The organism is Streptomyces sp. NBC_00572, from assembly GCF_026341815.1.
In the GTDB taxonomy this organism is placed as follows: Bacteria; Actinomycetota; Actinomycetes; order Streptomycetales; family Streptomycetaceae; genus Streptomyces.
Genome location: NZ_JAPENX010000001.1, coordinates 2564104 through 2619648 on the forward strand (window position 1 = coordinate 2564104; position 55545 = coordinate 2619648).

The following is a 55545-nucleotide window of genomic DNA, read 5'->3' on the forward strand; positions in this document are numbered from 1 at the left end:
CGTCACCTACGACCCCGAGGGCGGATACGCCCGGGTCATCACCAACAAGCACAGCCGGAAGGTCGCCAACGTGCTGGCGGCGGGCGCGGACGGCGCGCGGGTCGCGGTCTGCCAGGTCGACAAGGGGCGCTGGGCCACCCTGGAGGGCGTCGCACGCATCCGTACGGAGGCGGAGGTCGTCGCGGACGCGGTGGCGCGCTACGCGGAGCGCTACGGGCGCACGCCGGCCGAGAACCCGGACCGGGTCGTCATCGAGATCACCCTCACCCGGGCGATGGGCCGCGCCTGAGGAACGTACCCCTCCCGTACGGGAAGGCCCGGATGATCCCCGCTACGGGAAAATCCGGGCAGCACAACGGCGCCATCGCGTTTCAGGTCCGCGATGGCGCCGCTGTGTGGGGGAAGTGCTTGAGCGATCTACAACGACGGGGGAATCGCTCAGGCACTGCGGGGGGTGGCGGTGATGGTCTCGGGCTCGATCAGCTGGTGGTCCCGCTGGTCGAGATTGACGAAGATCATGCCGTACCGGATGGCACAGCGGATGGGCTGTGGGGCGCCGCGGGGACGGCGGAGGCAGCGGTAGGCGCGGACGTCCTCGTCCTGCTCCCGTGCCACCACGATCGGCTCTCCGAAGAGGGTGATCTTCAACGCGTCGCCACGGTGGGGGATTGCCGTGGCGAGGTCGACGAAGTGCCACCCGGACCGGTAGGCCGAAGCCATCTCCCGGCGGAACCTGGGGTCGTCCGGCGGCACGGTCACGCGCCCGCGCCCTTGGGAGCGATCTCCCAGGAAGGCTCGGAAGGAGCGGCGACCACGACGTCCCTGGGAGCGATCTCCCACGAAGGCTCATCGGGTGCCGCCACCACGTCGTGCGCCGGAGCGATCTCCCACGAGGGCTCGCCCGGCCCCGCCACGGAATGCGCCGGGGTGCTCTCCCACGAGGGCTCGCCGACGGCGAGTGCGCCGAGAGCAGCCGCCGCAACGGCTATGGCGCTAAGTGCACGAACCATCCTGGTCATGGCCGATCTCCACCTCTTTTGATCACTACCTCCCCCCCGCGAATAAGACGATGGCTCACGCACGACCCTTTCCACCAGCCAAGCCGGGCATCATGTTCCTGTAATTCATGACCCTGAGGGGGGTGCAAATGAGGCGAGAATGCGACGAGTCCGGTCATAAGCACAGTCACGGTGAACTATGCGACGCGGGCAAGGAGCTCTATGCAAGCGCTCTCCGCATCGGCCGAATAGCCCGCGCCGACGCCGAAGCCGCCCCCTGCCTGAGGGAACTGTCCCTCCTGCACCCGGACCCGGACGACAGCCAGTGGCTGCGTCCCGTGCCGCCCTCGATCGCCCTCAACCAGCTCGTGCACCCCATCGAGCAGGAGATACAGGCCCGCCGGCAGCACGCGATAGCCCTCGCGGACGCTTTCGAGCCGTTCATGGCCATCCACACGCAGGACCCTTCCGGCGCCCAGGCGATCACGGTCCTCGAAGGCCTCAGCGTCATCAATGCCGCGCTGGACCGCGCCATCAACGAGTGCACCGAGGAACTCCTCACCATCCAGCCCGGCAGCGGCCGCCGCCCCGAGACCCTCGAAGCCGCCCTGCGCCGCATGGAACCGCTGCTCGACCGTGGTGTCCGGATGCGGACGCTCTACCAGCACACGGCACGGCACCATCCCGCCACGCTCGCCTACGTCGAACGCGTCGCCCCCTACGGGCTGGACCTGCGCACCCTCGAAGAGATCGTCGACCGGCTGATCATCGTCGACCGCAAGGTCGCCTTCGTACCCGCGCGCAGCGACCGCCAGGTCGCCCTCGAACTCCGCCACGAGGGCCTCGTCCAGTACCTCGTCGGCGTCTTCGACCAGTTCTGGCTGCACGGAGTGCCCTGGGAGGACGAGATCCCCTACAGCCCCTCCGTGGACGGCATAGGCGGCGTCCAGCGCTCCATCGCCAAGCTCCTCGTCGAGGGCCATGTCGACGAGGCCATCGCCCGCCGCCTCGGCATGAACGTGCGCACCTGCCGCGCCCACATCGCCAAACTCGCCGCCGCCCTCGGCAGCGGCAGCCGGGCCCAGCTCGGCTATCTGATCGCGCAGTCGGGCATCCTCGAAGGAGACAACTGACCACCGAGACACCTGACCAGCGTCGAACGGGACAACCGACCACCGTGTACGTACAGATCGACCTCGACGGGCCCGCCGGGACCCTCCGGGTCTCCGGGTACGAGCTGCCCACCGTGGAGCTCGTACGGGCCCCCGGGACCCGCCCCGACACCCACACGCCGATCGGCACCCGCAAGCCCGCGCTGCTGGCGCTGACGGTGGCCGGGGAACCCGCCGTCATCGAGCCGGCCCGCGCGCGGCTGCTGCGCCGCTCCTACCGCGTGGACGTCCGCGTCGACGGCATCCGCTACCGGCTCGTCCCCTCCTCGCACGTGGACAGCCGGCTCACCCGGAACGGGAAGGCGCTCGGCACCCTGGAGTCCCCGGGGGACGGCACGGTCGACGCCGACTGGCACCCCGCCGCCGAACCCACCCCGCTCGACCGCGCCGTCGGCACCGCCCTCGCCGCCGCGTTCGGCACGGGTGCCGCGCCCTGGTGGGAGACCATCGGCGACATCGTGGCCGAACTCATCCCGTAGACCACCCCGTACACGCGTGAAGCCCCCTCCGCTTCCACGGAGGGGGCTTCACGCGTGCGAGAACTACTCGCCGGTGCGCTTCGGGCGCCAGACCACCAGCGCGCTCGCCTGCTGCACGTCCTGGTACGGCACCAGATCGCGCCGGTAGGAGGCGTGCACCTGGGCCTCGCGCTGCCGCATCGCCGCCGCCGCGCCGTCGACGGCCGCCGACAGCTCCGCGATCCGGCTCTGCAACGCCGCGACCTGGTTCTCCAGTTCGATGATCCGCTTGATTCCGGCCAGGTTGATGCCCTCGTCCTGCGACAGCTGCTGCACCTGACGGAGCAGCTCGATGTCACGGGCCGAGTAGCGCCGGCCACGACCGGCCGTACGGTCCGGGGAGACCAGACCGAGACGGTCGTACTGACGGAGGGTCTGCGGGTGCAGACCGGAGAGCTGGGCCGCCACCGAGATGACGTACACCGGCGACTCGTCGGTCAGTTCGTACGGATTGCGTCGGCGCCCGTCCACCGGGTCACGCTCCCTTCGCGGCCTGGAACAGCTCCGCCCGCGGATCCTCGGAGGCGGTCGCCTCGCGATAGGTCTCCAGGGCGTCACGTGCCTTGTCGTCCAGCTCCTTCGGCACCGCGACCTCGACCGTCACGAGAAGGTCGCCGCGTGTGCCGTCCTTGCGGACCGCGCCCTTGCCCCGGGCGCGCATGGTCCGGCCGTTCGGAGTGCCCGCGGGCAGCTTGAGGGTGACCGCGGGGCCGCCGAGGGTCGGCACCTTGATCTCGCCGCCGAGCGCCGCCTCCGTGAAGGAGACCGGCACGGTGACGGTGAGGTTGTCGTCCTTGCGGCCGAAGACCGGGTGGGTGTCGACGTGCACCACGACGTACAGATCGCCGTTCTGCCCGCCGCGCTCCCCCGGTGCTCCCTTGCCCCGAAGACGGATCTTCTGGTTGTCGCTCACACCCGCCGGGATGCGGACCTGCATGGTGCGGGAGGACTTGGCCCGGCCGCTGCCCTTGCAGACCTCGCAGGGGTTCTCGGCGATGAGACCGCGGCCCTTGCAGTCCACACAGGGATCGGTGAGCGAGAAGCCGCCACCGCTGCCGCGCGAGACCTGTCCGGTGCCGACGCAGGTCGGGCACACCCGGGGGGTGCCGTTCTTGTCGCCGGTGCCCGAACACGCCGTGCACGGCTGCTGGCTGGACATCCGCAGCGGTACGGTCGCGCCCTCGATGGCCTCGGTGAAGCTGAGCGTCACCTCGGACTCGATGTCCTGGCCGCGCCGCGGCTGGGTGCGGGCGCCCGCACCGGCGCCGCGGTTGAACAGGCCGCCGAAGACGTCCCCGATGCCGCCACCACCGCCACCGCCGCCGAAGCCGCCGCCGGGGCCGCCCTGGGAGCCTCCGAAGAGGTCGCCCAGGTCGAAGTTGAACGAGCCGCCGCCGGGGCCGCCGGGCGACCGGAAGCCTCCGTTCCCGAAGAGGGCGCGGGCCTCGTCGTACTCCTTGCGCTTCTTGGGGTCGCCGAGGATGTCGTTGGCCTCGGAGATCTCCTTGAAGCGCTCCTCGGCCTTGGCGTCGTTCTTGTTGGCGTCCGGGTGGTTCTCGCGGGCGAGCTTCCGGTACGCCTTCTTGATCTCGGCCTCGGTGGCGTCCTTGGGGACGCCGAGAACCTTGTAGTAGTCCTTCTCGACGAAGTCCTTCGTGCTCATCGACGTCCCTCCTTCCGGACTGCTCCGGGGTCTGCTGTCACCCCGGAGCGCGTCACCGCTCCGGGGTCAGTCGCGCTACCCCTCTTCGGGGGCACCGCTCTCCTCGTCAGTGGACGACTTCGCGTCGTCCTTGGCCGGGGCCGCGCCCGGCTGGGGCTCGGCGACGGCCACACGGGCGGGCCGGATGGTCCGCTCGCCGATCCGGTACCCCGGCTGCAGGATCGCCACGCACGTCGTCTCGGTGACGTCCGGCGCGTACGAGTGCATCAGGGCCTCGTGGATCGTCGGGTCGAAGGGCTCGCCCTCCTTGCCGAACTGCTGCAGACCCATCTTGGCGACGATGGTCTCCGTCGATTCGGCGACCGACTTGAACCCGCCCAGGAGCTCGCCGTGGTCCCGGGCCCGGCCGATGTCGTCGAGCACGGGCAGGAGCTCGGTCAGGAGGCTCGCGACGGCGATCTCCTTGACCGTGACCCGGTCCCGCTCCACGCGGCGGCGGTAGTTCTGGTACTCGGCCTGGAGCCGCTGGAGGTCCGCCGTGCGCTCTTCGAGCGCCTTGCGTGCCTGGTCCAGCTGCGCCAGCAGGGCTACGTCCGTAGCGTCCCCGGCCGGGGCCGCCCCCTCCGCCTTGTCGGCGGAGGCAGCGGCCTCGGTCTCCTCGGGCGTGCCGTCGGCGGGGACGTCGGGCTTCTCCTCGAAGCCCGGGGTCTCCTCCGACATCAGACAGCGCCACCCTTCGGCTTGTCCTCGTCGACGATCTCGGCGTCGACGACGTCGTCGTCGGCCTGCGGCTGCTGGCCGGCGTCGCCGCCCGCGGCCTGCGCGCCCTGGGCGTCGGCGTACAGCGCCTGGCCGAGCTTCTGGGAGACGGCCGCGACCTTCTCGGTGGCGGTGCGGATCTCCGCGGTGTCCTCGCCCTTGAGCTTGTCCTTCAGCTCGACGATCGCGGCCTCGACCTCGGCCTTGACGTCACCGGGGACCTTGTCCTCGTTGTCCTTGAGGAACTTCTCCGTCTGGTAGACGAGCTGCTCGCCCTGGTTGCGGGACTCGGCGGCCTCGCGGCGACGGTGGTCCTCGTCCGCGTACTGCTCGGCCTCCTGGCGCATCCGGTCGACCTCGTCCTTCGGCAGCGAGGAGCCACCGGTGACGGTCATCTTCTGCTCCTTGCCCGTGCCGAGGTCCTTCGCGGTCACGTGCATGATGCCGTTGGCGTCGATGTCGAAGGCGACCTCGATCTGCGGGACACCACGCGGGGCCGGCGGCAGACCGGTCAGCTCGAACATGCCGAGCTTCTTGTTGTACGCCGCGATCTCGCGCTCGCCCTGGTAGACCTGGATCTGCACGGACGGCTGGTTGTCCTCGGCCGTCGTGAAGATCTCGGACCGCTTGGTCGGGATCGTGGTGTTGCGCTCGATGAGCTTGGTCATGATGCCGCCCTTGGTCTCGATACCAAGCGACAGCGGGGTCACGTCGAGGAGCAGGACGTCCTTGACCTCACCCTTGAGGACACCGGCCTGGAGCGCGGCGCCGATGGCGACGACCTCGTCCGGGTTGACGCCCTTGTTGGCGTCCTGACCGCCGGTCAGCTCCTTGACGAGCTCGGCGACGGCCGGCATACGGGTCGAACCACCGACGAGAACGACGTGGTCGATCTCGGAGAGGTTGATGCCCGCGTCCTTGATGACGTTGTGGAACGGCACCTTGCAGCGGTCGAGCAGGTCCGAGGTCAGCTGCTGGAACTGAGCGCGCGTGAGCTTCTCGTCCAGGTGCAGCGGGCCCTCGGCGGAGGCCGTGATGTACGGCAGGTTGATGGAGGTCTCGGTCGAGGACGAGAGCTCGATCTTCGCCTTCTCCGCGGCCTCGCGGAGACGCTGGAGAGCCATCTTGTCCTTGGCCAGGTCCACGCCGTGACCGTTCTGGAACTGCGTCACCAGGTAGTCGACGACGCGCTGGTCCCAGTCGTCACCACCGAGGTGGTTGTCACCGTTGGTGGCCTTCACCTCGACGACGCCGTCGCCGATCTCCAGGAGGGACACGTCGAAGGTGCCGCCACCGAGGTCGAAGACGAGGATCGTCTGGTCGTCCTTGTCGAGGCCGTACGCCAGGGCGGCGGCGGTCGGCTCGTTGACGATGCGCAGGACGTTGAGGCCCGCGATCTCACCGGCCTCCTTGGTCGCCTGACGCTCGGAGTCGTTGAAGTACGCCGGGACGGTGATGACCGCGTCGACGACCTTCTCGCCCAGGTAGGCCTCGGCGTCGCGCTTCAGCTTCTGCAGGATGAAGGCGCTCATCTGCTGCGGGTTGAAGTTCTTGCCGTCGATCTCGATCTTCCAGTCGGTGCCCATGTGGCGCTTGACCGACCGGATGGTCCTGTCGACGTTGGTGACGGCCTGACGCTTGGCCACCTCGCCGACGAGCACCTCGCCGTTCTTCGCGAAGGCGACGACGGACGGCGTGGTCCTGGCGCCCTCGGCGTTGGTGATGACGGTGGGCTCGCCGCCTTCGAGAACGCTGACGACGGAGTTAGTCGTGCCCAGGTCGATGCCGACCGCACGTGCCATTTCGATTCCTCCAGCTGACGTACTTGAGTGGAACAGACTCAAGGATGCATGAAGCCCCGCGATGAGTCAACAGACCTGAGCGGAGGGGGCTCAACTCTTCGCCCTTTATCTCGCTCATACGGGGCGAGGCGCGCGTCGTTCCCGAATCCGGCGGGGTGTCGCGTGAGAGAGTCCGATGGCCCCATGTCGGGCAAACCAGCCATATCCCACGAATATCCCATGATTCTCGTTCGTCGCTCGGAAGGGTGTGGGGAATGACGGCCAAGCGCACGTTCGACGTGGTGGGCGGGCTCGCCCTCCTGGTCGCGCTGTCCCCTCTGCTCGCCGCCGTCGCCCTCTCGGTCGCCCTCGGCTCGACCACCCCCGGCCGGGGCGTGCTGCGCCGCCGCACGGTGGCAGGCTTGGAGGGAGAACCCTTCACGATGCTGACCTTCCGCACGAAGAGCCCGCTGGCCGCGCTGCCCCTCCTCGTGCACGTCGTCGGCGGCCGGATGTCGCTGGTCGGGCCGTGCCCGCTGACCCCGGGCCACCGCGAGTGCGTGGGCGAGGGACGCCGTCGACTCTCCGTGCGCCCCGGGCTCACCGGCCCGTGGCAGATCAGCGGCCGCTCGGACCTGCCGTGGGAGGAGCGCGAGCTGCTCGACCTCCACTATGTGGACCACCACTGGCTGGGGATGGATCTGACGATCCTGGCGCGTACGCTTCCAGCAGTCCGCAGGCGTCGCGCGGCAAGGTTTGCCTGAGCGACACAGATCACCGCGAGCGCCGCTACAGCACGGGGCCCCGAACGGGTAATCTCAGCACGGACTCCATAAGTTACCGCTTAGTAGGCCCGCCCGAGGAGCCCCTCATGCAACTCGCCGCGATCGTCGTGTCGATCGTCATCACGGTGGTGGCCGTCGCGCTGTTCGGCCGTGCCACCGTGCAGATCTACCGGTTCGTGCGCCTCGGCCAGCCCGTGCCCGCGGGCACGCGCACCGGCGACCCCACCCAGCGCACCATCACCCTGGTCAAGGAATTCCTCGGCCACACCCGGATGAACCGCTGGGGCATCGTCGGCTTCGCGCACTGGTTCGTCGCGGTGGGCTTCTTCTCGCTGCTCCTGACGATCGTGAACGCCTTCGGCCAGCTCTTCCAGGCCGACTGGCTGATCCCGATCATCGGCGACTGGCTGCCGTACGAGGTCTTCACCGAGTTCCTCGGCCTGATGACGGTCCTGGGCATCGTGACCCTCATCGTGATCCGGCAGCTCAGCAAGCCGACCAGGGCGGGCCGCAAGTCCCGCTTCGCCGGCTCGAAGACCGGCCAGGCGTACTTCGTCGAGGCCGTCATCCTGATCGTCGGCGTCTGCATCATGACGCTCCGCGCCCTCGAAGGCGTCCAGCACCACGTGACCGGCTGGGAGCCGGGCTTCTTCGCCTCGTACCCGCTGATCGCGCTGCTCGACGGCCTGGACCTGAGCACGATCCAGTACCTCACCTACTTCTTCGCGTGCCTCAAGATCGTCACGTCCTTCACCTGGATGATCACGGTCTCGCTGAACACGAACATGGGTGTCGCCTGGCACCGCTTCCTCGGCTTCCCGAACATCTGGTTCAAGCGGAACGCCGACGGCTCCACCGCCCTCGGCGCGCTCCAGCCGATGACCACGGCCGGCAAGGAGATCGACTGGGAGGACCCGGCCGAGGACGCCGTCTTCGGCGTCTCCCAGGTCGAGCAGTTCTCCTGGAAGGGCATCCTCGACTTCTCCACCTGCACCGAGTGCGGCCGCTGCCAGTCGCAGTGCCCCGCCTGGAACACCGGCAAGCCCCTCTCCCCCAAGCTCCTCATCATGTCGCTGCGCGACCACGCGCACGCCAAGGCGCCGTACCTGCTCGCGGGCGGCGGCAAGGACATGGAGGGCAACGAGAAGGCCACCGAGGAGCAGCTCAAGGACGTCCCCGCGTCGGCGATCGCCGAGGCCGAGCGCCCCCTCATCGGCACCGCCGAGGAGAACGGCGTCATCGACCCCGACGTCCTGTGGTCCTGCACCACCTGCGGCGCCTGCGTCGAGCAGTGCCCGGTCGACATCGAGCACATCGACCACATCGTCGACATGCGCCGCTACCAGGTGATGATCGAGAGCGCGTTCCCGTCCGAGGCGGGCACGATGCTCAAGAACCTGGAGAAGAAGGGCAACCCCTGGGGCCTGGCGAAGAAGCAGCGCGTCGAGTGGACCAAGGAGGTCGACTTCGAGGTCCCGATCGTCGGCAAGGACGTCGAAGACCTCTCCGAGTTCGACTACCTCTACTGGGTCGGCTGCGCCGGCGCCCTGGAGGACCGGGCCAAGAAGACCACCAAGGCCTTCGCGGAGCTCCTGCACATGGCGGGCGTCAAGTTCGCGATCATGGGCGGCGACGAGAAGTGCACCGGTGACTCCCCCCGCCGCCTGGGCAACGAGCCGCTGTTCCAGCAGCTCGCCCAGGAGAACGTCGCGATGCTGAACATGGCGTTCGGCGAGGACGACGAGGACGAGTCGACGAAGAAGCCGAAGTCGGCGAAGCGGATCGTCTCGACCTGCCCGCACTGCTTCAACACCATCGCCAACGAGTACCCGCAGCTCGGCGGCGAGTACGAGGTCATCCACCACACCCAGCTGCTCCAGCACCTCATCGACGAGGGCAAGCTGGTCCCGGTGACCCCGGTCGACGGTCTGATCACCTACCACGACCCGTGCTACCTGGGCCGCCACAACAAGGTCTACACGCCCCCGCGCGAGATCATGTCGGCCGTCCCCGGCCTGCGTCAGCAGGAGATGCACCGCCACAAGGAGCGCGGCTTCTGCTGCGGCGCCGGTGGCGCGCGGATGTGGATGGAGGAGCGGATCGGCAAGCGCATCAACAACGAGCGCGTCGAGGAGGCCCTGTCCCTCAACCCGGACATCGTCTCCACCGCCTGCCCGTTCTGCCTGGTCATGCTGACCGACTCGGTCAACGGCAAGAAGAACGAGGGCAAGGCCAAGGAGTCCGTCACGGTCGTCGACGTGGCCCAGCTGCTGCTCGAATCGGTGAAGACCCCGGTGGACCCGGAGCCGGAGCCGGCCGAGGAGCCGGAGCCGGAACCGGCTGCCTGAGCCCGATGTGAAAGGGCCGCCCCGCGCGTGAAGCGCGGGGCGGCCCTTTTCGTCGTGCCGGAGGCTCGCGTCAGGAGGCCTTCTGGCGACGCACTGCTCCACGAGCGTGCCCTGGACGTCGTAGACCCGGTCTCCGAAGCCACGAGTACGACATTGAGGCGATACGCCGGATTCGTCACAGCGACCGCAAGGCTGCCCGCCGACCGTGTCACGGCGGGGTCCGACCCTGGCCACCCCCTAGGGGATGTCACAGCTCAGTGGCAAGGACAGGTCCGGGGAGCGCCCGCACAGCGGAAGCGGGTACGTTCGACGACGTGGCTGGATTCAGGAACGGACGCGGCCGGGACAACCGCCCCCCGCACAATCAACCGCAGCAGGCGCCGTACGGGTACAACGCGGCCCCGCCGCCGTACCCGCAGCAGCAGTGGCAACAGCCACCGCAGGGGCACCAGGGGCAGCAGCAGGGCGGCGGTGGGCAGCCCTACGGGGAGCCGGAGTACTTCGGGGAGCCCTACGGCCAGCCGCAGCACCCGCACGCGGCGACGGCGAACAACCCGGGCCACACCCAGATGTTCAGCGTCGACGACCCCTACGCCAACGCCGCGCCCCACCACGCCGGCGCCGCCCCCGTACCGACGGGCCCGCGGCTCCCGTGGAAGCCCCTCCTGAGCGGCATCGTGCTCCGCCCTGCGGACACGTTCCTGCGGATGCGGGACCACGCCGTCTGGGGCCCGGCGCTGGTCGTCACCTTCCTGTACGGACTGCTCGCGATCTTCGGCTTCGACAAGGCGCGCGCCGAGGCGATCGACGCGACCCTGTCGACGGCGATCCCGTACGTCCTGATGACCGCCCTCGGCTTCGTCGTCGGCGGTCTGATCCTGGGCGCGGTGACGCACACGCTGGCGCGCCAGCTGGGCGGTGACGGGGCCTGGCAGCCGACGGTGGGCCTGTCCATGCTGATCATGTCGATCACGGACGCGCCGCGGCTGGTCTTCGCGCTCTTCCTGGGCGGCGAGAACGGCCTGGTCCAGGTGATCGGCTGGCTGACCTGGCTGGCGGCGGGAGCGCTCTTCACGATGATGGTGAGCCGTTCCCACGACCTGCCGTGGCCGAAGGCGCTGGGCGCGTCGGCGATCCAGCTGGTGGCGCTGCTGAGCCTGATCAAGCTCGGCACGCTCTGACGGACGGGAACGAGACGCGAAGAGGCCCCCACCGGTGCGGTGGGGGCCTCTTCGCGCGCTGCGCCGGGGATCAGGCGTCGAGGACCTGGCCCTCGCGCTTGACGACGGGCGGCTCGACCGACCAGGGGAAGTTGATCCACTCGTCGGTCTTCTTCCACACGTACTCGCACTTCACGAGGGAGTGGGACTTCTCGTAGATGACGGCGGAGCGGACCTCGGCGACGTGGTCGACGCAGAAGTCGTGGACGAGCTTGAGGGTCTTGCCGGTGTCGGCGACGTCGTCGGTGATGAGCACCTTCTTGTCGCTGAAGTCGATCGCGTCGGGCACGGGCGCCAGCATGACCGGCATCTCCAGCGTGGTGCCCACACCGGTGTAGAACTCCACGTTCACGAGGTGGATGTTCTTGCAGTCGAGGGCGTAGGCCAGACCGCCGGCGACGAAGACGCCGCCACGGGCGATGGAGAGCACGATGTCGGGCTCGTAGCCGTCGTCGGCGATGGTCTGCGCCAGCTCACGCACGGCGCGCCCGAAACCCTCGTACGTCAGGTTCTCGCGTACTTCACTCATGCCTGCGACCGCCTCACACCTGGGTCCGATGGAAGTTCATGAACGAGCGGGAGGCCGTCGGTCCCCGCTGGCCCTGGTACCGGGAGCCGTACCGCTCGCTGCCGTACGGGAACTCGGCGGGCGTGCTCAGCCGGAACATGCACAGCTGCCCGATCTTCATGCCCGGCCAGAGCTTGATCGGCAGGGTGGCGAGGTTCGACAGCTCCAGGGTCACGTGCCCGGAGAAGCCGGGGTCGATGAACCCGGCGGTGGAGTGCGTGACCAGCCCGAGCCGGCCGAGGGAGCTCTTGCCCTCCAGCCGCGACGCGATGTCGTCGGGGAGGCTGATGACCTCGTAGGTCGAGGCGAGCACGAACTCGCCGGGGTGGAGGATGAACGCCTCGTCGCCCTCGGGCTCGACCTCACGGGTCAGGTCGAGCTGCTCGACCGCGGGGTCGATGTGGGGGTAGCGGTGGTTCTCGAACACCCGGAAGAAGCGGTCAAGCCTCACGTCGATGCTCGAGGGCTGCACCATGGATTCGTCGTACGGGTCGATGCGCACCCGTCCGGCATCGATCTCGGCCCGGATGTCCTTGTCTGAGAGAAGCACGCCCCCACGATACGCAGAGGGCGCGGACCTGCCCCAATCGGCAGGCGTCCGCGCCCCGCCACTCGTCAGCGCCGCCCGGTCTCCACCGGCACCGCGTGCCGCAGCCGCGCACACCTAGGACACCGGATGAGCCGTCCTGGCCCGATCCGCCCGGTCCCGAGCTGCTGAAGCGGGAACGAGGCGGTACTGAACACATGCCCTTCGGCACAACGGACGACGGTGCGCTCCATCGGACCCATCAAGTCCCTTCCCCTACACATGTGGTGGACGGGAAGCCACATTAGGGGATCAACGGGACACCCTCCACGCGGCACTCCGCACGCGCGAAGGCATGAACTTCGCCTCAAGTGGCGCATGGGGTACAGTGTGCAACGATGCGGCACCGTTCATCAGGCCGCTGTGCGGATGTAGTTTAATGGTAGAACATGAGCTTCCCAAGCTTATAGCGCGGGTTCGATTCCCGTCATCCGCTCTTGAACGAAGCCCCAGGTCAGCGACCTGGGGCTTCGTCGTTGTCCGGAGCGCCGGCTTCGCCGTCCTCGGTGACGAGGTGAGGTCGAAGCGCACCCACGCGCCCTCGAGCAGAATGCGCTCGGCGCACCGTGGACCGCCGAGCGGTGAACGAGCACCTCGCTCCCGTCCTCACGCGCGGTACCCCGGGCACCAGCCGGCACGGGCCGGTCCGTTGGCCCACGGCACAGGCTTTGGCCGCCTACCATGCCGACGCTAAGGTGAGGCGCCGTACTCGGCGGATCGCTTCCCTGAGGGAAGACCGCTCCCCTGAGGGAGGTGGGAATGGGGCTCATGGACGCGGACCACGCGGGGCTGGTCGTCGCGGCGCAGGCCGGTGACGACCGGGCGCGCGAGGAGCTGATCGCGGCGTACCTGCCGTTGCTCTACAACATCGTCGGGCGAGCGCTGAGCGGACACGCCGACGCCGACGACGTCGTCCAGGAGACCTTGCTGCGCGTGGTGCGCGACCTGCCTGCCCTGCGTGCCCCGGAGAGCTTCCGGTCCTGGCTGGTGTCGATCACGCTGCGCCAGATCAATACCCACTGGCACCGGCAACGCACCTTCGCCGGCCGGACCACGGTCATCGACGAGGCACGCCAGATACCGGACGCCGGGGCCGAACCCGAGGACGTCACGATCCTGCGTCTGCATCTGTCGGACGAGCGCCGGCAGGCCGTCGAAGCCGGCCGGTGGCTCGACGAGGACCAGCGGGCGCTGCTGTCGCTGTGGTGGCAAGAACGCGCCGGCTCGCTGAGCCGTGACGACATCGCCGCCGCGACGGGACTCACCGTCGCCCACGTCGGAGTACGCCTGCAACGCATGCGCGAGCAGTTGGAACTGAGCCGGGCGATCGTCGCCGCGCTGGAGGCCGACCCGCGCTGTCCGCAGCTGAACGAGACCGTCGCCGGCTGGGACGGTCTCCCCGCATCGGTGTGGCGCAAGCGGATCGCGCGGCACACCCGCGGCTGCCCGGTCTGCATGGCGACGACGACAGAACGGGTTCCGGCCGAACTACTGCTCCTCAGCCTCGCGCCGCTGGCCGTCCCTGCCGGTCTCGTCGCCGCGCTGGCCGCCAAGGGCCTGCTGTCGGGTACGGCCGCGAGCGCCGCCGGGCTGGCCACGGCACACGCCGCCGTCGGCACGGCGACGGCGGGAGGCGGTCTCCACAGCGCCCTGATCGGCAAACTCCACGCGGTGACCGCTCACCAGCTGGTGAGCCTCGCCACCGGCGCGGCGCTCATCGCCGGGACCGCCACCTACGCGACCTGGCCCGAACCGGCGCATCGGGAGCCCGGGGTCATCTCCACTCCTACGGTCGGCAACCCCACGGTCGGCACTCCCACGCCGATCCCGTCGCGCACCACCACGTCGGCCGAACCGTCCCCGGTGAGTCCGTCCGCCTCCGCAGGCACTGTTCCGCTGGGCGCACAGTCGCTGGAGTCCGTGGACCAGCCCGCCCTGTACCTCACGTACGCCGACGACTTCGCGACGCTCGGCCGAGTCTCCGCGTCCAGCAGCGCGCGGACACGCCAGCGGGTCACCTTCACGGTCATCGGCGGGCTGGCCGACACACGGTGCGTCACCTTCCGCGCCGCCGACGGCCGGTATCTGCGCCATCGTGACCTGCGGCTGCGGCTGAGCAGCGACGACGGCAGCGAGCTGTTCCGTGAAGACGCCACCTTCTGTCCGCGCCCGGGGGCGGTCGCCGGGTCGGTGACCCTGCACGCGCACAACTATCCGGGATCGGTCATCCGCCACCGCGACGGTGGCGTCTGGCTCGATGGGTCCGACGGCACTCGGACCTTCGCCAGCCAGGCTTCCTTCATCCTGCGCAGGTCCTGGGCCTGAGAACCGCTCCTTGAGCATGTGATCCAGCTTCGGTCCGTATTCATCGACGGCTGCCGCCATTCCGAAAACCTTCACTGGTCATCAGGGCGGCGCGCCCTTTCCACAGCGACGACCAGACCGCGGGGCTTGGCATAACGCTTTCTGCCCGCGAGATGCATCACTGAGCAATCGTCCGGACGGCGCGACTTTTCCGTTACGAGACCGCGAGTGCGGAAGCCTCCATTGCATGGGGTGCTCTTCCCGCCGCTCACCAAGACGGGCAGGCGTGGCGGGTTCCCCGATATCCCCCTTTGACGTATCCCCGGAAGAAAGCCCCTCCCATGACTCGACACGCCCCCACGATCACGGCACCCAGGGTGACCCGCGACCCCCGAGGAGAATCATGAAGGGCCTGCACCGGCTCAGCCGGCGTCGCCGAACAGTGGCAATAGGACTGTCGGCCGCGACGGTGGTGGCCGGTGTCGTGACGCTCCTCCCCAGCTCCGCCGGAGCCGCGAACCTGGGTACGCAGGCGGCCCCCTCGGGCAGGTACTTCGGCACCGCTGTGGCCGCCGGCAGGCTCGGCGACTCGGCGTACACCGCGATCGCCGACCGGGAGTTCAACATGATCACCCCGGAGAACGAGATGAAGTGGGACGCCGTCGAGCCGTCCCGCGGCAACTTCAACTTCGGCCCCGCCGACCGGATCGTCGACCGTGCGAAGGCGAACGGCCAGCGCGTGCGCGGCCACACCACGGTCTGGCACTCGCAGCTCCCGGCCTGGGTCGGCTCGATCGGCGACGCGAACACGCTGCGCAGCGTGATGAACGGCCACATCACCACCACGATGACCCACTTCAAGGGAAAGATCTACGCGTGGGACGTGGTCAACGAGGCATTCGCCGACGGCCCCGGCGGCCAGCTCCGTAGCTCGGTGTTCCAGAAGGTCCTGGGCAACGGCTTCATCGAGGAGGCGTTCCGCACCGCCCGTGCGGCCGACTCCTCGGCCAAGCTCTGTTACAACGACTACAACATCGAGAACTGGTCGGACGCCAAGACCCAGGGCGTCTACAGAATGGTCAAGGACTTCAAGTCCCGCGGCGTTCCCATCGACTGCGTCGGGCTCCAGAGCCACTTCGGAGCGGGCGGCCAGCCAGCGAGCTTCAAGACCACCCTGGCCAACTTCGCCGCCCTGGGCGTCGATGTCCAGATCACCGAGCTGGACATCGCCCAGGCATCGCCCACCCACTACGCCGACGCGGTCAAAGCCTGTCTGTCCGTGGCCCGTTGCACCGGCATCACGGTGTGGGGCGTTCGTGACAGCGACTCCTGGCGCAGCGGCGAAAGCCCGCTCCTGTTCGACAACAACGGCAAGCCCAAGCCCGCGTACGCCGCCGTCATGAGTGCCCTCAACTCCGGCCCGGGTACCACCCCGAGCAAGCCGTCCGACGGTACTGGTACCAGCACGGGGGAGATCAAGGGCGTGGCCTCCGGCCGCTGTATCGACATCCCCGCCTCCACCACCGCCAACGGCACCCTGGCGCAGCTGTGGGACTGTAGCGGCCAGGCCAACCAGCGCTGGACCCACACCGCCGGCAAGCAGCTGAAGATCCACGGCGACAAGTGCCTGGACGCCAAGAGCAAGGGCACCACCAACGGCACCGCGGTGGTCATCTGGGACTGCAACGGCGGCACCAACCAGCAGTGGAACATCAACACCAACGGCACGATCACCGGCGTCCAGTCCGGGCTGTGCCTCGACGCCGTCGGCGCGGCCACCGCCAACGGCACCAAGATCCAGCTGCACGCCTGTGGGGGCGTCGGCAACCAGAAGTGGACCGCCCCGTCCGGATCGGGCGGCGGCACGTGCGCGCTTCCGTCGACGTACAAGTGGAATTCGACGGGTGCCCTGGCGCAGCCTGCGAACGGGTGGGCCTCGCTGAAGGACTTCACCACCGTGGTGCACAACGGCAAGCACCTGGTCTACGGGTCGAACTTCAACGGATCGAAGTACGGCTCGATGACGTTCAGCCCCTTCACCAACTGGTCGGACATGGCGTCCGCCGGACAGAAGGCGATGAACCAGCCCGCGGTCGCGCCCACGCTGTTCTACTTCGCGCCCAAGAAGATCTGGGTCCTCGCGTACCAGTGGGGCCAGTGGCCCTTCATCTACCGCACGTCGAGCGACCCCACCAACCGCGACGGCTGGTCCGCGCCGCAGCCGCTGTTCACCGGCAGCATCCCCCGCACCGACTCCCCCACCGGCCCGATCGACCAGACCCTGATCGCCGACGACCAGAACATGTACCTGCTCTTCGCCGGTGACAACGGCAAGATCTACCGGGCGAGCATGCCGATCGGGAACTTCCCGGGCAACTTCGGCTCGTCGTACACGACGGTCATGAGCGATACGGAAGCCAACCTGTTCGAGGCGCCGCAGGTCTACAAGGTCCAGGGCCAGAACCAGTACCTCATGATCGTTGAGGCGAAGGGTGCGAACGGGCGCTACTTCCGCTCGTTCACGGCCTCCAGCCTGAGCGGTTCCTGGACCCCCCAGGCCGCCGACGAAAGCAACCCCTTCGCGGGCAAGGCCAACAGCGGTGCCACCTGGACCAACGACATCAGCCACGGTGACCTGGTCCGCAACAACCCCGACCAGACCATGACCATCGACCCCTGCAACCTGCAGTTCCTCTACCAGGGTAAGTCCCCCACCGCCGGCGGCCCCTACGACCAACTGCCGTACCGGCCCGGTGTCCTCACCCTGCAGCGCTGACTGCCCGATCCACGGTGATACGCAAGGAGAAACAACCCCCCATGAAGAACCCCACGAACGGTGGGCGCCGCGGGCGTCACCGCCGTCGCTGGACCGCGACCGGACTGCTGCTCGGTGTGCCCGCCGTCCTCGTTCCGTATCTTCTGTTCGTGCAGGATGACTCGCAGGCCGCGACGGTCGACGGCAATGCCTACTACCGGCTGGTTTCCGTAGGCAGCGGCAAGGCGCTGGACGTCAACGCCTTCTCCACCGCCGACGGCACCCGCATCCAGCAGTGGACCGACCAGAACACCGCCAACCAGCAGTGGAAGCTGCGACCCACCGGGGACGGCTACTACGAGCTGGTGAACCGCAACAGCGGCAAAGTGCTGGGCATAGCGGGCGATTCGACCGCCCAGGCCGCCGCCGCCGAGCAGCAGACCGACAGCGCCTCCGCCTCCCAGGAGTGGCGGATCGACGAGGTGAGCGGTTCCGACGCGGTCACCTTCACCTCCCGCAGGAGCGGCCAGGTCCTGGACGTCTCCGGAGGCTCCACGGCCAATGGCGCGGTGGTCATCCAGTACCCCGGCAAGGGCAGCACCAACCAGCAGTGGAAGCTGGTGAAGACGGCCGAGTCCCCGGCGGCCGGGACCGGACCGTATGTGTGGAGCAACGCCCAGGTCGTGGGCGGCGGTTACGTCACCGGGCTGGTGTTCAACCCGCGTGAGAAGGGCCTGCTGTACGCGCGCACAGACATGGGCGGCGCCTACCGCTGGGACACCGCGGCCGAGCAGTGGATCCCGCTGACCGACTGGGTCGGCGAGAAGGACTGGAACCTGCTGGGCATCGATTCGCTGGCCACCGACCCCGTCGACCCCAAGCGGCTCTACCTCGGGGCGGGCACCTACACCAACGATTGGGCGGGCAACGGCGCGATCCTGCGCTCCACCGACAAGGGCCGCACCTTCAAGCGCACCAACCTGCCCTTCAAGCTGGGCGGCAACGAGGACGGCCGCGGGGCGGGCGAGCGGCTGGTGGTCGACCCCGCGAACAACGCCAACCTGCTCCTCGGCACCCGCAAGAACGGCCTGTGGCGCAGCACCGACCACGGCGTCACATGGAGCCAGGTCTCCTCGTTCCCCGTCAAGGACGGGGCGAGCAGCGGCGGCGGCATCTCCTTCGTGACGTACGGCCCGGCCGGCAGCAAGACGGTCTACGTCGGCGTCGCCGACAGATCCACCTCCCTGTACCGCTCCACCGACGGCGGCAGCACCTGGCAGGCCGTCTCCGGGCAGCCCGCCGGCCAGATGCCGCAGCACGGCGTGCTCTCCGGTGACGGATCGCTGTACCTGACGTACACCAACAATCTCGGACCCAACGGCGTGACGGCGGGTTCGGTGTGGAAGTACACGCCGGGCAGCGGGGCGTGGAAGAACATCTCCCCGTCCCAGGGAAGTTACGGCTTCTCCGGTCTGGCGGTCGACCCGCGCAAGCCGTCCACGGTCATGGTCACCACCCTCGGCCGCTGGTGGCCCGAGGACGAGATCTACCGGACCACCGACGGCGGTTCGAACTGGAAGGCACTGGCCGACAAGTCGGTGCGGGACGCCTCCGGCGCTCCTTACGTCGGCACTCACACCGGGCACTGGATGACCGCCCTGGCCATCGATCCCTTCGACTCCGGGCACGTGCTGTACGGCACCGGCAACGGCATCCTGCGCAGCAAGGACGCCAATGCCTCCGACAGCGGCGGCACCAGCCACTGGAGCATGGGTGCCCGAGGGCTGGAGGAGACCGCGCTGCTGGACGCGATCGCCCCTCCCGGCGGCGCCACCGTCATCACCTCCATGGGCGACCAGGGCGGCTTCCGGCACGACTCCCTGACCAAGGTGCCCTCCGGGCGGCTGAAGAACCCGTTGATGACCAACAGCACCGACATCGACTTCGCCCAGTCCAAGCCCTCGATGATGGTCCGCGTCGGCCGTGGCGGCGAGCAGGACGGCGCCTACTCCACCGACGGCGGCAGCAACTGGACCGGATTCAAGGCGGAGCCTGTGGCCGGTGCCCGGGACGGCCGTATCGCGCTATCGGCGGACGGCTCCACCATCGTCTGGACCGAGGCCGGTCAGGCCCCGTACCGCTCGACCGACAACGGGGCGAGCTGGTCGAGGGTCAACGGCCTGGGCAACGACGCCGCAGTCGTCGCCGACCGCTCCTCGGCCAGGACCTTCTACTCCCTGTCCGGCGGCACGCTCTACGCCAGCACCGACGGCGGCGCGACCTTCACCGCCCGCGCCGGCAACCTGCCCACCGGCCGGCTCACGGCCGTCCCCGGCATCGCCGGGGACCTGTGGATCGCCGGCGCTGACAAGGGGCTGCTGCACTCCACCGACGGCGGCCGCACCTTCACCACGCTCACGACGGTGCAGTCCGCCTCCGCCCTCGGCTTCGGCAAGGCCGCGCCGGGCGCCTCCTACCAGGCCCTGTACCTGATCGGTACCGTCAAGGACGTCACCGGCGTCTTCCGCTCCACCGACAAGGGCACCACCTGGCTCCGCGTCAACGACGACGCCCACCAGTGGGGCAGCATCGGCGGCGTCGGCGTCATCGCAGGCGACCCCGACACCTACGGGCGTGTCTACGTCGGCACCAACGGACGCGGTCTCCAGTACGGCGACCCGTCCTGACCCCAGCACACCCGAGCGGGGCCGCAGGCACAACTGCCTGCGGCCCCGCCATGGCTGAGGGAAGACGCCTCCCCGCCCCCTCGACGGGACGCCGTGCCACAACGTGCCAGTAGGGGCGGTAAACAGCGGTCAGCAAGGGGCCCTGCGAAGCATCCAGGACGAGGCCATCCGCGCACGTTCCTGCAGGTCAGGCGCGATGCGCACGTCCAAGTACCGGGTGATTCCCAAGCTTATAGCGCGGGTTCGATTCCCGTCATCCGCTCTTGAACGAAGGCCCAGGTCAACGACCTGGGCCTTCGCCGTTGCCCGGACCGGTTCCGCACCGCAGTTCCGCGCCGCAGGTCGCGTCAGAAGTGGAGCACGCCGAGATCACGCACCGTGTCGGCCAGAGCACGAATGAGGTCGTTCTCAGCTTCGGTCCGCCAGACGAGGGCGAAGGTCAAGGTCCCGATCTCGGGGATGGGCAGCCACCGGATGTGGGCCATACCCCAGTACTTGGTGACATGGCTGGGGAAGGTGTGGATGATCTCGCCCATACCGATCAGGCTGACCAGCTCGTCGGAGTTGTCCGCCAGCTTGATGCGCTCGATCCGCCGGCCTCGTGGGGTGTGGAAGGGCAGGTAGCTGTCCTCCCAGTAGTCCGGCACGTCGAGGGCGGTGGCGTGCGGGAACTCGGCGAGCAGCTCCAGCGGCACGGAGTCCCGTTGCGTGAAGCGGTGGTCGGCGGGCACGCCAAGGACCCGGGAGTCGGAGCAGAAGGTCGGACCGACGGTGAGGTCCGGCTCTTCCACCGGCAGCCAGACGACAAGGACATCCGTGGCGCCGGAACGGAGCCGGCCGAACACATCGTTGAAGGTCTCCAGGCGTACCTGGAGTTCGCACTGCGGATTCCGCGCGCGGAACGCCTTCCAGTAGGGGTGCAGATCGGGCAGGTTGAAGGGCATCAGGCTGACGCGCAGCTGCGCGGTGATGCCGCGGGCCGCCAGCCGGGCGCGCTCCAACGATTCGTGCAGGCCCGCGTAGACCGGCTGCAGATCGTCACGGAACTGACGGCCGACCTCGGTCAGGAACACCGTGCGGCTGGTGCGGGTGAACAGCTCGGCACCGATGCGCCGCTCCTGCTTCTTGATGGCTTGACTGACCCGCGCCTGGGAGACGTGCAGCCGCTGTGCCGCCCGGCCGAAATGCAGCTCCTCCGCCAGCACCAGGAATATCTCGATGTCCCGCAGCTCCACCGGCTCCCCAGCCCCCTCAGTCGATAACCCAGCGGTTATCGAACCGCGCGGAAGTTTACATTGATCATGATTGCGACCCGCAGGAAGGTTGAGGGCATGCAATCACGCATGAAGGACCCTGCGCTCGTCCCGCCGGACGCGCTCACGAGCAGTGGCAGCTTCTTCAAATCGGTCAACCAGGGCGCCCTCTCCGACCAGCTGCCCGAGATCGTGGCTCTGCGCGCCGGCCAGGTCAACGGCTGTGACTGCGTGCACACTCACGTGCGGAACCTGCGCGCGACGGGCGAGAGCGACGAGCGGGTGACGGCGGTGGCCGCCTGGCGGGAGGCACCGTTCTTCACCGATGCCGAGCGCGGCGCGCTGGAGCTGGCCGAGGAGGTCACGCGCCTGGCCGACCGCTCCCCGGACGCGGTGTCGGACGCCGTACCTGACGCGGTGCCTGACAAGCTGTGGGAGCGGCTGTCCGCGCACTTCGACGAGCAGCAGCTGTCCGCGCTGATCCTGTCGATCGGCGTGACCAACATGTTCAACTGCCGCACCACTGGGGTCCGTGAACCGGCCGGCACGTCCTGGAGCCGACGCCGGCCATGAGCGATGCCGTCGACCTGACCGCGATGTACGCGATGCACGACGCCCTACGCCGGGAGCTGGCCCATCTGGACCGGAGCACCACCCGCACGGACCGTGACCCCCGGCAGTTACCGACCACTGCCGGATGGACGCTGTTCAAAAAGGCTCTCCGCGCCCACCACACGGCCGAGGACGAGGCGCTGTGGCCGGCGCTGCGTCGACGTCTGGCAGGCCGCCCGAAGGACCTGGCTCTTCTGGAGGCGATGGAGGCCGAACACGCCGCCATCTACCCGCTGATCGAGGCCATCGACTCGGCGCTCGCCGACCCCGAGGGCGACCAGCTGCGGTTGGGCGTTCTGACCGACGCGCTGACCACCGGCCTGGCCGGGCACCTCAAACACGAGGAGGACGCGGCCCTGCCGCTGATCCGACGAGCGTTGACGGCCGAGCAGTGGGGCCACTTCGGCCAGGTCCACGCCCAGCTGATCTGCCCTGACGCACCGCTGCTGCTGCCGTGGCTGCTGGACGGCGTCGACGAGCCGACGGTGGAGAAGCTGCTCACTCCACTGCCCGCATCCGTTCGCGCCGCCTACACCGCCGAGTGGGCCCCGGCCTACACCGCCCTGGACCGTTGGAGTCCTGGCACCGCTCCGACGCACTGACACCGGCCGCCGCGCCCCGCAGAGCGTCGCGCCGACCGGTGGCGCAGGGGCCCGACGCCACTGTGGGTGGTTCGACGGCCCCGCAGTCGTGCGCACGGCATGCGTACGCGTCGTCCGGAACCCGGACTGACGTTCCCCGCACAAGATCCCTGGAGTCATCGCCTTGTCCGAGCACATCCACCTCACTCCGCTCCACGACGTCTCGGCCACCGACGTCGCCGCCTGGCATCAGGTCGTCGCCGCCTCGATGGCCCACGACCTGCCCGGAGTGCCGTCTCCCGGCCTCGAGCAGATCCACGCGCAGTTCACCAAGCCCGCCCTGGGCAGCCGCCTGTTGACCTGGCTGGCCACCGGGGCGGACGGCGGCCCTGTCGGAATCGCGCGCCTGCGGCTGTTCACCTCCCCGGGGCGGGATCACCTGGCCGAACTGGAACTCCACGTCGACCCCGCGCACCGGCGTCAGGGAACCGGCTCCCTCTTGCTGTCGACGGTCGTGGCGGCCTGCCGCGACGAGGACCGGCGCAGCCTGATCGTCGAAGCGGCGGCCGACAGCCCGGGCAACGCCTTCTGCGAGAAGCGGGACTTCCGCCAGGCACTGGCGCTGGACCATCTGATCCTGCGCCTGGACCAGTTGGACGAGGCCACCGTTCTCCAGGTCGCCAAGGCCGAGCACTCCGGCTACCGGCTGACGGGCTGGACCGGCACGGCGCCCGACGTCCTCGCCGACGCCTTCGCCGACGCCAAGAACGCGATGAACGACATGCCCGTCGGAGACCTGGACTACGGCAACGTGGCGTGGGACGCCGACCGCGTAAGGACCATGGCCCAGGTGATCGCCGACCGCGGCGACACCTTGCTGACCATCGCCGCCGTCCACGACGACGGCACCATGGCCGGCTACACCGAGATCCTGCTCCCGCTGGGCTCGGCGCCGCGCGCCCAGCAGTACGACACGGCGGTCGTGCCCGCGCACCGCGGCCACGGCCTCGGTCTGTGGGTCAAGGCCGCCATGGTGCGGCGGCTGCGCGCCGAGCACGCCGGTGTCGTCGAGATCGAGACCGACAACGCCGAGGACAACGTCCACATGCTGGCCGTCAACCACAGGCTGGGGTTCCGCTCCTACCGGCGCACGCGCGAGTTCCAGCTCGACGTTCCCGCGGCCTGATCCCCGTACCCGCCCCCATTCACCACAGCGCACGCCTCCCGAGGAGCTGTCATGCACGTGTCCACATCCACCCTTTCGCTGACCGTCGCCGACGTCGACGCCTCCCGCGACTTCTTCTGCACTCACCTCGGCTACAAAGTGGCCATGGCCCAGGACGGCTTCGCCTCTCTGACCCGCGGGGACGCCGCCGTCGACATCGTCCTGCTCCGCAAGGGGACCGAGGTCCTGCCCGCCGAGCAGCGGGACCGGGAAGCGGGTGGGCTGATCGTCGCGCTCACAGTCACCGGCCTCGCCGCTGAGGAGGCCCGGCTGCGCGCGGCGGGCGCCCCCATCACCATGCCCCTGCGGGAGGAGCCCTGGGGGGAGCGGCTGTTCCAGATGACCGACCCCAACGGGGTAGTCGTCCAGCTCGTCGAATGGGCTGTCCCCGACCCCGGCACGAACGGGAGCGGGAGCACAGACGGGAGCGAAGTCACCGCCGTCCAGGTGATCACTCCCTCGGCCGACGACGTCACCGTCTCCCCGAACGCCACCATGACCGGCCTCGCCGCCCCGAGCCGCGGAAGCGCCGAACTCAGCACCTGGACGGTCTTGATGGAAGCCGGCGCGACCGGCCCCGAGCATTCCATCAGCCGCGAGCAGGTCTGGACGGTCACGGCGGGGGCCTTGGAAGTGACCTGCAGCAACCGTACCGAGAAGGTACAGGCCGGCCAGAGCCTGATCCTGCCGCCGACCCTCGTCCGCCGTATCCACGCCCCGGAACGGGCCGAGGCCCACGTCTCGATGCGCTCCGACGGAGTCGCCTCCGTTCCCGGCACGGAGGGCACCCGCGAGCTTCCCTGGGCCCGGTGACCGCGACCACCACACACCAGCCCGTCTCCCGGCGGCTTCCGGCCCGATCCGGAACCGTCGCGCACCATCACCGGCCGAGGCCGGGATACCCAGAAATGAGAAGGACGAAATGCGTGTGCTGATCATGGCCTATGGGTCACGCGGCGACATCATGCCGCTGGCCGCCCTAGCGGCACAGCTGCGGAAACTCGGCGCGGAAGTACGGGTGTGCGCACCTCCGGACGAGGAGTTCGCCCAGCTGCTGGCCGGTGTCGGCGTGGAACACGTGCCGTTCGGCCGGCCGGTGCGCCCGCTGGTGACCGGCACGCCGCCGCCCCCCGGCTTCGCCACCGAGTTCGCGGCCGAGCTGGTCGCGGGGCACTTCGACACGATCGCCAAGGCGGCCGAGGGATGCGACGTGCTGGTGGCGAGCGGTCTGATGCCGGCCGGCGCACGGTCGGTGGCCGAGAAGCTGGGCATCCGCTACGTGTACGCCTGCTTCCATCCGTTCGAGATGCCGTCGACGCACTACCTTCCGTCGTCGCGGCCGGGGCCGCCGATGTCGACCGACGGCATCGACATGACCGACAACCGGGCGCTGTGGGACCTGGACGTCCGGAAGGTGAACGCGCTGTACCAGGCCCCGCTCAACGCCCACCGGGCGGAGATCGGTCTGCCCCCGGTGGACAACGTCCGCGACCACGTCTTCGGCGACCGGCCGTGGCTGGCGGCGGACCCGGTCCTGGGGCCGTGGCAGGAGCTGCCGGACCTCGAACTCGTGCAGACCGGCGCGTGGATCCTGCCGGACGAGCGCCCGCTGCCGGCCGACCTGGAGGCGTTCCTGGACGCCGGCACACCACCCGTGTTCGTGGGCTTCGGCAGCATGCCGATGCGCGCCGCGACGGACGTCGCCCGGGTGACCGTCGAGGCGGTCCGCGCGCAAGGCCGACGCGTACTCGTCTCGCGCGGCTGGGCCGACCTGGGCCTGGTCGACGACGCGGACGACTGCTTCGCCGTCGGCGACGTCAACCACCAGGCACTGTTCCCCCGGGTGGCCGCCGTCGTCCACCACGGCGGCGCGGGCACGACGACGACGGCCGCCCGGGCCGGCGCGCCCCAGGTCGTGGTGCCCCAGTTCGTGGACCAGCCGCACTGGGCCGCCCAGGTCGCCGAACTGGGCATCGGCACGGCCCACGACGGCCCGGTCCCGACCGTCGAGTCCCTGTCGGCCGCGCTCAGCACGGCGCTGGCTCCCGAGACCGCGGCCCGGGCGAAGGCCGTCGCGGGCACGGTCCGGGGCGACGGGACGGCGGTGGCCGCGAAGCTGCTTCTCGACGCGGCGCCCGCTGCGCCGGTGAGCCGCGAACAGATCTCCGACATCGCGCACACCGACCACCCGATCAAATCCCCGCTCGACGACGAATCGGTCAGCGCGCTGCTCGACCGTGCCCTCCCGCGGGGCGACGAGCGCGTGCTCGACCTCGGATGCGGCACCGCGGAATGGCTTCTGCGCGCCCTGGCCACCCGCCCGTACCTGCACGCCGAGGGCGTCGACGTCTCCGAGGTCGCGCTGACCCGGGCCCGTCGGGCAGCGAGCGAACTCGGGGTCGAGGAGCGCCTGGTCCTCCACCACCGGGAAGCCGCGGACTTCGTCTCCGAGCAGCCGTTCGACCTGGTGATCAGCGTCGGCGCCACCCACGCCTTCGGCGGTCTCCTCCCCACCCTCGCGGCAGCCCGCAAGCACCTGGCACCCGGCGGCCGCGTCCTGATCGGTGAGTCGTTCTGGGACCGCGCCCCTTCGCCGGCGGCAGTCGAGGCGTTCGGCGACCTCGACGACCTGGCGACCACGGTGGACCGCGTCGTCGCCGACGGCTGGACCCCTGTCCACGGCCATGTCAGTACCCGCAGTGAGCTGGACGCCTACGAGTGGGCCTGCTGGGGCTCGCTGGCCTCATGGGCGCTGGACTACTCGGCGGATCCGGCGGGCGCCCAGGTGCTGGAGACGGCCACCGCTCAGCGTTCGCAGTGGCTGCACGGGTACCGGGACAGCTTCGGCTTCCTCTGCCTGGTCCTGCGCGAGACACCCCTCATGACGACCGGAAAGTGAGTACCCGGAAGTGAGTACACAGATACAACCGACGTTCGTACTGCTCCACGGAGCCTTCGCGAACTCCTTCTCCTTCGCGCCCCTCCAGGCGGAGCTCGGCCTCCTCGGGCACCGCTCGGTCGCCGTCGACCTGCCCGGCCACGGCTTCCAGGCGACCTTCACCCGCGCCTACCAGTCACCGCAGGACCCCGAGGGGCTCGCCACCGCGCCCGGCTCGATCAAGGGCGTCACGCTCGCTGACAACGCCGCGCACCTGATCGGGATCCTCGAACGGGCCAAGCGGAACGGCCCCGTGATCCTCGTCGCCCACAGCCGCGGCGGTGTCACGGCCACGGCCGCGGCCAACGCCCGCCCGGATCTGATCGACCGCATCGTCTACGTCTCGGCCTGGTGCCCGGTCCGCCTCGACGTCAACGACTACTACGCCGAGCCGGAGATGGCCACGGTCGACCCCGCCGCCTTCGCTTCGGCACTGGCCGGAAACCCTGCCGAGCTCGGCCTGCTCCGCGTCAACTTCCGCACGGCGAACCCGTACTCGCTCGCGGCGCTCAAGGGAGCCTTCTTCGCCGACGGCACCGACGAGCAGTTCCTCACCTTCCTGAACACCTTCCAGCCCGACGAGAACCTGGACGCCGGTGGCTCCGCCGACCGGGCCCAGGCCGCGACCTGGGGCCGCGTCCCCAGGAGCTACATCCGCCTGGCCGACGACACGAGCCTGCCTCTCGCCCTCCAGGACCGGCTGATCCGCGAGGGCAACGAGCTGACGCCGGACAACCCGTACGACGTCCGCACGCTAGAGGGAAGCCATCTGAAGTGGCTGGTCGACCCGGCGCCGGCGGCCCGCATCCTGGGCGAACTCGCCACGCTTCCGGCCCCGACCGCTTAGGCGTGATCGGACTGGCCGGAGCGGATCGGTGGTGGGACGAGGAACGAGGGCGCCCACGCGGACCGCGTGCCACTACGTGCCAGTAGGAGCGGTAGACATCGGTCACCAGGGGGGGTTCACCGAGGCACCCCGAACAGGGCCGCAGGGAGGGTTTCCCCAGGTCAGACACCGTGCGCACGCCCAAGTGCCGGGTGATTCCCAAGCTTATAGCGCGGGTTCGATTCCCGTCATCCGCTCCGCAGTAAAGCCCCGGGTCAGAGACCTGGGGCTTGTTTGTTGTCTAGACCTCCCGGGGCGCGCGTGCCATAAGCGCCGTAACGGGGCGTCGGTTCCAGCCCCGGATCGGTCATTCGCGACTGCCGGGCGCCGAGCGGTCTCGAATCCCGAGAGGCACTTCAAGTGACCTGCGCCACACCGAGCGGCGGTGCCTGGAGCCCGCGTCGTCCTTTGGGACCGCTCGGGAGGTGGAACACACCGGCACGCAGCGATAGAGGAACCGGAGTTCCGGGTCACGGGCGCGAGGCCGGCGTGGGCGGCGAGGTGGCCGGCGGTGGCGAAGCCGCTGCCGTCGCCGACCTCGATGAGGATGCGGGCCGCGGTCCTGATCCTGCGTGACCGAGCCGTACGGGTGTCCGGTGTCGAGGCTGCGCGGGTAGATGTCGGGCGCCGGAAGATCAGAGCCGGGCGCAGGTGCATTTCCGCGATTTCGACGAGGTCCGCGCCGACCTCGATGCCGACCTGGGCGAAGCCGTGACGATTCCGGGTCTCGTCCGGCAGCCCACGCTGACCCTGCGCGTCCGGCGCTCGAAGAAGGGCTGACGTCGATCCCCATGATCAAGACAGTGAACCGGGTACTGCTGGGGCTGCTCGGCCTCGGACTGTTCGCCTTGGGCGGCGGCGTACTACTGGGCGGTCTCGATCTGCAACGCCGATGGGGTTTCGACGTGCCGGGCTGGTGGTGGCCGACCGTCATCGCGGTGCTCTCCGTGGTGCTGGCCCTGCTGGTGTGGTGGCTTTGGGTCCTCCTCGCCGAGACCGGCTGCACCATGGCCTCGTCGACAGCGAGAACGGTGCGGCGGCCCGGTGCGACGGCCGCGCGCTCGGGGACGTGATCGAGGCAGAAGCCCAAGCCCTCCACGGAGTCTCGCGGGCTCACGTGCGCCTGGCGGGCCGGCGTACTGCCCCGGTCGCGCGGGTGCGCCTCTGGCTGGAGCCTGACGCGCAACCGGAGCAGACCCTGGGGCGGCTCGGCCGGGAGACGCTCGCACGCGCACGGGACTCGGCAGGCCTGGACCGTATCCCGTCCGAGGTCAGCCTCCGGGAGGTCCGCCACAGGGCCCATCGCGTGGACTGAACCGCATTTACCCTCCACTCGGAACGACCTGGTCCTGCGGGGCGGGTAGCTCGGGTCTTCCCTGTGCGGGCACGGATCCCGATCCCGCCGCCCGGCCGGGTGCCGCCTGCCGCGTTCCGGTGCGCCGTGCCGCACGGCGCCACAGTCGGGGCAGGAAGGTGTAGAAGCGGTCGGGCAGGAACACGGCGTCCGCGATGATCATCGCGCCGGAGAAGAGCGGCAGCCCCATGAGTACGGCGATGCCGATGTGCATCCCGAGCAGCACGGCAAGAACGGGATACTTGAGCCGGCCGAGAGTACGAACGGGAAGGCGACCTGGACGAGCACCGTGACGTCGCCGGTGATCGCGATCACCATCGGGAACTCGTCCACGAGGTGGGAGAGCGCGGGCCAGGGCTGGAACAGTTCGAGGTTCACCGGGCGTGCGATCGCCTCCGCCGTCCACACCGGCGAGATCACCATCGACCCGTACGACCCCGCTCGCATGTCCCCGAACGCCTACGACTGGCGCCTTGGTGACACTCTTCGCGAGGGGCTCGCCCACCGCCCAGCCTGACGAATCAGCGCAGGCGGTGGCGTTGGGAGTGTCGCAGGCGCATGCCGAAGTAGACGATGTCCGCCGCGAGCAGGACGATGCCGATGATCAGCAGGTAGAGCAGCCCGTCAGCGGTAGCGCCGATGATGCCCAGCACCATCGCGACGACGATCAGGGCCAGGAAGAGAATCACGACTGACACCTCCTCGGTCGGGCTCAGCGACGGGCCAACTGCCGCTCGCCGTTCGACCCCGGCTGATAGGACAGGCCGTAGTGCTGGAAGACGGCTCCCTCGTCCTCGAAGGGGAGCACGTCGTCTGTGCCGATCGAAGGGCACTGCTTCACCAGCGCCTTGTCGTGGGCGACCTTCACATAGCCCGGCCCGACGATCGCCCCGTCGAGCGGGACGAAGACCAGGCGGTGGCGGGTGGGCAGGCCGATCTGGACCGTGGCCATGGCCGGCTCGTCCGTGCTGGTGTCCACATAGATCGCCTCCAGCACTCCGATCTTGTGCCCTCCAGCGTCCGTCACGTCCTGTGCACGCCACTCACGGATATCCGCCATCCCGATCATCCTGAGCTCCTTCGGCCGGGTCCTGCCTGACGACCTGCTCCCTCCCAGCCTGCCCCCTGGCCACCTACGGCACCAACCCAGAAGACGCGCCCTGACCACGCCCAGAGCGGCCCGGAGTCGGGTCCGCGATCATGACCACCACCCTGGCACCCACGCTTTCGGCGCGCCTTTCGCTGACACCCAAGACCACCCTCGCCGGCCTCCTGGACGGCGCCTGGTGGCCTCGCTCGCGCGAGGGATCACGCACCTTGTACCCCACCGACACCGCGACCCTGCCCTCGGCCGGACACGCCGAGATCCGCATCGTCGCCGCCACCCCCGAAGCCGCCCGCGCGGTCGCCCAAGTGATCCGCTGCTCCTTCGCCGGGGCGGAACAGCGCAGCTACCCCGTGCCCGAAGGTGGCACACGGCTCCACCTCACCGTCGACACCGGATCCGGCGCGGAACCCGCCCTCTCCTGGCTCGCCACCAGCAGACCGACCTCTCGCGCCGGCACCCACGTCGACGAGGTGTGAGGAGCGTCGGCCTTCCTCACACGCATGAAAGGACTCGGTCATGGCGACACTCCGCGAGCGACAGGGCTACCGCGAACGAGTCCTGACCGCCCTCTACGAAGCCACCGAAGGCAACCGTCTCCTCGGAGTCCCGGGGCGGAAGCTGCGGAACGACCTGCGCATCCCGGAGGAAGACCTGGCCGCCGCATGCACGTACCTCGCCGGCGAGGACCTGATCACCGTCGACCGGGAACCGGGCAACACACCCTCGATGGTCACATAGCCCCCTGTGAGCTGCGGGAGGACTCCCCGGACTCCGACCCGCAGACGCACGTTGCGATGACCCGCCGACGCCGCAGCTGGTTGACCGCCTTGCTTCCTAAACGCCGCATTCGGAGGAATGAATACCTGTGTTCGCGGCCTGAGATTTTAACAGCCATCGCAGAGAGAGTTTTTGCCGGCGACACACAGGGGGAAATATTCGACGCACACAGGCTGCGGTGACGTGCTACTGTCGAACCCAGTTGCAGTTTTGGTACCCAAAAACTTCAAGCGCCTCCCGTCGGCCGCGTGCCGCACGGAAGCGCTTTGTATTTCCGGTCATTTTCCGGGCAGGGCATCATCGCGGCGACACGGCGTCCGTACGGTACGGATTCCGTCGTACTGCCCCAAGGAGATATGACATGGCTACTGGCACCGTGAAGTGGTTCAACGCGGAAAAGGGTTTCGGCTTCATCGAGCAGGACGGTGGCGGCCCTGACGTGTTCGCCCACTTCTCGAACATCGCCGCCCAGGGCTTCCGCGAGCTCCAGGAGGGCCAGAAGGTCTCCTTCGACATCGCGCAGGGCCAGAAGGGCCCGACGGCCGAGAACATCGTTTCCGCCTGACGCTGACGCGTAATTCGTAGCTGGGGCCCGCATCCTTCGGGGTGCGGGCCCCAGCTGCATGCATTTCGCGGGATTTTCACGCGCACCCGCGTCTCTCGCATTTCTTTCGCTCGCCCGCCTGCGCCGACAATTCCTTTGTTCCGAGCCAGGCTGCTTTCTTTCGCATTTAATTCGGCCCGTGCCTGTGATTCCCAACGCTGTTCATCCGCTGCCGGAATTCCTCGATACGCGCCGTATCAAGGAAGGTTCTGCATGAACCCCACACGCACGAACGGCCGTTCCTCCCGCACCCGCCGCAACGGCGGCCACGCGTACGACTCCTCCGCAGGAACGGGCCGGGGCGGTCGCCCCGGTTCGTCCGCCGCGAGCCGATCGGGAGGTCCGAGCCGGTCGGGCGGATACGGCAGGCGTCCCGCCGCCGTGCAGGGGGAGTTCGCCCCGCCGAAGACGATCACTCCGGCGCTGCCCGCCGTCGAGGCCTTCGCCGACCTGGCCCTGGACCGGCGCCTCCTCGCCGCGCTCACCGCACAGGGCGTGTCCGTCCCGTTCCCCATCCAGGGCGCGACCCTGCCGAACTCCCTGGCGGGCCGCGACGTCCTCGGCCGCGGCCGGACCGGCTCCGGCAAGACCCTCGCCTTCGGCCTGGCCCTGCTGGCCCGCACCGCCGGACAGCTCGCCGAGCCCCGTCAGCCGCTGGCGCTGGTCCTGGTCCCCACCCGGGAACTCGCCCAGCAGGTCACCGACGCGCTCACGCCCTACGCCCGCGCCGTGAAGCTGCGCCTTGCCACCGTCGTCGGCGGGATGCCGATCGGCCGGCAGGCGAACGCGCTGCGAAGCGGCGTCGAAGTCGTCGTTGCCACCCCCGGCCGTCTCAAGGACCTCATCGACCGCGGCGACTGCCGGCTGAACCAGGTCTCCATCACCGTCCTGGACGAGGCCGACCAGATGGCCGACATGGGCTTCATGCCCCAGGTCACCGCGCTCCTGAACCAGGTCCGCCCCGAGGGCCAGCGCATGCTGTTCTCCGCGACCCTGGACCGCAACGTCGACCTCCTGGTCCGCCGCTACCTCACCGACCCCGTCGTCCACTCCGTGGACCCCTCCCAGGGTGCGGTCACCACGATGGAGCACCACGTCCTGCACGTGCACGGCGCCGACAAGCAGCGGCTGACGACCGAGATCGCCGCGCGCGAAGGCCGGGTGATCATGTTCCTGGACACCAAGCACGCCGTGGACCGCCTCACCGAGGACCTCCTCCACTGCGGTGTCCGGGCCGCCGCCCTGCACGGCGGGAAGTCGCAGCCGCAGCGCACCCGCACCCTCGCCCGGTTCAAGACCGGGCACGTCACCGTCCTGGTCGCCACGAACGTCGCGGCGCGCGGCATCCACGTCGACAACCTCGACCTCGTCGTCAACGTGGACCCGCCGACCGACCACAAGGACTACCTCCACCGCGGCGGCCGGACGGCCCGGGCCGGCGAGTCCGGCAGCGTCGTCACCCTGGTCACCGCCAACCAGCGCCGCGACATGGCCCGCCTCATGGCGACCGCCGGCATCGTGCCCGAGACCACCCAGGTCCGCTCCGGCGAGGAGGCGCTCGCCCGGATCACCGGCGCGCGGACCCCCTCCGGCATCCCCGTGACGATCACCGCACCGCCCGCCGAGCAGCGCAAGCGCAGCGCGACCTCCCGCGGTCGACGCGGCCCCGCCTCGGCAGCGAGGCGCGCCGGCGGACGGCGTTCCGCCGGCGACGCGGCGGCCTGAGCCGTACGTGATCCGGAAGCTGACCCATCTCTTCAGGAGGCACGTTGTGACGCTGGTCCGGATGCAGCCCCACCCGACGCACCCCGCCCCCGCGCACCTGACGGCGGCCGACGCCGTGGACACGGCCGGACCGCAGGTCTGCGACGACATGACCGTCGAGGTGGCCCTCTCGGTCATGGCCGGAGCCCGCACCGGGCACTTGGTCGTCTGCGACAACGACGGCCTGTGCACCGGCCTGGTCACCCGGGCCCAGCTCGCCGCCGTCCGCGACAGCCCCGCCTACACGGACCGGCTCCAGCTGCGCGACCTCTCCGGCGACGGCGGGCCGCTCACCTCGGCCACCGCCTTGACGATCGGGCGGGCCGTACGTCCCCGGGTCGTCACCCCGTCCGTCGTGGGCGAACAGGACGACACTCCGGGCGCCCCCGCGCCCACCCTCGTCCTCGCGTGAACCGCCCACCACGGCGGAACCATCCCCTTCCTCTCCCTGTGAGGCATCGTGCGCTGTGTCATCGCCCGCTTCCCCTTCGACCTCACCAAGAGCGGCGTCCTGGACTCCATGAAGGGCATCAAGCCCGAGGAGGTCGTCGGCGAGTCCGTGATCATCGGCCGCCGCACCTACCCCGTCAAGCAGGTCGGCCAGGTCATCACCCGCCAGGACCGCCGCGACTTCAGCGCCGGTGAAGTCCTCCGCGCCATGACCAAGCTCGGCTTCACCTGCCGCGGCCTCCCCCAGAACACCGCGCCCGCCCGCGCCCTCAACCCCCTCCAGCACGCCTCCGCGATGCTCGGCGCCCCGGCGGCGGCGGCCTGACCGTGACCCACGGGCGAACGTGAGCTGACCCCCGAACAGCCAAGAGGGCCCGACCGGCACCCGCCGGTCGGGCCCTCTCGCGTATCGGTCAGCAGGTGTCTCCGGGCGCGAAGTCAGTGATCGGAGTAGCTGAAGTCGCCCACGGTCCAGGCGCTGACGTCCGCGATCGAGACGCGGTACATTCCCCCCGTCTCCGGGATCCCCACCGTGCCCTGAAGGATCCGCGCCATGTGGAAGTGCAGATGCGCGGGCGGCCCGTCCCTCCGTGTCGTAGCGGTGAAGACGGCGGAGAACCCTCCCAGGCGGGCGGAGTCCGCCAGGACCTCCGAGACCCGCTGCCTCCACACCGCTTCGGGCGCCAGCCGACCGGTGATGACAGCGCCACCGGTGACCACCGTCAAGGACATCTGATTGCTCTGCCCGGACTCCACCAACGTGGCAACGTCGACGAGCAGCTCGTCAAGCTTCGACATGAGAGCCGATCCTATTCACGGTCGTCCGATCCCCCCAACCGGTCGTGCTACCGGGCGAGAAGGGCCGTCACCGTCTTCCCACCAGAGGCACGCCGCGTGACCGAGGTCGCTGTGGCGAGTCGGTTGGCCATGGGCCGGCCGAAGCCTCCGGTGCCGCCGTTCAGGTCGGGGGTGCGCATGCGGGGGGCCTGCGGGCTGTCGTCGTGCACGGCCACCTTGATGTTGTCCCCCTGCGGTCAGGTCCAGGGTGCGGGTGCCGCCGCCGTGGCGCAGGGCGTTGGTGAGGAGTTCCGACACAACGAGGATCACGGTGTCGGCTGGCTCGGATGCGGGCGCCGGAACGAGGCCCTCAAGAGAATGCCGGGCGCTGTCGCGTGCGACGGCGACAGGACCCGCAGAGCGGCCGATCGCGACATCGACGCTCATCGTGTCCATCAGGTCCCCCTGGTCTGTGATCGTCAGAACCGGTCCCTACCTGTCCGCGGCGTGTGCCCGGATATGCGGTGGTCAACCCGGCGGTGACCGCTCCGCGACCCTTCGCGTCGCTGTTCGAGGTCGATTACCTACCCACCGGACACGCGGAAATCTATGTCGGCCGGAGTAGACATTGGGTGGCGGCGTGGTTATGGTTTCTCTCGTAGCCCAGAGAGACAGCAGGGCCTGGCAGAGACGAACTGCCGGCAAGCAGTACCAGCAGTACAGGTAGTTGCAGTGAGCAGGACGGTGCGGCGGCGGAGTTTCGAAGCCAGGGCTTTCGTAGGACGGCGACGGGACTGGCGGCCGGACCGGGTGGCCCGCAGTGATCAGGGGTCGCCGTGAGCGGGACCGCTGTCATGGCAGGTGCGGTACCCGTGAGTGCAGTGCGCAGTACCCGCAGTGAAGCAGTGAGCAGTACCCCTGGTGAAGGCGTCGGCTGCGGACGCGCGCACCGGGAAGTTCGGCAGTGGGGTTCTGAGCCAGAGCAGACGCAGGACGGGCGACGGGGCTGGCTGCCGGAGAGTGGCGCTGTCACAGGCCACTGAGCGGTTCGCATCACCAGCAGTACCCGCAGTGGATCAGTACCAGCAGTACGCAGTACCCCCATGGCAAGAAGTTGATCACCGAGAGAAGAACGGAGGAACGCAGCGCCATCAGGATCGCCCGGGCGGAAGACTTGAGCCCGGGTACCGCAGGACATCGATAGTGAGGTGGTCTCCGGTCAAGCAACCGCGATCCCCGCAACCCCGACAGCAACCAGGTCGGGTACGCGGACACAGAACGCCGGCGCAGTATCAGGGCCGGCAGGTGGTGTAGAAGTTCCTTCGGGGCCCTGGTGCCAGTACGGCACCAGGGCCCCTCAACGCGTTTCCCAGAGAGGTGCAAATGACAGCAGATGACTCGTACGGCCGTCTCGACGACGACGACTACCCCGCCTACACGATGGGCCGGGCCGCCGAGATGCTCGGCACAACACAGGGCTTCCTCCGGGCCATCGGCGAGGCCCGCCTGATCACCCCGCTGCGCTCGGAGGGCGGCCACCGCCGCTACTCCCGCTACCAGCTGCGCATCGCCGCCCGCGCCCGGGAACTCGTCGATCAGGGCACACCGATCGAGGCCGCCTGCCGCATCATCGTCCTCGAAGACCAGCTCGAAGAGGCCCAGCGCATCAACGCCGAATACCGCCGCGCCGCCACATCCGACGCGCCACCAGACTCGGCTTGAGGTGAGTTCGCCCGCCGTCGGCATCGACCGACGGGTGCACCCCGAGGGCTTGGCGGAGGATTGCTCACGAGCAGATGCCCGCGCGAGGTCCGCCCCCAGGTCAGCACTACGCGTGGCCTGGTAGGCGCCGTACGCCCGGCCTGCGCGGAGCACTGACAAGTTTCTTCCGGCACGTTGAGCGTCAGTCAGAGCTGTTGGCGCCGGCCGGAGAGTTCATGTCGGGAGTTGCACATCAGGCCGTCGACACCTATCGCGACTGCTCCCACTCGGTCCGGGAGAGTTCGTACTCGACTTCACCGTGCTCGGAGCCCTCGATCTGCTCCGGCCGGTCCCCGGTGAAGTTCCGGATGAAGGACAGGCCCGACTTTTCCATGACGCGACGGGAGCGGGTGTTGACGGCCATGGTGTTGGCCCCGACCCGCTCGACCTCCAGGTCCGTGAACCCCTTGTGGACCAGTGCCTGGGACCCCTCGGTGGCGTAACCGCGTCCCCATGCCGCCTGGTTCAGGCGGTAGCCGAGTTCGACCACGGCAGGGCTGTCCTCTTCCGACGGCCGGAACTCGAACCAGCCCAGGAAGGTGCCGCTGGGCTTCTCCTGCGCAGGACGAGCCGGTCGGTCTCCAGGAAGTGGGGCATGCCGCGATCGTCACCGGGGGTGGTCCGGGCCTGCCACCGATCTTCCGCCCGACGGCAGACGGTGGTGTTCATCGAAACGGGATTTCCAGAGGCCCACCTCATCGCACGTAGCCGGGTCAGTCACCTCACGATTCCTGTTCTGGCTGCCGGCCAAGGACCGGTGCACCAGGCGGTCGCGCGGTTTCCGTCCGGTCGGATGGTCACCTTCCTGACGTTCGACCGCCCCGGCCACGGGGAGCTCGACCTGGAGGCGGAGATCTGCAGCAGCGACCATGCGGTCTGCTTTCCCCCCAAGCCCGGCTCGCTCCCACCGAACTGTCGCGTGATCGCCGGGACAGGTCCTCGGTCATCGTGGGCGTCCGTTCCCTCTTCGCCTACCCGAGCCCACCGAGACGGAGGGATTCTCCTAACTCGCTGAGCTTCACGGTCGTCTCCGGGGTCTGCTCCTGCGACTGTTCGGCGAGTTGAATGGCTTCCTCGATCTCGCTGAGCTTCGCGGAGGTCAGGACGCCTGCCCGTTCGATCAGGTCGGACCGGGACACGGTGGTCAGCCATGTGCAGGGGATGAAGCCCTGGCGGGGGAACGCGAACCGCAGGACACCGTCGAAGGGCAGTCCCTCCATGGCGCCCACGGTCACTTCGACGCCCAGACCGCTGACGTCGATGCCCGCCGGGGCGACGACCTGCACCACCCGGATCCCGGAGGTGTCGTCTCCCGACAGCAGGACGGCCGGCCGCCGCTCGTCGAACTCGACCCACCAGACTTCGCCACGTCGCACAGGTCCTCCTGCATGCAAGACTGCCCCGAACGCACACACCCTGCGCCCGAGTACTGGATGATTCCCTGTTCCGCGGGATTGCGGGCAAGGGCGGAAGTCAGCCCAGGGCGAGCCAGCGGATGCCGAGCTGCTCGACCTGCACGGTCTCCGCTTCATGCAGCGGCTCCCGGCCTGTGGCCTTGCGCAGGAAGTGGGGACGGCTCCACTCAAGCTCATCGGCTGCCGTGGTGTGCTCCGCGCCGAGGAGCAGCTCCGTCACGGCATCACCGGCCGCCGGGGTGAGCCAGGCTTCACGTCCGAGTGCGTCGGCCAGGTCGAGTCCATGGACGGCGACCTCCACGACGCGCGTAAGGAGGAACTCCGACAGGAGCATGGCATCGCCGTGGCGTGTCCGCACGGTTCGACCATCCGGCTGGGCCCGGCACAGCCGGTCGGCTCGCCGCCACGTCGCGGCGAAGTCCTCGGCGAAGGCGGCGCCGTCCGCCGGCCGCGCCGCACGGTCCTGGGCCAAGGCGATCCGCTTGCCGTTGGTCTGCGCTGAGAAGCGGTCGTCAGGGCGGTAGTACTCCACCGCGGAGATCTCCGCCTCGCCGGGTGCCGGCGCGTCCAGCATCGCCGGAAGCCAGTCGATCACCACGCACACGTGCCCGAGCAGGTCGCGTACGGACCAGGGAGTGCAGCGCGTCGGGAGGCTCCACTCAGCCCCGGACAGTCCGGCCACGGCATCGGTGAGGGCGCCGCATTCCAGCCGGAAGGCTTCGAGTACCTGGTGGTGGTCCACTCCGCGCCGCTCCCCGTGCGTTCGCCGTCCCGTGCTCACTTCGCCGTCCCGCCGTTCCGCTCCACGCGAAGCACCGAGTAGATCACCAGGTCGTTCCACTGCCCGCCGCGCCAGACCGCGGAGCGCAGCACGCCCTCCTCGACGAAGCCCGCCTTCTCCAGGGCGCGCCGCTCAGCGACGTTGTCTCGGTCCGTCCACGCCTGGATCCGGTCCGCCCTCGTGTGGTCGAACAGGTACTCCACCAGCAGCTGCTGGGCCCGGGTGCCTATGCCCCGGCCGCGGGCGGAGGGCACCAGGCCGATGGCCAGGCTCCAGTTGGTCATGTCGGCCGGCCCCCAGGTGCCGGGGAACCACTTGACCCGACCCACCGTCCGGTCGCCCTCGGCTACGGAGAGCAGCCCGCCGTCAGGACCGAGCAGACCGTTGTCCGCGAAGCGACGGCGCAGGTCGGCCGTCGACTGGAAACCGAACCACTGATGAACGCCCCAGCCCTCCGGTCCGCTGAACTCCTTCTCGTACAGGTCGAGATCGTCGGTGGCGACAGGACGAAGGGTGATCTCATCCGGCATGGAACGGCTCCAGATCCTCTCGGCCGAACGGCTCGAACCCTGCAACGGCCATACGGACAACTACTTCTCGCTTCGCGCTTCTCAGATCATCGACACGCGCGCCGATGCGGTCCCGGTTGCAGACCGCCGGAAAGAGATCGCCGGGCAGGAGCCGAGACTTCCTTGCCGATCGCCCTCACGGGGCGTGCGATAGGTTCCCCGCCATGATCGAACCCGGAACCTCCGCCTGGCCGCCCGCCCCGATACCGACCGACCGGCTCGTGCTCCGCGAGTCCGAGGCCCGGGACCGTGCGGCGGTCGTCGAGCTGTTCGCCTCGCCGGAGGTGGGCACCTACACAGGCGGCGCCCGGCCGCGCGCCGAACTGGAGCGCGCGGTGCCCGAGATCCCCGGCCGGCGCCCCGGCTGCTTCGTGGTCGAACGCGACGGAGCGATGATCGGCATGATCACGCTCGATCCACGCGCCCCCGAGCGCCGGGGGCACATCCGCCCCGAGGCCGGTGAGACCGAGCTCGGTTACCTGTTCCTGCCAGAGGCGTGGGGACGCGGTTACGCCGTCGAGGCGTGCGCGGCAGCACTCGACTGGTTCACCGCCACGTGTCCCGGCGAACCCGTGGTGCTCTCCACCCAGAGCGCCAACGACCGCGCGATGCGCCTCGCGGCGAAGCTGGGCTTCATCGAGGTCGAGAGATTCGAGGAGTACGGCGCCGAGCAGTGGTTCGGCGTGCGCTCTTCGGCCACTCCGGACCGGATGAAGGGCGGCACCATGAGCGAGATCGTCCTGATGTCGGATCCGAAGGTCGCCGCCATTCCCGTGGTCGAGTCCGGCGAACGTCTTGTGGACGTCCGCCACGACGGCCGCCTGCTCGTCGACACACGCAAGCAGGACCCGGCGGACGCCTTCGCCCACCTACGGGAAGGCGTGCTGGAGCGGCTGGTCACAGCCCAGACGATGCTTCCGGCGGGCTTGCGGCTGCTGTTCGTCGAGGGCTTCCGGCCCCCTTCCCTCCAGCGGGAGTACTTCGAGGAGTACGCCGGTGAGCTACGAGCCGCCCATCCCGAATGGTCTGCCGATCAGATCCACTCGGCGGCGAGCAGGTACGTGTCACCCCCCGACATCGCCCCGCACAGCGCCGGCGCGGCCGTCGACCTCACCCTCGCCGATGCCGACGGGCACGAGCTGGACCTGGGCACACGCATGAACGCGGACCCGGAGGAGAGCGCCGGCGCCTGCTACACCCACGCCCCGAACATCACCGAGGAGGCCCGCGCCAACCGGAAGCTGCTGGGCACCGTACTCACGGCCGCAGGGCTGGTGAACTACCCCACAGAGTGGTGGCACTGGTCCTTCGGGGACCGCTACTGGGCCTTGATCACAGGAGAAGCCGTAGCTCTCTACGGCCCGAAGGATCTCGACTCGCGGCGCAGCTGACCGACCAGCTCTACCGCCCTGGCCCATTCAGCGCACCGGCGGCGGGAGGCCCTCCCTCTTTCGACGACGTGCCCCATCCGTGCCCATCAAGGCGGTGAAGAGCAGTCGACAACGGCTCTCAGGGGGCGTGGCAGCACCCTTGGCCACAGGCCATACTTGCAGGTCAGACACCATACCGAGGGCTTGAGCGGCGGTGATTCCCAAGCTTATGGCGCGGGTTCGATTCCCGTCATCCGCTCTTCTTACGAAGCCCCAGGTCAGCGACCTGGGGCTTCGTCGTTGTCTAGACCTCTTGGGGACTCCGCGCCTCTGGCTGGAGCCTGACGCGCAACCGCGGCAGACCCTGGGGCGGCTCGGCCGGGGACTGAACCGCATTTACCCTCCACTCGGAACGACCTGGTCCTGCGGGGCGGGTAGCTCGGGTCTTCCCTGTGCGGGCACGGATCCCGATCCCGCCGCCCGGCCGGGTGCCGCCTGCCGCATACCGATGCGCCGTGCCGCACGGCGCCACAGTCGGGGCAGGAAGGTGTAGAAGCGGTCGGGCAGGAACACGGCGTCCGCGATGATCATCGCGCCGGAGAAGAGCGGCAGCCCCATGAGTACGGCGATGCCGATGTGCATCCCGAGCAGCACGGCAAGAACGGGATACTTGAGCCGGCCGAAGAGTACGAACGGGAAGGCGACCTGGACGAGCACCGTGACGTAGCCGGTGATCGCGATCACCATCGGGAAATCGTCCACGAGGTGGGAGAGCGCGGGCCAGGGCTGGAACAGTTCGAGGTTCAGCGCGTAGTGCAGAGCGGTGCCGCCGCCCCAGGTGGAACCCTGGACCTTGTACAGGCCCGCCGATCCGTAGAGGAAGCAGACCTGTGCGGCGATGACGAAGACGCCGCAGTTGTGCACCACGGTGGTCAAGGTGACGCGGGCGTGGCGGAGTTCCTGCGCGTACAAGCCCCGCACCGGCTCCGGCACGTCGCCCGCACGAGCCGACTTGAGCCGGTCGCGGCGTGCGTCCAGGGACCAGCGCCGACCACACGCGGTCAGGACGAGGTACATGGCCATCAGCAGGACCAGGTTGTCGCCCCCGTCCGTCATGAAGATCGACCTCGCGTGGAACGAGATCACCACGACGGCGAAGAGGACGGACATGACGCGGGTCCGCCAGCCCAGGATGAACAGTACGGACGTGACGACGGCCATCGCGTAGCAGAACTCGAAATAGGCGGGGCTGTCGGACAGGATCAGGACGCTGTTCCAGCCCGTCTGCTCGAAGAGCTGTTCCGCCAGCGCAGGCGTCCAAGGGGACTCGGGTCCCCAGATCTCTCCACGGTGCGGGAACTCGCGGAGCAGGAAGACCAGGTAGAGCAGCCCGTAGCCGATGCGCAGCACCGAGGCGGCATACAAGGACACCGGGCGGCCGGTGAGGAGGGCCCACAGAGCGCTGACCTGGCCGAGGAGCCACTGACGGGCGACACCGACGAGCGAAGTCCCCGGACTCTGGGGGCGTTGTGGTGCGGCTGCCGCAGAGGAGGGCCGGGAGGGCTGCTCAATTCCCATGGGGGGTCACCTTCCACCAGGGCAGGAGCCGGTTCTCGGTGGGTACCGGCGGGCGGTTGCCGGCGGCGGTGCCGGGAGCGGCGATGGGCGTCGTGACGACCCGAAGCTGAACGAAGTCGAACGAGTCGACACCGTGGCGGGCGGCGAAGCGGTCCGCGGCGATATTGCGCAGGTACTGCTGCATCATCACCGCCCGTTCCGAGCGTGCCGTGTCGCTTCCTCCGTGCGTCTCGACATAGGAGCTCCAGGCGCGTCGCAAAAGGTTCTGAGCCGTGTGGCTTGGAAATGCGTTGTGGTCGACTGCGGCATTGTCCACGGCGGCCAGGTCGAACCAGGGGCTCACTCGTACCGATCCGTCGGAGGCCGTTTGTGCAGTTCTCGCCAGGACCTTCCGGTTGAAGGAATCGGGGTCCGGTGCGAAAAGTCGCCAATTCTGCTCGAAAAGGGGGTACATCCATCCGTTGACCTGTGGGCTGTACCGCTTCGATACGGTGTTGGAGGGGGCTACGTGAAGGAACACCATGACGACATGGACCAGCGTGGTCACCAGACACAGGGCCAGGGCCGTGCGCAGCCCCGCTCTCAGTGCGAGGACCCTCATGTGCCGTCTGTCCGGCGGGGTCGCCCTGTCGTGTTCTGGTGGCAGGGGGGCCGGATCGGAACCGGACTGCTGAAGTTCCTGCACGGCCGCTGTTTCGATTCCGCTCGACACCGCCCACCCTGTCCTTCGCGTATGCGCTGCTCGCGCCTGAGTCTCTGCGTCTCTCACCGGCGGCGCACGACGGAACCGCTGAGGATTCCGCCGCGCGCCGTCATCTGATGAACGGTCTTATGCGGCCTGCTGCTCAGCCCTCGTGGACCGCGGGCTTGTCGGCGTAGCCGTAGTGCCCGTCAGCCTGCTCACCGTGGTCGCCGTAGTCGCCCTGGTCGCCGTGGTCGCCGTGGTCCGGCTTGCCGGGCCCCTCGTCGTGCCCGTGCTCCGGCCCACCGTGCTCGGGCTTGCCGCCGTGGTCCGGCCGACCGTGGTCCGGCTTGCCGCCGTTCCCGCCGGCGACGTTCCCGCCGGTGATGGAGCCGCCGGTCGTGTTCCCAGCGCTGTTGCCCGACGTGTTACCGCCAGTGGTGTTCCCGGCGGTGTTGCCCACGGTGTTCCCGGAGGTGTTGCCGGCGATGTTCCCCGAGGTGCCGCCGCCCACCAGGTTGACGCTGGGCCCGCCGATGAGGGTGCCGCCGATCAGACCCAGAGTCGTACCCGTCGTCGCCCCGGTCGTCGTCCCCGTCGTCGCGCCGGTCGTCGTACCGGTCGTCGTCCCCGCCGTCGCGCCGGTCGTCGTACCGCCGGTGGCGCACCCGCCGAGGAAGATCCTGTTGTTGTTGAGCGTCACCTCGCCGTTGCGGGCCAGCGCCCGGCCCTCGACGCTCGCGCCCTGGTTCACGAAGATCGAGGTCAGAGCCATGATGGTGCCCACGAAGGTGGAGGTGGTGCCGAGGGTCGCCGAGCTCCCGATCTGCCAGTACACGTTGCACGGCGAAGCGCCGTTCGTGAGGAGGATCCGACTGCTGGACGCCGTCGTCAGGGCTTCAGGGATCTGGAACACCCAGACCGCGTTGGGGTTTCCTCCGGCATTCAGGATCAGATCGCCGGTGAGCCCGACACCGGACGTGGCCCTGTGGACGCCAGGAAGCAGCTCCTGGCCCCCGCCGATTCCTGCCGCGAGCGGGAAGTCCGGGGCCTGGCCCGTCAATTGGCCGGCCGCGTTGTTGTACGCCACGATCAGATCGATCTTGGCCTGGCGGGCCTGATCGTCCGCGGGGTGCACCGCGCCGAGCACGCGTCCGGGCGGGAATCCGGTGATGGCCCCGTTCGGGTGCGTCCCGAGGTCGTGATCGAGCACCGAGTTGCCGGTGTTGGTGACTCCTTGCCCTGCCAGGACGGAGTAGCTGGCGGTCGTGCCCAGAGGAACGGGCGTCGCGATGGCAAGTGCCTGCGTCGACGTGACGGCGACCATGGCGGCGGCAACTGCTGTGGCGAGGGCCGAGGCCAGCCCGCCGGACAGAATGCGGCGCTGAGTCGTTCGAGGGATGTGCAGCTTCATCAAGAGGCCATTTTCTGTGGGGGGCCATGGCACACGCCGGGCCTACGGATCACCCGGGGCGCCTTCTAGCTGTGGCCGCATATTACGCATGAAAATTCGCGCACCCGTACCGGGCGAAACCGAGGAGGGGGGATGAATACAAAAAGATTCAACGCCGCGGTGCGTGATGAAAATATGCAATCCCGTGCCGCCGACGATTCAGAACATCGCCGGATGAGTGAAATTCGATCAGTTCACACGAAGCGGCACCGCACACCTGTCCTGAAACCGACCCCGATGCGAACGCGGATGTACGCCGACTGGGTCGATTCAGGACCGCTGCGGCGTGGGCGTGGCGCGCCCGGGGCGAAAAGCTCAAGGAGGCGCGGCATCAGCGGCGGGCTCTTCCCGGTGCCGGCCGCGGGTGGAGGAGCAGCGGTTCCGGGGCATCGTCGCAGCCCGGCGCGTCACCCTCGGGGTTCAGGACGCGTAGAGCTTGATGGCGTCGGTGATGAAGTGCCGGCTCTGCTCCGGGGCGAGGGCCAGCGCCCGCAGCCGGGCGTGCGTCACGCTGTACTGCTGTACGTCGGACGCCTTCGCCAGGCAGAGGCCGCCGGTGAACCTCTCCAGATACACCACCGCCTCACGGGTGTGGGAGAACTCCAGGATGGAGAACTGTCCCGTCAGCCCCGGGTGAGCGCCTGTGCTGTGCGGGAGTACCTCGACGGTGATGTGCGGCTCGGTGCTGAGCGCGTGCAGGTGCTCCAGTTGCTCGCGCATGATCTCCCGGCTGCCGACGACACGCCGCAGGGCCGATTCGTCCAGGACGACCCACAGATGCAACCGGCGGGCGAGGTCATAGATCCGGTACTGACGGCGGAGTCGCACCTTCAGTCGCGCGGCGGCCTGGTCGACCGTGACGAGGGGGATCGTTTCCTCAATGACCGCGGCGGCGTAGGCGGGGGTCTGCAGCAGGCCGGGGACCACCATGGACTCGTAGGCTCGGATGGACGCGGCGACCGCCTCCAGGTCGAGATAGACGCTGTGAGGGATGTCGCCGTAGGAGTGCCACCAGCCCTGACGGCTCGACTCCCTGGCCAGTGCTGTCAGGTGGTCGACGAGATGCTGGTCAGTGACGCCGTAGAGCACGCAGAGATCGCGTACGTCGCGGGGGCTGACCGCACGGCGACCCGTCTCCATGTGACTGACCTTGGCCTGGGAGATCAGCAGTTCCGCCGCGACCTGCGTGCCGGTCATACCGCGGTCCTCACGGAGCCGGCGCAGCTCCGCCCCCAGTCGTCGTCCTGTGACGGTCGGGTTGTTGTTCGCCGCCATGGGCGGTGTACCTCCGGCTCCAAGCCACTACGTGCCCGAGCAGATTGGCATGGAGCACCGGTTGTTGATCACGCGCCGTGCCGCCGGTGTCGTGCGTCGGCAAAGAATTGTGATGATTCAATCTGCCCGGCGCCGCCCGTACGAACCAGCGCTCCGCGTGGCCCACGGCGCCCTACGGCGCGCAAGCCGGGCCGCGGGGAAGGAACGGCGGCCGGGATCGGTGGGTGGCTCAGTGGGCGAAGCGGCGGGGTGTCACGGAGTTCACGCCGAGGTGGAGAACGGCGGCGATGAGCACCAGTACGCCGGTGGAGAGGAGTTACAGCGCACCGCCGAGCTTCGAGCCGACGATGATCAGCGCCATGAGGGCACCTCGGCTCTGCAGCGGAGGCCCCGTGGCATCGTGCCCCATCCGTGCCCTTCGGAACGGTGAACAGCGGTCAACACGGGTATCGCCGGATCACCGAAAGGAGCCGCGAGAAGGGGCGTTTTCGCAGGTCAGGCACCTTGCGATCTGTGCCGGCTCCGATGATTCCCAAGCTTATAGCGCGGGTTCGATTCCCGTCATCCGCTCTTCTGCGAAAGCCCCAGGTCAGCGACCTGGGGCTTTCGTGTCACCTAGACCCCTCAGGGTCGGCTTCGGCGTCCGGCGCTCGCCCGCGGAAGCGCGCGCAACGCGCTCACCTCTGCACTTCGCCGACCCAGGCCGTGAGCCCTGTCAGGAATCCCGCCTTCTCGTCCGGCGACAGCCCCTCCAGCGCGCGTAGCAGCGGCTCGGTCCGTCGAACGATGAAGGCTTCGAGCGGCAGGCGGTATTCCGCGGCCAAGGACACCAGGACGCGGCGGCGGTTCGTCGGATCCTCGGCCCGCTCCACGATGCCGGCCCGGCTCAGGGCTCCGACCAGTTCACTGGCGGTGGACAACGACACCTGAAGCCGTCGGGCGATCTCACTGACGGCCAGCGGCCGTCCGGCCAGCAACTGGGGCAGTACGGCGCCATGGCGCGGCGTCAGGCCATGCGCCTCCATGACGCCCCGCAAAGGCTCCGGCATCAGATCCCGCACGACCGAACCCCGGAAGAACGGCTCCAACAACGGCACGAGACCGGCGACTTCAAGATCATCCGGGGTCGGCTTCCGTGACGCCTTCCCGGCGCTCTCGCTCTGCGGCATGCTACAAGTGTATATGGTTCTGGTTTCCAAACTATTGGGTAATCCGAAGGGTCTTTAGATGCCGTCGATCAGCTACAGCGATGCACTCAACGACGCCCTGGAACGCATGGACGACCTGGGATACGAGCGAGGACAGGGGGTGGATCTCGCCAACCACGGCCCGATGGGCGCCGAGGCACTCGCCCTGCTCGGGCAAGGGGACGAAGTCGCCCAGTGGGTGGGGCGCTACCGGAAGGCGATGGAACACCACGAGCCTCCCGCCGCCCGCTTCGCCCTGGACCCCGCGGACGAGTCCTCGTGGCGCCCCGCCCTCGGTACCTTCCGGAGGGCCGGGGACTGGGAGCAGCTCTTCACCCGCGAACTGGCGGAGGCGCACTGGCGCGAGGTGCTCGTACGCTGGTGGCCCCGCCTCCTTCCAGGGCTGTTCGCGGGCCTGACGCACGGGGTCATCCGTACGGCGCACGCCGTACGCGGCCTGTACGCGACCGGCGACGGAGGCACAGTGCTCCAGCTGAAGGAACTGGCCCGCGGCCTGGCCTACTGGGCGGCCCGCTACAGCGAACTACCCGGCCGCCCTCGACTGCACGGCCCTCACGAACTGCCCGACGCGGTCGCCACGCTGCCCCGCGTACCGCTCGACGGTCCGATGGGGCCGGGTACCGCCCTCCACCGCCTGGACACGCTCGCCGAACTCCCCGGCTACGGCGAGTCCCTGGAGGCGCTGTCCCCGCAGCAGGCACCCCGGCTGCTGAGCGAGATGACGGCCCAGTTCGCCGATGTCTACCTCGGCCACCCCGAGGTGTACCCCGTCCCGCTGATCCACGGCGTCACGGCCCCCGCCGCCGTCCGCCTCGTACTCCCGCATCTGCCGCACGAGCTGCACGAGCCGACGCTGGCCCGGCTCTGGCAGGTGCAGTCGGCGTTCCTGTTCGCCTTCACCTCGGACCGGCGCGACGAGGGCACGGCGGCCTGGGAGTCGGAGGTACCGGATCTGCCCCCACTGGACGACCTGGGTGCCCGCGCCGTCGAGCACGGCGACGAGCACGTCATCAAGTTCACCGAAGCGTGCCTGCGCGAATACGCTCTTCGGCCCGACCCGCGCTATCCGGCCGCCGCCTTCGCCGCGCAGCGGCGCATCACCCGCCTCGACGCCGGCGGCGGGGTCAAGGGAGCCGCCTCATGATGCATGGACTGCCCTGCCTGTCGGCCGGCGAAGGACCACCGTTGATCGTCCTGCTCTTCACCCCGGAAGCGGCCGTCCCCACGGGCGCGAACCGTCGACTCACCCTGCGGATGCTGCGCCCCTTCTCCAGGCGGTTCACCACTCACCTCCTCATACGCCCGCCCGGCCTGCCGCCGACGACGACGATGACCCAGCTCGCCGCCGTGCACGCCGACGCGATCCGACAGACCTTCAGCGGGCCGGTGAACGTGCTGGGCCTGTCCACCGGTGGGTCGCTCGCCCTCCAGCTCGCCGCAGACCATCCCGAGCTGGTCGACCGCCTCGTCCTGGGCGGTACGGCCTGCACCCTCGGCCCGGTCGGCAGGCGCGCCCAGCGCCGCTACATCGAGCGCGCACGACAAGGCAAACGGCCGAGCCCTGCACTGGCCGAGATGCTCACTGGTTCGACGATCGGCCGGACGGCGCTCAAGGGCCTGCTCTGGCTCATGGACGGCAGCCGCGAACACCTCGACGCCGCCACCATGCTGGGCGCCGAGGACGGCTTCGACCTGCGCAGTCGATTGCACGAGATCAAGGCGCCCACGCTGCTTCTCCAGGGCGAGAAGGACATCGTCTACCCCCTCGACCTGGCCCGCCAGACCGTCCAGGGCATTCCGGACTCCCGGCTCGTCGTCTACCAGGACCGCAGCCATGGCGGAACCTTCACCGACAAGCGGTTCTCCGCCCACGCACTGGCCTTCCTGCAAAACGATCAGCCATAAGGTCAGGGTTGCTCAGGGGCCGCTCCCACGGGGCCACCGGGAGACGTTTCCCAGGTCAGTGGCTACTCGGACCCTCAAGTGCCGAGTGATTCCCAAGCTTGTGGCGCGGGTTCGATTCCCGTCATCCGCTCTCGCGCGAAGGCCCAGGTCAGAGACCTGGGCCTTCGTCGTTGTCCAGACGTATCCAGACGTCGCGCGCCGCCTGCACCATCCGATCGAGCCCGCCGGCCACGCCGACAGTCGGCCCGACCGGAATCCGGTCAGAACTCCAGCACCTCGCGGTCGAGGGGATACCGCGCGCGGTGAGGGCCCTCGTACGGCGAGGGTGTGATCGGCAGGACGCCGGTCGGCTGCAGGCCCAAGTTGTCGTCCCAGATCCGGGGTTCGACCTGTCCGACGACGCGGAAGTGCCGGAAGGTGAACGGCGGGCTGTCGGTCGGGAAGAACTCGGCTGTGGTCATCACCTGGAAGTGCAGGTGCGGCGTGGTCGAGTTGCCGCTGTTGCCGATCAGCCCGAGGACCTGGCCGGGTTCGACGTGGTCGCCTTCCCGGACCTTGAGCGAGCCGGGCTTCAGGTGGGCGTAGAGCAGATAGCGGCCCGGCGCGACCTCCAGGGTGACGTGGTTGCCGACGGTGTCCTCGATGGGCGGGACGGGCGGTGTGACGGGCGGCGATTGGTCCGGGAGTCCGTCCTGGACCTCCACCACTCGGCCGCCGGCCGAGGCCACTACCGGCTGACGGTAGCTCAGGTAGCTGGAGAGCTGTGTGGGGTCGCCCTCCCAGGTCTGCCCTTGGTCGCCGACCCGGTACCAGTCGATCGCGAAGCGCTGCGGTACGTAGAAGCGACCGTTGATCGGGCCGAGGCCGCGCCGGTGGTGGGTGTTGCCGCAGCACGACTCGCTGGAGTACCAGGTGCCGGGGCGGACCGGCGCCTTCAGGTTCAGCGGCGCGGCGCGGCCGGTCGGGGTGATCTGGACCGTCTCCTCGAACGGGGAGGCACCGGAGGCGGTGAGGACGGCGCCCGAGAGGTGGTGTTCGAGGACCTTGGGCACCCGCTGACCGCGGTCGAGGGCCAGATCGAGCCAGATGACCCACTCCTGGGAGCCCGGGATGACGGTCGGCGTCGGCCCCGGGGGCGCCGGGGTGTACCCGTCCGCACCCGGCAGGGGGTCGCCCACCGGATTGGCGGCATCGGCCAGCGCCTGGCCGCTCAGCGAGCCCACTACCCGGTGCGTGCGGGCGTCCCGGACCTCGACACGGTCGAGCCGCACCTGCGTGCTGCTGGGCAGTGCGTTCGTGGTGAGCAGTTCGTACGAGAGGTGCGTCTTGCCGTCCGTGGCGTTGAACGGCGTCGGTTCGGTCATCACTGCCGCCGTCAACGGCGTGAACTGCGGGCCGGGCGCCGGCGTGGCCGCGCCGGTCCCGTATCCGGGTCCCACTGAGGCCACCAGCATGCCGGCCGCGAGCACGGCGGTGGCGAGCCCGCGACGTAGCGGGCTGCGGCCGGTGCGGTTGCGAGAGTCGCGCTCTGCCATGGTGCTCTTCCAGTCGTCGGGTCCGGGGCCGTGAAGGGCACCGGCACGCCCCGCGCCGAGGCGCAGGCCCATGTAATCCGGCGACGCCCCGCTCCGGCCGGATGGCGCCGGAGTCAGGTGCCGAACTACACCCGTCCAGCCGCATCGACCACCGAGCCGCGAGTGAACGGGCGTATCGCCGATTCCGGTAGATCGTTCCCAGGCCATGAAGAAGATCGTTTCTGTCACCGCGCTGGTCCTCGCCGGCGTCGCCCTCGCAGCCCCCGCCCACGCCGACAACGACTCCGACTTCGGCAGCGGCGTCAACGCCGCCAACAACTGGAACTTCACCGCCGCCGACGTCTGCATCCAGGAGCTGGCCGTCGTGCCCGCCCTCAGCGACTGGACCGGAAACCACAAGAACAACTGCTCCAACGGCAACGTCATCGACCACTCCGGGGCCGGGCAGACACCCTGAACGCCTTTCGCCGACGCGTGGCCCCATCCGTGCCCTTCGGAGCGGTGAACAGTCGTCGACATGGGTGCCGCCACACCCGCCCAGGAGGCCACAGCCGGGACTGTTTCCCCAGGTCAGAAGCTAGGCGATCAGGCTGGGCGACGGTGATTCCCAAGCTTGTGGCGCGGGTTCGATTCCCGTCATCCGCTCTTGAAACGAAGGCCCTGGTCAGAGACCAGGGCCTTCGTCGTCGTGTGGCGTGCCCTGTCGCCGAGGAGCATCCTGATGGCGAGACCGCCGCCAACGGGCCCGGCCCCCGCGCCTGCCGGGCACCGGCTGCCACCGGCCTGCGTCAGCCCCGGTACGGCCAGGCGCTGCGCAGCCCGTCCGTCGCCCTGTGGGAGGGAGCGGGATGACAGTCCGACCGGCCGGGGATCCTGATCGCTCGGAGAGCTTCGGGGAGGGGCTGCTGGGCGGGCTCCTGGACCGGGCCCATGAGCTGCCACCGCATCGGGTCGGGCCGGTGCTCGCCGACACGGTGGCGCGGCTGGGGGGACGGGATCCGCAGATCCTGCTCCAGGACTACGGGCAGGAGAGGCTGGTCCCCCTGCCGGGCGAAGGGCTGGAGGGCGGGGAACCGCAGGCCATCGACGGCTCGGAGGCCGGCCGGTGTTTCCTCACCTCGCGCCCGGTCGAACTCGTACTGCCCGACGGCGTACGGGTCCTGCTGCCCTTGCTGGACGGGGGCGACCAAGCGGGTGTCCTGGCCGTCACCCTGGACGCCGTCGGTGACGACGACCGCCGCCTGCTGCGCAGGATCGCCGGTCTGATCGCCGACATGATGCAGACCAAGAACGGCCACACCGACCTCTTCTTCCGCACCCGTCGCAGCGAACCGATGAGCGTCGCCGCCGAGATTCAGTGGTCGCTGCTGCCGCCGCTGACGATGGTGACGCCGCGCGTCACCGTCGCCGGCGTTCTGGAGCCCGCTTACGACGTGGCGGGCGACAGCTTCGACTACGCCCTGAACGGGGACACCTTCCACCTCGCCGTGATCGACGCCATGGGCCACGGTCTGGACGCGGCCACGATGGCCACCGTGACCATCGGCGCGTACCGGCACGCCCGCCGGATCAGCATCGAGCTGTCCGAGATCTACCTCTTCATGGACCGCGCCGTGGCCGAGCAGTTCGCACCCGACCACTTCGTGACCGCGCAGATGATGCGGCTGGACACGAACACGGGCCGACTCCAGTGGGTCAACGCCGGCCACCCCGCCCCCATGCTGATCCGCGGGCACCGCGTCGTGGGCCGCCTGGACAGCCCCACGACCCTGCCGGTCGGGTTCGGGGGAGCGCAGCCGCAGGTCAGCAGGGTGATGCTCGAACCGGGGGATCGCGTTCTCTGCTTCACCGACGGGCTGATCGAGGAACACGAGAGCGGACAGGAGGAGTTCGGCGAGGACCAGCTGATCGGCTGGGTGAACCGACTGGAGCGGGCGGACCGAGAGGTCCGCGCGGTGGTACGTGACCTCTCCCACACCCTCAAACGGGCGCGGGGCAACGCCACTTCGGACGACGCCACGCTGGTCCTGGTCGAGTGGCGCGGGTGACGTTCCGGATCATGCCGGCTCCGGGCGGTGTGTCGCTGGTTCGGTGGGTGTGGCGACGAGGATCTCGGCGGCCTGGGTGAGGTTGTCGGCGTCGACCGCACGGGCCATGGCGTCACGTGCGGCGTCGGGTGTCGTGTCGGGGGGCACCACCAGGAGGGCGAAGTGGTCATTGTCGCCACGGGTGATGAGGACGGTGTCGTCGCCGACGGGGAAGGAGTCGAGGCGTACGACCCGGTCGTCGACGACCACACGGGTCGGGACCTCCTCCCAGGCGTCCGTGTCCAGGCCGACGCGCGTGATGGGGCCGAGGTGTGTGGTGAGCGCCCGGACCAGGGCGGGCAGCTCGGTCCCGACGTCGCGGGAGCGGGGCCACCAGGCGCCGTCGAGGACGCCTTCGCGGGAGTGGGTCGTCCGCAGCCGGAGCAGGGCCGTGCCGGGATGCACCGCTCGGTGGATCTCGTCCGGAAGGAGCTGGGGAGGGGTGGGCATGTCTGATTCGGCCATGGTGGTCCGCCTGCCTGCGCGGGGCCGCCGACACATGATGGCCGACGAGATACCGCCGTGGTCACACGATACTCCGCGGGCCTGCCGTCAGGCCCGCGGCCGTCGCCCGGACGGCGTGCCCGGCAGGAAATCACCTGGTCAGAACGGCTCGTCCGACCGCTGGGCGGAGTACGCTGAAAGTACCGGGAGTAAGTCGAGCACCCGCTCCCAAGCGGACGTCGTTTCCGGCGATCAAGACACTGGGCCGCCCTGCAGGGCGGCCCGGAGACGGGTCCGCGGTCATGACCACCTCCCTGGCACCCACGCTTTCGGCGCGCCTTTCGCTGACGCCGAAGACCACCCTCGTCGGCCTCCTGGACGGCGCCTGGTGGCCTCGTTCGCATGACCTGGCCGCCGAACTTCCGCCTCTGGTCGACGCACTGGAGGAGCACTTCGGACGCATCACACGCGTCGCGGTGAACCCCACCCGCTGGCCCGTCGTCCCGCACAAGGTCGCCGTCACCGGGCACACCGTGCACGTCGGCTGGTTCACCGAACAGGATCCCGACAAGATGATCCTGCTCTCCTACACCGTCGGCCGCTGCGACCTGCTGGTGATCCCACCCGAGACCGAACCCGCGGCCGCCGCCCGGCTGATGGCTGCCGCCGCCATCCCCGGCAGCGTCCTGGCCGCCGGTGCCCTGATGTCCGACGAGGCCGCGACCGGCCGCCGTATGCGAGACGCCCGCAGCAGCGAGGACGCCTGGGACACCGACGGCGGGTCCGCCCTGCCGCCACTCCGACACCCGGTCGTCGGCGCGCGGATGATCGCCATGCCCGGAAACCCGCGGAGGTGACCCCATGGAAACCCTGATCACGCTCGCCGTCATCGCCCTCATGATCGCGCTCGGCATCCGCCTGATCCACCGGCTCAACGCCCAGCACGACGCACGCATCGCCGCCCACCACTTCGGCGACCCCTTCCCGGCCATTCGCCGACCGCCCGGCCACAGCCACCCCACGCCGACGGAGCAAGACACCTCGGCAGCGCAAGCCTCCCGCCGCCGGATCACGGGCACCTGGCCCTGATCACCTGGACCATTCCTCCGACCGAAGGCCGCGGGTGGGGCACCCGACACCCGGGACAACCCACCCGCCGGCTTCTCGCTCGCCCTCGGAAGGGATCACGCACCTTGTACCCCACCGACACCGCGACCCTGCCCTCGGCCGGACACGCCGAGATCCGCATCGTCGCCGCCACCCCCGAAGCCGCCCGCGCGGTCGCCCAAGTGATCCGCTGCTCCTTCGCCGGGGCGGAACAGCGCAGCTACCCCGTGCCCGAAGGTGGCACACGGCTCCACCTCACCGTCGACACCGGATCCGGCGCGGAACCCGCCCTCTCCTGGCTCGCCACCAGCAGACCGACCTCTCGCGCCGGCACCCACGTCGACGAGGTGTGAGGAGCGTCGGCCTTCCTCACACGCATGAAAGGACTCGGTCATGGCGACACTCCGCGAGCGACAGGGCTACCGCGAACGAGTCCTGACCGCCCTCTACGAAGCCACCGAAGGCAACCGTCTCCTCGGAGTCCCGGGGCGGAAGCTGCGGAACGACCTGCGCATCCCGGAGGAAGACCTGGCCGCCGCATGCACGTACCTCGCCGGCGAGGACCTGATCACCGTCGACTGGGAACCGGGCAACACACCCTCGATGGTCTCCCTGACCCACCAGGGAATCCGCCGCATGGAAGCCGAAGAGGAAGAACGCGGCTGAGCCGGACTGCCCGTTGGCCCGCTCCTCCCGACGTCATGTCGCTGCCCGGTGCTGGTGACCCACCTCGCGCGCGAGGTCCAGTCCGAGGACGCGGTCGAGAAACGCGAACGTCTCGAACTTGGCACCGGCCGGTACGTCGGCGCGCGTCGCCACGGTGAGCAGCGCGTCCAGGACGGCGGGGACGCCGAGATCTTCAGCCAGCACGTCATGGGCGTGTCGCAGCACATCGGCAGGCATCGGCCGGGACGGCTCCTGTGCCCAGTCGGCCACCAGCTGCCGCCAGTCCGCCAGCGTCCGCCGGGCCTCTTCGAGCGCAGTACTGGTGACGAAGACCGGCGTGCGGTAGGCGTGGCCGAGCATCAACATCCTCATGGCCAGCGGATCGGCGCCCTCCGGGGCGACGGCCCCCAGGAGCCCTGGGGACGGGAGGTGGGCACGGTCCGCGACGCCCCTCTCCCCCGATGCCGGGCCGACCTGGCCCACGTCGATACGGACCCCGCCGACCGCGTCCTGTGCCGCGGTCCCGTACGCGTGGACGTGAACGTCGGCAGCGGCGCAGAGCGTTCCCTTCGGATGGTGAACACCGACGGTGTCGGGCGGGTGGACGCCAAGGGCGGACAGGGAGCGGTCAAGCGCCTCGGCCTGCTCGTCCGGCAGGTCCGGCAAGGTACGGAACGTGCGGGACTGCAGGCCGTGCAGCTCCACTGTGCGCGCCAGTACGTCACCGACCAGGAGCGCCCGCAGGTCCCCCAGGCCGAGCCCGACGTCGCCGGCCGGCAGGTGGACGCAGATGCTCAGCAGATGACGGCGTACGGAGGGAATCTCCACGAGATGGCCGGTACGGGTGTCGACGATACGCAGCATGATGCGGAGGCTAGTCGCGGAAACCGCCGACATCGGGGAGGAGGCCAAGTCACGATAGTGGCGGTCCGGTGGGGTGGTCTTGATGCTCAGTGCGGCAGCCTTCGCCACGATCGCACCCAACAGGCTTGGACGGAGGATGCGGCCGGTACGTCGCCCCAGCTGGACGCGTACCGCCTGGGTCCGTTGCGCAGCCTGCCGACCGCCGGGAACCTCAAGCGTGCGGCCGGGCGGAGTTGTCGTGAGATCCGCCCTGGGCCCGTCATCGTCCCGACCGGTTCGACCGCGCCGCACCCTCCGTGGGTCGCCAGGAGAACGGGCGGGCGCGGATCAGGACCTCCTCTCGGCCGGCGGTTCCGTCGGCAGGGCGGCGAG

The 55545-nt window shown here is 69.4% G+C and carries 56 protein-coding genes, 1 tRNA gene and 9 pseudogenes (2 of these 66 cut by a window edge); 38 read left to right on the plus strand and 28 right to left on the minus strand.

Going from position 1 to position 55545, the window contains the following annotated elements:
* On the plus strand, positions 1-289 hold the 3' portion of the coding sequence (locus OG514_RS11640; RefSeq protein ID WP_266893620.1) for a pyridoxamine 5'-phosphate oxidase family protein. Its footprint begins 116 nt before the window's first position; only the last 289 of its 405 coding nucleotides appear in the window; its start codon lies beyond the left edge, outside the window; the stop codon is at positions 287-289.
* Positions 290-438: 149 nt separating this feature from the next.
* Here the strand turns inward: OG514_RS11640 and OG514_RS11645 are convergent, their stop codons facing one another.
* Positions 439-759, minus strand: coding sequence for a hypothetical protein (locus tag OG514_RS11645; RefSeq protein WP_030323603.1), 321 nt, complete (start codon positions 757-759; stop codon positions 439-441).
* A complete protein-coding gene (locus tag OG514_RS11650; RefSeq protein ID WP_266893624.1) occupies positions 756-1019 on the minus strand; it encodes a hypothetical protein in 264 nt (87 codons plus the stop codon). The genes OG514_RS11645 and OG514_RS11650 overlap by 4 nt, the downstream gene beginning before the upstream one ends.
* Positions 1020-1126: 107 nt before the next feature.
* Between OG514_RS11650 and OG514_RS11655 the strand changes: the two genes are divergently transcribed.
* Positions 1127-2131, plus strand: a complete 1005-nt coding sequence (locus OG514_RS11655) for a helix-turn-helix transcriptional regulator (protein WP_266893626.1) — start codon at positions 1127-1129, stop codon at positions 2129-2131.
* A 44-nt stretch (positions 2132-2175) separates the two neighbouring features.
* Positions 2176-2649 carry a hypothetical protein gene (locus OG514_RS11660; RefSeq protein ID WP_266893628.1) on the plus strand — a complete coding sequence of 158 codons (474 nt, stop codon included), beginning with the start codon at positions 2176-2178 and terminating at the stop codon, positions 2647-2649.
* Between the two features lie 63 nt (positions 2650-2712).
* Here OG514_RS11660 and OG514_RS11665 read toward each other — a convergent pair whose 3' ends face one another.
* The 4 genes from OG514_RS11665 to dnaK form a co-directional block, all read right to left on the minus strand.
* Positions 2713-3159, minus strand: coding sequence for a helix-turn-helix domain-containing protein (locus tag OG514_RS11665; protein WP_266893630.1), 447 nt, complete (start codon positions 3157-3159; stop codon positions 2713-2715).
* 4 nt (positions 3160-3163) lie between these two features.
* A complete protein-coding gene (gene dnaJ, locus OG514_RS11670; RefSeq protein ID WP_266893632.1) occupies positions 3164-4351 on the minus strand; it encodes a molecular chaperone DnaJ in 1188 nt (395 codons plus the stop codon).
* 75 nt (positions 4352-4426) lie between these two features.
* Positions 4427-5071 (minus strand): nucleotide exchange factor GrpE, encoded by a 645-nt coding sequence (gene grpE / locus OG514_RS11675; protein WP_266893634.1) that lies wholly within the window; start codon positions 5069-5071, stop codon positions 4427-4429.
* Positions 5071-6912 (minus strand): molecular chaperone DnaK, encoded by a 1842-nt coding sequence (dnaK, locus tag OG514_RS11680; protein WP_266893635.1) that lies wholly within the window; start codon positions 6910-6912, stop codon positions 5071-5073. Before dnaK ends, grpE begins: the two co-directional genes overlap by 1 nt.
* Before the next feature lie 254 nt (positions 6913-7166).
* Here dnaK and OG514_RS11685 point away from each other — a divergent pair, with 254 nt between their 5' ends.
* From OG514_RS11685 to OG514_RS11695, 3 genes are all read left to right on the plus strand, one after another.
* Positions 7167-7655 carry a sugar transferase gene (locus OG514_RS11685; protein ID WP_266893637.1) on the plus strand — a complete coding sequence of 163 codons (489 nt, stop codon included), beginning with the start codon at positions 7167-7169 and terminating at the stop codon, positions 7653-7655.
* A 107-nt stretch (positions 7656-7762) separates the two neighbouring features.
* Complete coding sequence (locus tag OG514_RS11690; RefSeq protein ID WP_266893639.1) at positions 7763-10024, plus strand: (Fe-S)-binding protein; 2262 nt, start codon at positions 7763-7765, stop codon at positions 10022-10024.
* 314 nt (positions 10025-10338) lie between these two features.
* Entirely contained in the window at positions 10339-11205 is an 867-nt protein-coding gene (locus tag OG514_RS11695; RefSeq protein ID WP_266893641.1) for a Yip1 family protein, read from the plus strand.
* A gap of 70 nt (positions 11206-11275) precedes the next feature.
* On the opposite strand, the gene OG514_RS11700 is transcribed toward OG514_RS11695, so the two are convergent.
* Together OG514_RS11700 and dcd are read right to left on the minus strand one after the other, a co-directional pair.
* On the minus strand, positions 11276-11773 hold the full coding sequence (locus OG514_RS11700; RefSeq protein ID WP_030323619.1) for a phosphoribosyltransferase: 498 nt from the start codon (positions 11771-11773) through the stop codon (positions 11276-11278).
* A 13-nt stretch (positions 11774-11786) separates the two neighbouring features.
* The gene (gene dcd, locus OG514_RS11705) at positions 11787-12362 is read right to left on the minus strand and encodes a dCTP deaminase (RefSeq protein ID WP_125747087.1); all 576 of its coding nucleotides are present in this window, start codon (positions 12360-12362) and stop codon (positions 11787-11789) included.
* Between the two features lie 401 nt (positions 12363-12763).
* Between dcd and OG514_RS11710 the strand changes: the two genes are divergently transcribed.
* From OG514_RS11710 to OG514_RS11725, 4 genes are all read left to right on the plus strand, one after another.
* Positions 12764-12834: transfer RNA gene (locus tag OG514_RS11710), tRNA-Gly, on the plus strand.
* Positions 12835-13157: 323 nt separating this feature from the next.
* Positions 13158-14723 (plus strand): sigma-70 family RNA polymerase sigma factor, encoded by a 1566-nt coding sequence (locus OG514_RS11715; RefSeq protein ID WP_266893650.1) that lies wholly within the window; start codon positions 13158-13160, stop codon positions 14721-14723.
* Between the two features lie 382 nt (positions 14724-15105).
* A complete protein-coding gene (locus OG514_RS11720; protein WP_266893652.1) occupies positions 15106-17478 on the plus strand; it encodes a non-reducing end alpha-L-arabinofuranosidase family hydrolase in 2373 nt (790 codons plus the stop codon).
* Between the two features lie 41 nt (positions 17479-17519).
* Positions 17520-20144, plus strand: a complete 2625-nt coding sequence (locus OG514_RS11725; protein ID WP_266893654.1) for an RICIN domain-containing protein — start codon at positions 17520-17522, stop codon at positions 20142-20144.
* A gap of 347 nt (positions 20145-20491) precedes the next feature.
* Here OG514_RS11725 and OG514_RS11730 read toward each other — a convergent pair whose 3' ends face one another.
* A complete protein-coding gene (locus tag OG514_RS11730; protein WP_266893656.1) occupies positions 20492-21379 on the minus strand; it encodes a LysR family transcriptional regulator in 888 nt (295 codons plus the stop codon).
* Positions 21380-21475: 96 nt separating this feature from the next.
* Here OG514_RS11730 and OG514_RS11735 point away from each other — a divergent pair, with 96 nt between their 5' ends.
* The 7 genes and pseudogenes from OG514_RS11735 to OG514_RS11765 all read left to right on the plus strand — a co-directional run bounded on the left by OG514_RS11735 (position 21476) and on the right by OG514_RS11765 (position 27600).
* Positions 21476-21970: a carboxymuconolactone decarboxylase family protein gene (locus tag OG514_RS11735; protein ID WP_266893658.1), complete on the plus strand. Its 495-nt coding sequence runs from the start codon at positions 21476-21478 to the stop codon at positions 21968-21970.
* Positions 21967-22611, plus strand: coding sequence for a hemerythrin domain-containing protein (locus OG514_RS11740; protein ID WP_266893660.1), 645 nt, complete (start codon positions 21967-21969; stop codon positions 22609-22611). Before OG514_RS11735 ends, OG514_RS11740 begins: the two co-directional genes overlap by 4 nt.
* A gap of 163 nt (positions 22612-22774) precedes the next feature.
* Positions 22775-23776: a GNAT family N-acetyltransferase gene (locus OG514_RS11745; RefSeq protein ID WP_266893662.1), complete on the plus strand. Its 1002-nt coding sequence runs from the start codon at positions 22775-22777 to the stop codon at positions 23774-23776.
* 51 nt (positions 23777-23827) lie between these two features.
* Positions 23828-24628 carry a VOC family protein gene (locus OG514_RS39350; protein WP_323181521.1) on the plus strand — a complete coding sequence of 267 codons (801 nt, stop codon included), beginning with the start codon at positions 23828-23830 and terminating at the stop codon, positions 24626-24628.
* Positions 24629-24737: 109 nt separating this feature from the next.
* A pseudogene (locus tag OG514_RS11755) lies at positions 24738-25943 on the plus strand (glycosyltransferase); the annotation flags it as partial.
* 18 nt (positions 25944-25961) lie between these two features.
* Positions 25962-26714 carry a cyclopropane-fatty-acyl-phospholipid synthase family protein gene (locus OG514_RS11760; RefSeq protein ID WP_266900824.1) on the plus strand — a complete coding sequence of 251 codons (753 nt, stop codon included), beginning with the start codon at positions 25962-25964 and terminating at the stop codon, positions 26712-26714.
* Positions 26715-26724: 10 nt separating this feature from the next.
* Positions 26725-27600, plus strand: a complete 876-nt coding sequence (locus tag OG514_RS11765) for an alpha/beta fold hydrolase (protein WP_266893664.1) — start codon at positions 26725-26727, stop codon at positions 27598-27600.
* Positions 27601-28086: 486 nt separating this feature from the next.
* Here OG514_RS11765 and OG514_RS11770 read toward each other — a convergent pair.
* Positions 28087-28206 (minus strand): annotated as a pseudogene (locus tag OG514_RS11770) (transposase); the annotation flags it as partial.
* 84 nt (positions 28207-28290) lie between these two features.
* On the opposite strand from OG514_RS11770, the gene OG514_RS39355 reads away from it, so the two are divergent.
* The gene (locus OG514_RS39355) at positions 28291-28419 is read left to right on the plus strand and encodes a hypothetical protein (protein WP_323181523.1); all 129 of its coding nucleotides are present in this window, start codon (positions 28291-28293) and stop codon (positions 28417-28419) included.
* 11 nt (positions 28420-28430) lie between these two features.
* Positions 28431-28954: pseudogene (locus OG514_RS11780) on the plus strand (alkaline shock response membrane anchor protein AmaP).
* 7 nt (positions 28955-28961) lie between these two features.
* Here OG514_RS11780 and OG514_RS11785 read toward each other — a convergent pair.
* Positions 28962-29371 (minus strand): annotated as a pseudogene (locus OG514_RS11785) (HTTM domain-containing protein); the annotation flags it as partial.
* Positions 29372-29381: 10 nt separating this feature from the next.
* On the opposite strand from OG514_RS11785, the pseudogene OG514_RS11790 reads away from it, so the two are divergent.
* A pseudogene (locus tag OG514_RS11790) lies at positions 29382-29483 on the plus strand (deoxycytidine triphosphate deaminase); the annotation flags it as partial.
* A 31-nt stretch (positions 29484-29514) separates the two neighbouring features.
* Here the strand turns inward: OG514_RS11790 and OG514_RS11795 are convergent.
* Positions 29515-29682: a hypothetical protein gene (locus OG514_RS11795; RefSeq protein WP_266893666.1), complete on the minus strand. Its 168-nt coding sequence runs from the start codon at positions 29680-29682 to the stop codon at positions 29515-29517.
* A gap of 23 nt (positions 29683-29705) precedes the next feature.
* A complete protein-coding gene (locus OG514_RS11800; RefSeq protein WP_266893668.1) occupies positions 29706-30062 on the minus strand; it encodes a PRC-barrel domain-containing protein in 357 nt (118 codons plus the stop codon).
* Positions 30063-30193: 131 nt separating this feature from the next.
* On the opposite strand from OG514_RS11800, the pseudogene OG514_RS11805 reads away from it, so the two are divergent.
* The 7 genes and pseudogenes from OG514_RS11805 to OG514_RS11835 all read left to right on the plus strand — a co-directional run.
* Positions 30194-30313 (plus strand): annotated as a pseudogene (locus OG514_RS11805) (DUF5994 family protein); the annotation flags it as partial.
* Complete coding sequence (locus OG514_RS11810) at positions 30311-30577, plus strand: hypothetical protein (RefSeq protein WP_266893710.1); 267 nt, start codon at positions 30311-30313, stop codon at positions 30575-30577. The pseudogene OG514_RS11805 and the gene OG514_RS11810, both read left to right, overlap by 3 nt.
* A 40-nt stretch (positions 30578-30617) precedes the next feature.
* On the plus strand, positions 30618-30839 hold the full coding sequence (locus OG514_RS11815; protein ID WP_266893670.1) for a hypothetical protein: 222 nt from the start codon (positions 30618-30620) through the stop codon (positions 30837-30839).
* A 400-nt stretch (positions 30840-31239) separates the two neighbouring features.
* Entirely contained in the window at positions 31240-31443 is a 204-nt protein-coding gene (locus OG514_RS11820) for a cold-shock protein (RefSeq protein WP_030323642.1), read from the plus strand.
* A gap of 252 nt (positions 31444-31695) precedes the next feature.
* The gene (locus tag OG514_RS11825; RefSeq protein WP_266893673.1) at positions 31696-33207 is read left to right on the plus strand and encodes a DEAD/DEAH box helicase; all 1512 of its coding nucleotides are present in this window, start codon (positions 31696-31698) and stop codon (positions 33205-33207) included.
* A 46-nt stretch (positions 33208-33253) separates the two neighbouring features.
* Positions 33254-33658, plus strand: a complete 405-nt coding sequence (locus OG514_RS11830) for a CBS domain-containing protein (RefSeq protein WP_266893675.1) — start codon at positions 33254-33256, stop codon at positions 33656-33658.
* 48 nt (positions 33659-33706) lie between these two features.
* Positions 33707-34021 (plus strand): SCO5918 family protein, encoded by a 315-nt coding sequence (locus OG514_RS11835; protein ID WP_266893677.1) that lies wholly within the window; start codon positions 33707-33709, stop codon positions 34019-34021.
* Positions 34022-34134: 113 nt separating this feature from the next.
* On the opposite strand, the gene OG514_RS11840 is transcribed toward OG514_RS11835, so the two are convergent.
* Together OG514_RS11840 and OG514_RS11845 are read right to left on the minus strand one after the other, a co-directional pair.
* Positions 34135-34494 carry a hypothetical protein gene (locus tag OG514_RS11840; RefSeq protein WP_266893679.1) on the minus strand — a complete coding sequence of 120 codons (360 nt, stop codon included), beginning with the start codon at positions 34492-34494 and terminating at the stop codon, positions 34135-34137.
* 47 nt (positions 34495-34541) lie between these two features.
* A pseudogene (locus OG514_RS11845) lies at positions 34542-34929 on the minus strand (ATP-binding protein).
* A 927-nt stretch (positions 34930-35856) separates the two neighbouring features.
* Here OG514_RS11845 and OG514_RS11850 point away from each other — a divergent pair.
* Complete coding sequence (locus OG514_RS11850) at positions 35857-36195, plus strand: MerR family transcriptional regulator (protein ID WP_266893680.1); 339 nt, start codon at positions 35857-35859, stop codon at positions 36193-36195.
* A 247-nt stretch (positions 36196-36442) separates the two neighbouring features.
* Here OG514_RS11850 and OG514_RS11855 read toward each other — a convergent pair.
* From OG514_RS11855 to OG514_RS11870, 4 genes and pseudogenes are all read right to left on the minus strand, one after another.
* Positions 36443-36796, minus strand: a pseudogene (locus OG514_RS11855) (GNAT family N-acetyltransferase); the annotation flags it as partial.
* 409 nt (positions 36797-37205) lie between these two features.
* Entirely contained in the window at positions 37206-37610 is a 405-nt protein-coding gene (locus OG514_RS11860; RefSeq protein WP_266893681.1) for a type II toxin-antitoxin system PemK/MazF family toxin, read from the minus strand.
* A 97-nt stretch (positions 37611-37707) separates the two neighbouring features.
* Positions 37708-38391 carry a maleylpyruvate isomerase N-terminal domain-containing protein gene (locus OG514_RS11865; RefSeq protein ID WP_266893683.1) on the minus strand — a complete coding sequence of 228 codons (684 nt, stop codon included), beginning with the start codon at positions 38389-38391 and terminating at the stop codon, positions 37708-37710.
* Between the two features lie 35 nt (positions 38392-38426).
* The gene (locus tag OG514_RS11870) at positions 38427-38960 is read right to left on the minus strand and encodes a GNAT family N-acetyltransferase (protein ID WP_266893684.1); all 534 of its coding nucleotides are present in this window, start codon (positions 38958-38960) and stop codon (positions 38427-38429) included.
* A 203-nt stretch (positions 38961-39163) separates the two neighbouring features.
* On the opposite strand from OG514_RS11870, the pseudogene OG514_RS11875 reads away from it, so the two are divergent.
* A pseudogene (locus OG514_RS11875) lies at positions 39164-39697 on the plus strand (GNAT family N-acetyltransferase); the annotation flags it as partial.
* A 27-nt stretch (positions 39698-39724) separates the two neighbouring features.
* Positions 39725-40390: a M15 family metallopeptidase gene (locus tag OG514_RS11880; protein ID WP_266900825.1), complete on the plus strand. Its 666-nt coding sequence runs from the start codon at positions 39725-39727 to the stop codon at positions 40388-40390.
* Positions 40391-40765: 375 nt separating this feature from the next.
* Here OG514_RS11880 and OG514_RS11885 read toward each other — a convergent pair whose 3' ends face one another.
* From OG514_RS11885 to OG514_RS11905, 5 genes are all read right to left on the minus strand, one after another.
* Complete coding sequence (locus tag OG514_RS11885) at positions 40766-41947, minus strand: HTTM domain-containing protein (RefSeq protein ID WP_266893685.1); 1182 nt, start codon at positions 41945-41947, stop codon at positions 40766-40768.
* Positions 41937-42494 (minus strand): DUF5819 family protein, encoded by a 558-nt coding sequence (locus OG514_RS11890; protein WP_323181525.1) that lies wholly within the window; start codon positions 42492-42494, stop codon positions 41937-41939. The genes OG514_RS11885 and OG514_RS11890 overlap by 11 nt, the downstream gene beginning before the upstream one ends.
* Before the next feature lie 298 nt (positions 42495-42792).
* Positions 42793-44043 carry an ice-binding family protein gene (locus tag OG514_RS11895; protein ID WP_266893689.1) on the minus strand — a complete coding sequence of 417 codons (1251 nt, stop codon included), beginning with the start codon at positions 44041-44043 and terminating at the stop codon, positions 42793-42795.
* Positions 44044-44502: 459 nt separating this feature from the next.
* A complete protein-coding gene (locus OG514_RS11900; protein WP_266893691.1) occupies positions 44503-45357 on the minus strand; it encodes a helix-turn-helix transcriptional regulator in 855 nt (284 codons plus the stop codon).
* A gap of 677 nt (positions 45358-46034) precedes the next feature.
* A complete protein-coding gene (locus tag OG514_RS11905) occupies positions 46035-46526 on the minus strand; it encodes a MarR family winged helix-turn-helix transcriptional regulator (protein WP_266893693.1) in 492 nt (163 codons plus the stop codon).
* A 58-nt stretch (positions 46527-46584) separates the two neighbouring features.
* Here OG514_RS11905 and OG514_RS11910 point away from each other — a divergent pair, with 58 nt between their 5' ends.
* Positions 46585-47709 (plus strand): questin oxidase family protein, encoded by a 1125-nt coding sequence (locus OG514_RS11910; protein WP_266893695.1) that lies wholly within the window; start codon positions 46585-46587, stop codon positions 47707-47709.
* A complete protein-coding gene (locus tag OG514_RS11915) occupies positions 47706-48470 on the plus strand; it encodes an alpha/beta fold hydrolase (protein WP_266893697.1) in 765 nt (254 codons plus the stop codon). Before OG514_RS11910 ends, OG514_RS11915 begins: the two co-directional genes overlap by 4 nt.
* A gap of 260 nt (positions 48471-48730) precedes the next feature.
* Here OG514_RS11915 and OG514_RS11920 read toward each other — a convergent pair whose 3' ends face one another.
* Positions 48731-50005 (minus strand): M23 family metallopeptidase, encoded by a 1275-nt coding sequence (locus OG514_RS11920; protein ID WP_266893699.1) that lies wholly within the window; start codon positions 50003-50005, stop codon positions 48731-48733.
* Between the two features lie 205 nt (positions 50006-50210).
* Here OG514_RS11920 and OG514_RS11925 point away from each other — a divergent pair, with 205 nt between their 5' ends.
* Complete coding sequence (locus OG514_RS11925) at positions 50211-50462, plus strand: hypothetical protein (protein WP_266893701.1); 252 nt, start codon at positions 50211-50213, stop codon at positions 50460-50462.
* A 391-nt stretch (positions 50463-50853) separates the two neighbouring features.
* Positions 50854-52053: a PP2C family protein-serine/threonine phosphatase gene (locus tag OG514_RS11930; protein WP_266893702.1), complete on the plus strand. Its 1200-nt coding sequence runs from the start codon at positions 50854-50856 to the stop codon at positions 52051-52053.
* A gap of 9 nt (positions 52054-52062) precedes the next feature.
* Here the strand turns inward: OG514_RS11930 and OG514_RS11935 are convergent, their stop codons facing one another.
* Positions 52063-52557, minus strand: coding sequence for a DUF5994 family protein (locus OG514_RS11935; RefSeq protein WP_266893704.1), 495 nt, complete (start codon positions 52555-52557; stop codon positions 52063-52065).
* 281 nt (positions 52558-52838) lie between these two features.
* Here OG514_RS11935 and OG514_RS11940 point away from each other — a divergent pair, with 281 nt between their 5' ends.
* The 4 genes from OG514_RS11940 to OG514_RS11955 all read left to right on the plus strand — a co-directional run bounded on the left by OG514_RS11940 (position 52839) and on the right by OG514_RS11955 (position 54309).
* On the plus strand, positions 52839-53393 hold the full coding sequence (locus tag OG514_RS11940; protein WP_266893706.1) for a DUF5994 family protein: 555 nt from the start codon (positions 52839-52841) through the stop codon (positions 53391-53393).
* 4 nt (positions 53394-53397) lie between these two features.
* Positions 53398-53625, plus strand: a complete 228-nt coding sequence (locus OG514_RS11945; RefSeq protein WP_266893708.1) for a hypothetical protein — start codon at positions 53398-53400, stop codon at positions 53623-53625.
* 104 nt (positions 53626-53729) lie between these two features.
* Entirely contained in the window at positions 53730-53996 is a 267-nt protein-coding gene (locus tag OG514_RS11950) for a hypothetical protein (protein WP_266893710.1), read from the plus strand.
* Positions 53997-54036: 40 nt separating this feature from the next.
* Positions 54037-54309, plus strand: coding sequence for a hypothetical protein (locus OG514_RS11955; protein WP_266893712.1), 273 nt, complete (start codon positions 54037-54039; stop codon positions 54307-54309).
* Positions 54310-54342: 33 nt separating this feature from the next.
* Here OG514_RS11955 and OG514_RS11960 read toward each other — a convergent pair whose 3' ends face one another.
* Entirely contained in the window at positions 54343-55173 is an 831-nt protein-coding gene (locus OG514_RS11960; protein WP_266893714.1) for a hypothetical protein, read from the minus strand.
* Between the two features lie 327 nt (positions 55174-55500).
* A protein-coding gene (locus tag OG514_RS11965; protein WP_266893716.1) for an MFS transporter crosses the window boundary here: on the minus strand, positions 55501-55545 show its end. It continues 1248 nt past the right edge of the window; the window shows 45 of its 1293 coding nt (coding positions 1249-1293); its start codon lies beyond the right edge, outside the window; its stop codon occupies positions 55501-55503.

Bases quoted from the DNA above. Each gene is read 5' to 3' on its own strand.
- OG514_RS11925 (WP_266893701.1), top strand. From the start codon at position 50,211: ATGAAGAAGATCGTTTCTGTCACCGCGCTGGTCCTCGCCGGCGTCGCC.
- dnaK (WP_266893635.1), bottom strand. From the start codon at position 6,912: ATGGCACGTGCGGTCGGCATCGACCTGGGCACGACTAACTCCGTCGTC.
- OG514_RS11720 (WP_266893652.1), top strand. From the start codon at position 15,106: ATGAAGGGCCTGCACCGGCTCAGCCGGCGTCGCCGAACAGTGGCAATA.
- OG514_RS11960 (WP_266893714.1), bottom strand. From the start codon at position 55,173: ATGCTGCGTATCGTCGACACCCGTACCGGCCATCTCGTGGAGATTCCC.
- OG514_RS11725 (WP_266893654.1), top strand. From the start codon at position 17,520: ATGAAGAACCCCACGAACGGTGGGCGCCGCGGGCGTCACCGCCGTCGC.
- OG514_RS11850 (WP_266893680.1), top strand. From the start codon at position 35,857: ATGACAGCAGATGACTCGTACGGCCGTCTCGACGACGACGACTACCCC.
- OG514_RS11690 (WP_266893639.1), top strand. From the start codon at position 7,763: ATGCAACTCGCCGCGATCGTCGTGTCGATCGTCATCACGGTGGTGGCC.
- OG514_RS11685 (WP_266893637.1), top strand. From the start codon at position 7,167: ATGACGGCCAAGCGCACGTTCGACGTGGTGGGCGGGCTCGCCCTCCTG.
- OG514_RS11955 (WP_266893712.1), top strand. From the start codon at position 54,037: ATGGCGACACTCCGCGAGCGACAGGGCTACCGCGAACGAGTCCTGACC.
- OG514_RS39350 (WP_323181521.1), top strand. From the start codon at position 23,828: ATGCACGTGTCCACATCCACCCTTTCGCTGACCGTCGCCGACGTCGAC.
- OG514_RS11740 (WP_266893660.1), top strand. From the start codon at position 21,967: ATGAGCGATGCCGTCGACCTGACCGCGATGTACGCGATGCACGACGCC.
- OG514_RS11655 (WP_266893626.1), top strand. From the start codon at position 1,127: ATGACCCTGAGGGGGGTGCAAATGAGGCGAGAATGCGACGAGTCCGGT.
- OG514_RS11935 (WP_266893704.1), bottom strand. From the start codon at position 52,557: ATGGCCGAATCAGACATGCCCACCCCTCCCCAGCTCCTTCCGGACGAG.
- OG514_RS11715 (WP_266893650.1), top strand. From the start codon at position 13,158: ATGGGGCTCATGGACGCGGACCACGCGGGGCTGGTCGTCGCGGCGCAG.
- OG514_RS11700 (WP_030323619.1), bottom strand. From the start codon at position 11,773: ATGAGTGAAGTACGCGAGAACCTGACGTACGAGGGTTTCGGGCGCGCC.
- OG514_RS11815 (WP_266893670.1), top strand. From the start codon at position 30,618: ATGGCGACACTCCGCGAGCGACAGGGCTACCGCGAACGAGTCCTGACC.
- OG514_RS11650 (WP_266893624.1), bottom strand. From the start codon at position 1,019: ATGACCAGGATGGTTCGTGCACTTAGCGCCATAGCCGTTGCGGCGGCT.
- OG514_RS11840 (WP_266893679.1), bottom strand. From the start codon at position 34,494: ATGTCGAAGCTTGACGAGCTGCTCGTCGACGTTGCCACGTTGGTGGAG.
- OG514_RS11930 (WP_266893702.1), top strand. From the start codon at position 50,854: ATGACAGTCCGACCGGCCGGGGATCCTGATCGCTCGGAGAGCTTCGGG.
- dnaJ (WP_266893632.1), bottom strand. From the start codon at position 4,351: ATGAGCACGAAGGACTTCGTCGAGAAGGACTACTACAAGGTTCTCGGC.
- grpE (WP_266893634.1), bottom strand. From the start codon at position 5,071: ATGTCGGAGGAGACCCCGGGCTTCGAGGAGAAGCCCGACGTCCCCGCC.
- OG514_RS11920 (WP_266893699.1), bottom strand. From the start codon at position 50,005: ATGGCAGAGCGCGACTCTCGCAACCGCACCGGCCGCAGCCCGCTACGT.
- OG514_RS11945 (WP_266893708.1), top strand. From the start codon at position 53,398: ATGGAAACCCTGATCACGCTCGCCGTCATCGCCCTCATGATCGCGCTC.
- OG514_RS11900 (WP_266893691.1), bottom strand. From the start codon at position 45,357: ATGGCGGCGAACAACAACCCGACCGTCACAGGACGACGACTGGGGGCG.
- OG514_RS11800 (WP_266893668.1), bottom strand. From the start codon at position 30,062: ATGATCGGGATGGCGGATATCCGTGAGTGGCGTGCACAGGACGTGACG.
- OG514_RS11880 (WP_266900825.1), top strand. From the start codon at position 39,725: ATGAGCGAGATCGTCCTGATGTCGGATCCGAAGGTCGCCGCCATTCCC.
- OG514_RS11735 (WP_266893658.1), top strand. From the start codon at position 21,476: ATGCAATCACGCATGAAGGACCCTGCGCTCGTCCCGCCGGACGCGCTC.
- OG514_RS11940 (WP_266893706.1), top strand. From the start codon at position 52,839: ATGACCACCTCCCTGGCACCCACGCTTTCGGCGCGCCTTTCGCTGACG.
- OG514_RS11885 (WP_266893685.1), bottom strand. From the start codon at position 41,947: ATGGGAATTGAGCAGCCCTCCCGGCCCTCCTCTGCGGCAGCCGCACCA.
- OG514_RS11915 (WP_266893697.1), top strand. From the start codon at position 47,706: ATGATGCATGGACTGCCCTGCCTGTCGGCCGGCGAAGGACCACCGTTG.
- OG514_RS11905 (WP_266893693.1), bottom strand. From the start codon at position 46,526: ATGCCGCAGAGCGAGAGCGCCGGGAAGGCGTCACGGAAGCCGACCCCG.
- OG514_RS11820 (WP_030323642.1), top strand. From the start codon at position 31,240: ATGGCTACTGGCACCGTGAAGTGGTTCAACGCGGAAAAGGGTTTCGGC.
- OG514_RS11870 (WP_266893684.1), bottom strand. From the start codon at position 38,960: ATGCCGGATGAGATCACCCTTCGTCCTGTCGCCACCGACGATCTCGAC.
- OG514_RS11910 (WP_266893695.1), top strand. From the start codon at position 46,585: ATGCCGTCGATCAGCTACAGCGATGCACTCAACGACGCCCTGGAACGC.
- OG514_RS11895 (WP_266893689.1), bottom strand. From the start codon at position 44,043: ATGAAGCTGCACATCCCTCGAACGACTCAGCGCCGCATTCTGTCCGGC.
- OG514_RS11825 (WP_266893673.1), top strand. From the start codon at position 31,696: ATGAACCCCACACGCACGAACGGCCGTTCCTCCCGCACCCGCCGCAAC.